The 57,671-nt window shown below is 53.0% G+C and carries 46 protein-coding genes, 1 tRNA gene and 2 pseudogenes (1 of these 49 cut by a window edge); 27 read left to right on the top strand and 22 right to left on the bottom strand.

What is annotated here, in order from left to right:
- Positions 1-323: 323 nt before the first annotated feature.
- Positions 324-764: pseudogene (locus ACMVME_RS07210) on the bottom strand (inovirus-type Gp2 protein); the annotation flags it as partial.
- 707 nt (positions 765-1,471) lie between these two features.
- On the opposite strand from ACMVME_RS07210, the gene ACMVME_RS07205 reads away from it, so the two are divergent.
- Entirely contained in the window at positions 1,472-2,065 is a 594-nt protein-coding gene (locus ACMVME_RS07205; RefSeq protein WP_045143046.1) for a hypothetical protein, read from the top strand.
- A 2-nt stretch (positions 2,066-2,067) separates the two neighbouring features.
- Here ACMVME_RS07205 and ACMVME_RS07200 read toward each other — a convergent pair whose 3' ends face one another.
- Positions 2,068-2,346: a YkgJ family cysteine cluster protein gene (locus tag ACMVME_RS07200; RefSeq protein WP_072048460.1), complete on the bottom strand. Its 279-nt coding sequence runs from the start codon at positions 2,344-2,346 to the stop codon at positions 2,068-2,070.
- A gap of 235 nt (positions 2,347-2,581) precedes the next feature.
- Here ACMVME_RS07200 and ACMVME_RS07195 point away from each other — a divergent pair, with 235 nt between their 5' ends.
- Complete coding sequence (locus tag ACMVME_RS07195; protein WP_045143047.1) at positions 2,582-3,673, top strand: DUF4236 domain-containing protein; 1,092 nt, start codon at positions 2,582-2,584, stop codon at positions 3,671-3,673.
- Between the two features lie 35 nt (positions 3,674-3,708).
- Here ACMVME_RS07195 and ACMVME_RS07190 read toward each other — a convergent pair.
- Positions 3,709-3,792, bottom strand: a pseudogene (locus ACMVME_RS07190) (YkgJ family cysteine cluster protein); the annotation flags it as partial.
- A 164-nt stretch (positions 3,793-3,956) separates the two neighbouring features.
- Between ACMVME_RS07190 and yeiP the strand changes: the two are divergent.
- Positions 3,957-4,529, top strand: a complete 573-nt coding sequence (gene yeiP, locus ACMVME_RS07185) for an elongation factor P-like protein YeiP (RefSeq protein WP_008500940.1) — start codon at positions 3,957-3,959, stop codon at positions 4,527-4,529.
- Between the two features lie 43 nt (positions 4,530-4,572).
- Here the strand turns inward: yeiP and uxuA are convergent, their stop codons facing one another.
- On the bottom strand, positions 4,573-5,763 hold the full coding sequence (gene uxuA / locus ACMVME_RS07180) for a mannonate dehydratase (RefSeq protein ID WP_032678583.1): 1,191 nt from the start codon (positions 5,761-5,763) through the stop codon (positions 4,573-4,575).
- A gap of 204 nt (positions 5,764-5,967) precedes the next feature.
- On the opposite strand from uxuA, the gene ACMVME_RS07175 reads away from it, so the two are divergent.
- From ACMVME_RS07175 to yejF, 9 genes are all read left to right on the top strand, one after another.
- The gene (locus ACMVME_RS07175) at positions 5,968-7,434 is read left to right on the top strand and encodes a mannitol dehydrogenase family protein (RefSeq protein ID WP_068794818.1); all 1,467 of its coding nucleotides are present in this window, start codon (positions 5,968-5,970) and stop codon (positions 7,432-7,434) included.
- Positions 7,435-7,557: 123 nt separating this feature from the next.
- On the top strand, positions 7,558-8,544 hold the full coding sequence (locus ACMVME_RS07170) for a CobW family GTP-binding protein (RefSeq protein ID WP_014170928.1): 987 nt from the start codon (positions 7,558-7,560) through the stop codon (positions 8,542-8,544).
- A 33-nt stretch (positions 8,545-8,577) separates the two neighbouring features.
- On the top strand, positions 8,578-9,291 hold the full coding sequence (locus ACMVME_RS07165; protein ID WP_025203633.1) for a phosphatase PAP2 family protein: 714 nt from the start codon (positions 8,578-8,580) through the stop codon (positions 9,289-9,291).
- Between the two features lie 416 nt (positions 9,292-9,707).
- Positions 9,708-10,277 (top strand): bifunctional murein DD-endopeptidase/murein LD-carboxypeptidase, encoded by a 570-nt coding sequence (gene mepS / locus ACMVME_RS07160; RefSeq protein ID WP_014170930.1) that lies wholly within the window; start codon positions 9,708-9,710, stop codon positions 10,275-10,277.
- A gap of 127 nt (positions 10,278-10,404) precedes the next feature.
- Positions 10,405-11,946 (top strand): cyclic di-GMP phosphodiesterase, encoded by a 1,542-nt coding sequence (locus ACMVME_RS07155; protein ID WP_068794819.1) that lies wholly within the window; start codon positions 10,405-10,407, stop codon positions 11,944-11,946.
- Positions 11,947-12,023: 77 nt separating this feature from the next.
- Positions 12,024-13,829 (top strand): extracellular solute-binding protein, encoded by a 1,806-nt coding sequence (locus ACMVME_RS07150; RefSeq protein ID WP_068794820.1) that lies wholly within the window; start codon positions 12,024-12,026, stop codon positions 13,827-13,829.
- A gap of 9 nt (positions 13,830-13,838) precedes the next feature.
- Positions 13,839-14,933, top strand: a complete 1,095-nt coding sequence (locus ACMVME_RS07145; protein ID WP_014170933.1) for a microcin C ABC transporter permease YejB — start codon at positions 13,839-13,841, stop codon at positions 14,931-14,933.
- Positions 14,933-15,958, top strand: coding sequence for an ABC transporter permease (locus tag ACMVME_RS07140; protein ID WP_014170934.1), 1,026 nt, complete (start codon positions 14,933-14,935; stop codon positions 15,956-15,958). Before ACMVME_RS07145 ends, ACMVME_RS07140 begins: the two co-directional genes overlap by 1 nt.
- Position 15,959: 1 nt before the next feature.
- Positions 15,960-17,549, top strand: coding sequence for a microcin C ABC transporter ATP-binding protein YejF (yejF, locus tag ACMVME_RS07135; RefSeq protein WP_041162786.1), 1,590 nt, complete (start codon positions 15,960-15,962; stop codon positions 17,547-17,549).
- 3 nt (positions 17,550-17,552) lie between these two features.
- Here the strand turns inward: yejF and ACMVME_RS07130 are convergent, their stop codons facing one another.
- The 3 genes from ACMVME_RS07130 to rsuA all read right to left on the bottom strand — a co-directional run bounded on the left by ACMVME_RS07130 (position 17,553) and on the right by rsuA (position 20,097).
- Positions 17,553-17,897, bottom strand: coding sequence for a YejG family protein (locus tag ACMVME_RS07130; protein ID WP_014170936.1), 345 nt, complete (start codon positions 17,895-17,897; stop codon positions 17,553-17,555).
- A 280-nt stretch (positions 17,898-18,177) separates the two neighbouring features.
- Positions 18,178-19,374: a Bcr/CflA family multidrug efflux MFS transporter gene (locus ACMVME_RS07125; RefSeq protein WP_014170937.1), complete on the bottom strand. Its 1,197-nt coding sequence runs from the start codon at positions 19,372-19,374 to the stop codon at positions 18,178-18,180.
- A gap of 15 nt (positions 19,375-19,389) precedes the next feature.
- Positions 19,390-20,097: a 16S rRNA pseudouridine(516) synthase RsuA gene (gene rsuA, locus ACMVME_RS07120; protein WP_014170938.1), complete on the bottom strand. Its 708-nt coding sequence runs from the start codon at positions 20,095-20,097 to the stop codon at positions 19,390-19,392.
- Positions 20,098-20,248: 151 nt separating this feature from the next.
- Between rsuA and ACMVME_RS07115 the strand changes: the two genes are divergently transcribed.
- Entirely contained in the window at positions 20,249-22,009 is a 1,761-nt protein-coding gene (locus tag ACMVME_RS07115; protein WP_014170940.1) for a DEAD/DEAH box helicase, read from the top strand.
- A 125-nt stretch (positions 22,010-22,134) separates the two neighbouring features.
- The gene (gene rplY, locus ACMVME_RS07110) at positions 22,135-22,419 is read left to right on the top strand and encodes a 50S ribosomal protein L25 (protein WP_014170941.1); all 285 of its coding nucleotides are present in this window, start codon (positions 22,135-22,137) and stop codon (positions 22,417-22,419) included.
- Positions 22,420-22,473: 54 nt separating this feature from the next.
- Here rplY and yejK read toward each other — a convergent pair whose 3' ends face one another.
- A complete protein-coding gene (gene yejK / locus ACMVME_RS07105) occupies positions 22,474-23,481 on the bottom strand; it encodes a nucleoid-associated protein YejK (protein ID WP_014170942.1) in 1,008 nt (335 codons plus the stop codon).
- Between the two features lie 134 nt (positions 23,482-23,615).
- Between yejK and ACMVME_RS07100 the strand changes: the two genes are divergently transcribed.
- The 5 genes from ACMVME_RS07100 to ACMVME_RS07080 all read left to right on the top strand — a co-directional run bounded on the left by ACMVME_RS07100 (position 23,616) and on the right by ACMVME_RS07080 (position 26,647).
- Complete coding sequence (locus ACMVME_RS07100; RefSeq protein WP_001135586.1) at positions 23,616-23,843, top strand: YejL family protein; 228 nt, start codon at positions 23,616-23,618, stop codon at positions 23,841-23,843.
- Positions 23,844-23,862: 19 nt separating this feature from the next.
- Positions 23,863-25,623: an LPS biosynthesis-modulating metalloenzyme YejM gene (yejM, locus tag ACMVME_RS07095; RefSeq protein WP_068794821.1), complete on the top strand. Its 1,761-nt coding sequence runs from the start codon at positions 23,863-23,865 to the stop codon at positions 25,621-25,623.
- Positions 25,624-25,695: 72 nt separating this feature from the next.
- Positions 25,696-25,772 (top strand) — tRNA-Pro (locus tag ACMVME_RS07090).
- Positions 25,773-25,797: 25 nt separating this feature from the next.
- Complete coding sequence (locus ACMVME_RS07085) at positions 25,798-26,196, top strand: DinI family protein (RefSeq protein WP_079231847.1); 399 nt, start codon at positions 25,798-25,800, stop codon at positions 26,194-26,196.
- A 124-nt stretch (positions 26,197-26,320) separates the two neighbouring features.
- Positions 26,321-26,647 carry an NIPSNAP family protein gene (locus tag ACMVME_RS07080; protein WP_068794900.1) on the top strand — a complete coding sequence of 109 codons (327 nt, stop codon included), beginning with the start codon at positions 26,321-26,323 and terminating at the stop codon, positions 26,645-26,647.
- A gap of 303 nt (positions 26,648-26,950) precedes the next feature.
- Here ACMVME_RS07080 and ACMVME_RS07075 read toward each other — a convergent pair whose 3' ends face one another.
- The 4 genes from ACMVME_RS07075 to ACMVME_RS07060 all read right to left on the bottom strand — a co-directional run bounded on the left by ACMVME_RS07075 (position 26,951) and on the right by ACMVME_RS07060 (position 30,586).
- Positions 26,951-27,301, bottom strand: coding sequence for a hypothetical protein (locus ACMVME_RS07075; RefSeq protein WP_251858775.1), 351 nt, complete (start codon positions 27,299-27,301; stop codon positions 26,951-26,953).
- A 118-nt stretch (positions 27,302-27,419) separates the two neighbouring features.
- Entirely contained in the window at positions 27,420-28,379 is a 960-nt protein-coding gene (locus ACMVME_RS07070; RefSeq protein WP_068794822.1) for a hypothetical protein, read from the bottom strand.
- 623 nt (positions 28,380-29,002) lie between these two features.
- Positions 29,003-30,190 carry an MFS transporter gene (locus ACMVME_RS07065; protein ID WP_068794823.1) on the bottom strand — a complete coding sequence of 396 codons (1,188 nt, stop codon included), beginning with the start codon at positions 30,188-30,190 and terminating at the stop codon, positions 29,003-29,005.
- 135 nt (positions 30,191-30,325) lie between these two features.
- Positions 30,326-30,586 carry a DUF2534 family protein gene (locus tag ACMVME_RS07060; RefSeq protein ID WP_010433451.1) on the bottom strand — a complete coding sequence of 87 codons (261 nt, stop codon included), beginning with the start codon at positions 30,584-30,586 and terminating at the stop codon, positions 30,326-30,328.
- 209 nt (positions 30,587-30,795) lie between these two features.
- Here ACMVME_RS07060 and eco point away from each other — a divergent pair, with 209 nt between their 5' ends.
- Positions 30,796-31,299, top strand: a complete 504-nt coding sequence (gene eco, locus ACMVME_RS07055; protein WP_044867435.1) for a serine protease inhibitor ecotin — start codon at positions 30,796-30,798, stop codon at positions 31,297-31,299.
- A 93-nt stretch (positions 31,300-31,392) separates the two neighbouring features.
- Here eco and mqo read toward each other — a convergent pair whose 3' ends face one another.
- Complete coding sequence (gene mqo, locus ACMVME_RS07050) at positions 31,393-33,045, bottom strand: malate dehydrogenase (quinone) (protein ID WP_414743405.1); 1,653 nt, start codon at positions 33,043-33,045, stop codon at positions 31,393-31,395.
- Between the two features lie 187 nt (positions 33,046-33,232).
- On the opposite strand from mqo, the gene ACMVME_RS07045 reads away from it, so the two are divergent.
- Positions 33,233-34,522, top strand: coding sequence for a SulP family inorganic anion transporter (locus ACMVME_RS07045; protein ID WP_068794824.1), 1,290 nt, complete (start codon positions 33,233-33,235; stop codon positions 34,520-34,522).
- Here ACMVME_RS07045 and mgtE read toward each other — a convergent pair.
- The 6 genes from mgtE to ACMVME_RS07015 all read right to left on the bottom strand — a co-directional run bounded on the left by mgtE (position 34,485) and on the right by ACMVME_RS07015 (position 41,853).
- The gene (mgtE, locus tag ACMVME_RS07040) at positions 34,485-35,921 is read right to left on the bottom strand and encodes a magnesium transporter (protein WP_068794825.1); all 1,437 of its coding nucleotides are present in this window, start codon (positions 35,919-35,921) and stop codon (positions 34,485-34,487) included. The two genes, ACMVME_RS07045 and mgtE, sit on opposite strands and share 38 nt — an antisense overlap.
- Positions 35,922-36,068: 147 nt before the next feature.
- Positions 36,069-37,712: a multidrug ABC transporter permease/ATP-binding protein gene (locus ACMVME_RS07035; RefSeq protein ID WP_068794826.1), complete on the bottom strand. Its 1,644-nt coding sequence runs from the start codon at positions 37,710-37,712 to the stop codon at positions 36,069-36,071.
- A 75-nt stretch (positions 37,713-37,787) separates the two neighbouring features.
- Positions 37,788-38,438, bottom strand: a complete 651-nt coding sequence (gene alkB / locus ACMVME_RS07030; RefSeq protein WP_020883168.1) for a DNA oxidative demethylase AlkB — start codon at positions 38,436-38,438, stop codon at positions 37,788-37,790.
- Positions 38,438-39,496 carry a bifunctional DNA-binding transcriptional regulator/O6-methylguanine-DNA methyltransferase Ada gene (ada, locus tag ACMVME_RS07025; RefSeq protein WP_025203605.1) on the bottom strand — a complete coding sequence of 353 codons (1,059 nt, stop codon included), beginning with the start codon at positions 39,494-39,496 and terminating at the stop codon, positions 38,438-38,440. Before ada ends, alkB begins: the two co-directional genes overlap by 1 nt.
- Before the next feature lie 72 nt (positions 39,497-39,568).
- A complete protein-coding gene (gene apbE, locus ACMVME_RS07020) occupies positions 39,569-40,624 on the bottom strand; it encodes an FAD:protein FMN transferase ApbE (RefSeq protein WP_068794827.1) in 1,056 nt (351 codons plus the stop codon).
- Positions 40,625-40,737: 113 nt separating this feature from the next.
- A complete protein-coding gene (locus tag ACMVME_RS07015; protein ID WP_020883165.1) occupies positions 40,738-41,853 on the bottom strand; it encodes a porin OmpC in 1,116 nt (371 codons plus the stop codon).
- 743 nt (positions 41,854-42,596) lie between these two features.
- On the opposite strand from ACMVME_RS07015, the gene rcsD reads away from it, so the two are divergent.
- Complete coding sequence (rcsD, locus tag ACMVME_RS07010; RefSeq protein WP_068794828.1) at positions 42,597-45,269, top strand: phosphotransferase RcsD; 2,673 nt, start codon at positions 42,597-42,599, stop codon at positions 45,267-45,269.
- Between the two features lie 16 nt (positions 45,270-45,285).
- Positions 45,286-45,936 carry a response regulator transcription factor RcsB gene (gene rcsB / locus ACMVME_RS07005; RefSeq protein WP_006176468.1) on the top strand — a complete coding sequence of 217 codons (651 nt, stop codon included), beginning with the start codon at positions 45,286-45,288 and terminating at the stop codon, positions 45,934-45,936.
- Between the two features lie 90 nt (positions 45,937-46,026).
- Here rcsB and rcsC read toward each other — a convergent pair whose 3' ends face one another.
- Both rcsC and gyrA read right to left on the bottom strand, forming a co-directional pair.
- Positions 46,027-48,873, bottom strand: a complete 2,847-nt coding sequence (gene rcsC / locus ACMVME_RS07000; protein WP_014170962.1) for a two-component system sensor histidine kinase RcsC — start codon at positions 48,871-48,873, stop codon at positions 46,027-46,029.
- Positions 48,874-49,008: 135 nt separating this feature from the next.
- Complete coding sequence (gyrA, locus tag ACMVME_RS06995) at positions 49,009-51,645, bottom strand: DNA topoisomerase (ATP-hydrolyzing) subunit A (protein ID WP_014170963.1); 2,637 nt, start codon at positions 51,643-51,645, stop codon at positions 49,009-49,011.
- Between the two features lie 146 nt (positions 51,646-51,791).
- Here gyrA and ubiG point away from each other — a divergent pair, with 146 nt between their 5' ends.
- The 4 genes from ubiG to yfaE all read left to right on the top strand — a co-directional run bounded on the left by ubiG (position 51,792) and on the right by yfaE (position 56,589).
- Positions 51,792-52,520, top strand: coding sequence for a bifunctional 2-polyprenyl-6-hydroxyphenol methylase/3-demethylubiquinol 3-O-methyltransferase UbiG (gene ubiG, locus ACMVME_RS06990; RefSeq protein WP_068794829.1), 729 nt, complete (start codon positions 51,792-51,794; stop codon positions 52,518-52,520).
- Positions 52,521-52,867: 347 nt separating this feature from the next.
- Complete coding sequence (gene nrdA, locus ACMVME_RS06985; RefSeq protein ID WP_020883162.1) at positions 52,868-55,153, top strand: class 1a ribonucleoside-diphosphate reductase subunit alpha; 2,286 nt, start codon at positions 52,868-52,870, stop codon at positions 55,151-55,153.
- A 51-nt stretch (positions 55,154-55,204) separates the two neighbouring features.
- Positions 55,205-56,335, top strand: a complete 1,131-nt coding sequence (gene nrdB, locus ACMVME_RS06980) for a class Ia ribonucleoside-diphosphate reductase subunit beta (RefSeq protein ID WP_014170966.1) — start codon at positions 55,205-55,207, stop codon at positions 56,333-56,335.
- Positions 56,335-56,589 (top strand): class I ribonucleotide reductase maintenance protein YfaE, encoded by a 255-nt coding sequence (gene yfaE, locus ACMVME_RS06975; RefSeq protein ID WP_014170967.1) that lies wholly within the window; start codon positions 56,335-56,337, stop codon positions 56,587-56,589. The genes nrdB and yfaE overlap by 1 nt, the downstream gene beginning before the upstream one ends.
- Before the next feature lie 48 nt (positions 56,590-56,637).
- On the opposite strand, the gene glpQ is transcribed toward yfaE, so the two are convergent.
- Positions 56,638-57,671 carry the 3' portion of a glycerophosphodiester phosphodiesterase gene (gene glpQ, locus ACMVME_RS06970; RefSeq protein ID WP_068794830.1) on the bottom strand. It continues 19 nt past the right edge of the window, so only the last 1,034 of its 1,053 coding nucleotides appear in the window; its start codon lies beyond the right edge, outside the window — the gene reads right to left on this strand; its stop codon occupies positions 56,638-56,640.

The following is a 57,671-nucleotide window of genomic DNA, read 5'->3' as shown; positions in this document are numbered from 1 at the left end:
GAAGACGGATAGCTAAGCTGGTTAAAAAGCATACGGATATGTCTACTTTTCTCTATATATAAAATATAAAAATATAATAGTAGACATTAGACACTCACTACGTTCGAGTCCCTCGCTTCGCTCGGAATTTTGAAGAAATGTATGAATCTATAAGCAAAGCAACTATCGTTGAACTATCAAGCAACTGACCGAAGCCAAAGTTAATCAGGTTCAAATCATGCCTTAAAACGCTCTGAGCTAAGCTGTAATCGATTTTTATGATATTGGTAATACAATTGCATGTCTTGTAAAGAAAAACGCTCTACGGGCTTCCTGTGCGATATTTACGAATTCAGTGCTTTACTACTCAATTTTGATGTTGAATACAAGCGCGTTCCCTTCCCTGTTTGCGACTTCCCTCGTTCTTTTGCCAGATAAGAAAGCCAGAATACCGGGTCATCAAGTGATTCATGAGCATCTCCATGAATGACGTAGTGCTCGGGATAGTCTTTAGTGGCTTTAGACAAGTTTACCAGCGTTGCTTTACCACCTGTCAGTTTCATCCAGATTTCCGTAATAATACCAGCGATCCCTCTTTCAGGAGTTCCAAACCACCTTACCGAACGATGTGGAAGTGCAATCCAGCAATGGTAATGGGGCTGTGAAGCCTTTTCCTGTTCGCAAACCCAACCGTAAGCAAAATCGATAATAGGTTCCGATAAACCGTTGTTCCCTGACTCCAGGCGGGCACGTAATCGTTTGAACAGTTTGCGTATGTATTCGTTAGAGCGAAAAGGTTGAGCCAATCGAAGACTGTATCCTCTTTGAAATTGGGGAGCACAGCAATGAAACGATACAGGAAAACCAATGTGTGAGATCTGGAAGGATGATGAATCACGAACGAAGAACATTACAGCTTTAAACAAATACAATTAACGTATATTCAGATCACTGTCTTTTACCTTACCAAATCTACCGACCTAATTATTACCGACGAGTCGCGTAGCGACGAAGTTTCACGAGGCGAAGCCGAAGTGACACACAGCATTTTTGAATGTTAACAGTAGGACTATCACTTGTTCGCTTCGCTCACTGCGTGATACTTCGTCGCTACGCGACTCGTAGTAGTTATATTATGTTATTAAAAGTTCTGATTAGGCTGATCCCTGTCATCCGTTCGCTACGCTCACGTCTGAACTCGCTTCGCTCGAGTTCTTTCAGAATTATTGCTTGGGTATGATTTCAACGAGGCGCAGCCGAAGTTGCTATATATTATAATGCAAAATTAAAACATTAAAAAACAATAACATACAAAAATAGATGTCCTTTGCATGTCTCATTCAAGGGTTTTAACGCAAATAAAAAAACATATATATCAATAAGTTATAAATGCATGTCTTTATATGTCACGACTTATGGGACATACAAATTTTGATTGTCCGTGAAAGATGATAAATAATGGCATCAACAACAAATCCAAGTGGATGTAACCATGAAATTGTACTTTACAATCTTTCCCAAAAGAACAGAAAGCGAATCTTATTTTCTTCGCGATTCCAACGTAAAACTGAACCGGGTTGACAATAAAGAAGTTGATTTACATCTCGATTTTGAGCGTTCTTTCTCAACCATAGCCCAAAGACGGGGACTCGATAAAAGCGAAGTAGATCGAGTTAGAAAGATTAAACAACGTCTTCCTCAGCACAAACACATAGGCGTTGCTCGCCTGAGCATAACTATATTAAAAAATCGCCAATCAGCGTTGTGTTATCTTTTCGTCTGTGAAGGCAACGTAGCATACCTGTCAGCACCTGAAATGGTTTTCTGTGGCGATTCTATGTTCATAAGCTCAACAAAAAGATGCTCGGTTTATGAAACGACCTACAAGGCCACCAAACCCGATTCGAAGCATAGTTACGTTAACTTGCGTTTTGATTCTGAATATAAACTTGTCACGAAAAGACGTGGGCCATCGAAGATTGAGAAATCGTCGCTAACTGCAGCTTCCGACGCCTCCTTATTAGAGGAAGTTAAAACTTTGCGCAAAGAAAATGAGAGGTTAAAAAAACAAAACAATGTCACATAAAATTATAGGTGGACGCCGTTCTCATCCGAAGGCGCTGTTGCCTCTTCCAACTGTATAAGGTAAATCATAGCCTCATCGCGGTTCGTAGCACACATTTCTATTGATGGTTTAAGACTAATGCATATTTTTGGGCGTAGGGGCGACCCAAAGATGCTACACAGGTTATCTTCAGATAACTGAACACATCTTACATTAGCAGGCTTACCCTGCGACATTCCTGGGATTGGGCTTGAAATCGATGGGGCAGTACAACAAGCCCCACAATCGGTACGACATTTCATTACTGATTCCTTGCTCATCGTCCATTGGTCATTGACAGTAACAGAATGTCTTACTGGCTGATAGTTTGCCGTATATGTCCACATTTTAAAGTAATGTGACTATTCATTTTCAATGTATTGAAAATATGGGAATAGAAGCATAAATACCCCCATATGCTTTTCTTAACCTCTTCATTTTTTCAGTGTAAAATCTTGCTCAGATGCATTTTCATGCAACTTATTACAAGGAGTTACTATGAGCTTTTATGTTAAGAAGAGCATTCGCGTTGGACCGATGAGATTCAACCTATCCAAATCAGGAGTCGGTGCATCTATTGGTATAAAAGGGCTGAGGTTTGGTACTGGCCCAAGAGGAAATTACATCCACATCGGCGCTGGCGGGGTCTATTATCGTGCTTCGCTTTCACCAAGCCTGGTCCCACAGAACAGAAAGAAGGTTCAACATTTACCAGACGACTCCCCAATAGAACATGCCACTACACATGCACCTCTTGAGGAAATCGAGTCATCCCATATCTCGGAAATCGTTGATTCAAGTTCCCGAGAACTACTTGAAGAGTTGAACAACAAACGTAAGAAGTCACAAATATGGCCCTTGGTCATGTGCCTTTCGATTGCGCTGTTACTTTACGGTTTTTCACAGGCATGGCCTGAGTGGTGCATCGCTATAGGATTTATCGCAGGGGTAGCAATCTCTGTTTTTGCTTACATGTACGATCAGCTAAGAAAGACTACTGTGCTTTTTTATGACTTTGATGATCAAATGATGGCATGTTACCAGCAACTTCATGATAGTGGAGCAAAGCTCGCAAGCTGCTCAAAAGTATGGCATATAGAGGCTTCTGGAGCCGTTTATGACCCCAAGTATCATGCCGGAGCTGGTAACTTACTACGCAGAAAAGTAACCTCTATCAGCAAATCAAAGCCTCCCTTTGTTAAAACAAATATTGAGACGATTGCTATCAATGTCGGTCGCCAAACATTACATTTTTTTCCAGACAGAGTACTCGTTTATGACCGTGAAGGTGTAGGCGCTGTTGGTTATAACCAGCTATTCGTTAATGTTGGTGATAGCCGATTCATTGAAAGCGAAGGTGTACCTGGAGATGCCATAGTCGTTGGCAGGACATGGAAGTATGTGAACAAGTCTGGAGGCCCAGACAGAAGATTTAAAGACAATTCAGAACTTCCTATATGTCTGTATGAAAACCTTTCGTTTACAAGTCATTCTGGACTAAATGAGTTATTACAACTGTCTAAAACTGGCTATGGAGAAAGCTTTTCACATTCAATCGAAACTCTTAGCAAAAAAGTCATTTCTGCTTAGCTTTGTCATTTTTATACTGCGAATAATTGACCATTAGGCTTGCCGTCCGGCATGCCAGGAATGGGGCTTGAAATGGACGGTGCGGTACAACACGCGCCACAATCGGGACGACAATCCATACAGGCTCTCTTTCGCTGAAGAACGCCCGCGCAGTCGGGCATTGCGCGCACAGTAACACCTTTTGTGTATTGATAGCAAAAGCCACGAATTCCGCTTGCCTGAAAGGCCGAGCACGAGTAATTTGGCGCGATATTTTTTACCACCCGTAAACAGGATTACTGCAATGCCAAGAGCGAACGAAATTAAGAAAGGTATGGTACTGAATTACAACGGCAAGCTGCTGATTGTGAAAGATATCGATATTCAGGCCCCGAGCGCCCGTGGTGCAGCAACGCTGTACAAAATGCGTTTCGCCGATGTGCGTACCGGTCTGAAAGTGGAAGAACGTTTTAAAGGTGACGATATCGTTGATACCGTGACCCTGACCCGCCGCTATGTTGATTTTTCCTACATTGATGGCAACGAATACGTGTTCATGGATAAAGAAGATTACACCCCGTATATCTTCACCAAAGATCAGATTGAAGAAGAACTCCTCTTTATTCCTGAAGGCGGGATGCCTGACATGCAGGTTCTGACCTGGGATGGCGTGCTGCTGGCGCTGGAGTTGCCGCAGACCGTGGATCTGGAAATCGTGGAAACGGCTCCGGGCATCAAAGGTGCATCCGCAAGTGCCCGCAACAAACCAGCAACCCTGACGACCGGTCTGGTGGTGCAGGTGCCAGAATACCTCTCCGCGGGCGAGAAAATCCGCATCCATATCGAAGAAAAACGCTATATGGGTCGCGCAGACTAATGCGATATTCGCCCGGTGGCACAACGCCACCGGGCAACAGACGTTACAGCAGTTCCGGGTATTTCGTCATCTTCAGCGCCAGCTCAACGCCCCGCACTTCCGCCATGCCTTTCAGACGACCAATCGCCGAATAACCTGGGTTCGTTTTCTTACGCAGATCGTCCAGCATCTGGTGACCATGATCGGGACGGAACGGGATAGGACGAACGTCACCCGCGTGCTTACGACGTACCTCTTCCGCCAGAATCGCATCCACTACCGCCACCATATTCACATCGCCGCCCAGGTGCGCTGCTTCATGGAAGGTTTTTGGATTATCCTCACGACAGGTCGCACGCAGATGCGTGAAGTGAATACGATCGCCGAAGGTTTCAATCATCTGCACCAGATCGTTATCCGCACGCACGCCGTAAGAGCCGGTACACATGGTGAATCCGTTATAGATACTGTCCACGGTCTCTTTCAGCCACTGCATATCTTCAATCGTGGACACGATGCGCGGTAAACCGAGAATAGGACGCGGAGGATCGTCCGGGTGCACAGCCAGGCGTACGCCCGCTTCTTCCGCTACCGGTACGATAGCGCGCAGGAAAAACGCCATGTTTTCACGCAGCTGGTTTTTATCAATATTCCCGTATTCCGCCAGTCGCGCGCGGAACTGATCCAGCGTATAGCCCTCTTCAGCGCCCGGCAGGCCAGCAATAATATTGCGGGTCAGCTTTTCAATCTCGGCGTCACTGGCTGCGTTAAACCACGCGAGCGCCTGCTGCTGCTCTTCAGCCGTGTAATCGGCTTCTGCACCAGGACGTTTCAGGATGTGCAGCTCAAATGCGGCAAAGGCAATCTGATCGAAACGTAATGCTTTTGAACCGTCCGGCAACGTGTACTCAAGATCGGTGCGCGTCCAGTCAAGAATGGGCATGAAGTTATAGCAAACAGTATCAATACCGCAGGCCGCCAGGTGACGAATGCTCTGCTGGTAGTTGGCAATCCAGGTCTGATAATCACCTGAATGGGTTTTGATATCTTCGTGAACCGGGATGCTTTCCACCACAGACCAGGTCAGGCCTTTTTCCGCCAGCAGCGCCTGACGCTTTTTGATTTCTTCAATCGGCCATACCTGACCATTAGGAATGTGATGCAGCGCCGTCACGACACCCGTTGCGCCAGCCTGACGCACATCATCAAGAGAAACCGGATCGTTCGGCCCGTACCAACGCCAGGTCTGTTCCATTGCCTCACCTCTAAAGTTGTTATACCAATATGGATGACTACGATGACGACTACCATACATGTTTGCCATAAAGGGTCAACACACCGCCACACATTGATTGATCAAACTCACACTTCGGGGATATTTACGGCTCACCAATTTTATTTGCTGTCATATAACTTTACACTGGCGTTGTTAATTAATGGTTAATCAGGTGTGTATTTCATGAAGACAATTGCCTCCACCTCGCTTCCTGCCCATGTCCAGCTCCCTCGCTACGATCGTAAGCAGTTACGCTCTTGCATCGTCCATTTTGGCTTCGGCGCATTTCACCGCGCGCATCAGGCCTTGTTAACAAACCGGGTGCTGAATGAGAAAGGCGGCGACTGGGGTATTTGTGAGATTAGCCTCTTCAGCGGCGACGTGCTGATGAGCCAGTTGCGCGCACAGGATCATCTCTTCACCGTGCTGGAAAAAGGGGCGGAGGGAAACCAGCCGATTATCGTCGGTGCCGTCCATGAATGTCTGAACGCAAAACTGGATTCTCTGCCTGCCATCATTGAGAAATTTTGTGAACCTCAGGTCGCCATTGTGTCGCTCACCATCACAGAGAAAGGTTATTGCATCGATCCCGCCACCGGTAATCTGGATTTGCACAACTCCCGGATCGTTCACGATCTGGAGACCCCGTCTGAACCGCACTCCGCGCCAGGGATCCTGGTCGAGGCGCTCCACCGCCGCCGTGAACGCGGTTTGTCCGCTTTTACCGTCCTCTCCTGCGACAACATCCCTGATAACGGCCATGTGGTGAAAAACGCGGTATTAGGGATGGCCCAGAAACGCGACCCGGCGCTGGCAGAGTGGATTGATTCACATGTGAGCTTTCCGGGGACCATGGTCGACAGAATTGTTCCCGCCGCGACCGAGGCGTCGCTGGCAGAAATCACGCAAGAGCTTGGAGTAGAAGATCCTTGTGCCATCAGCTGCGAACCGTTTATTCAGTGGGTAGTGGAAGATAACTTTGTTGCCGGACGCCCGGCATGGGAAGTGGCTGGCGTACAAATGGTGCAGGACGTTCTGCCGTGGGAACAGATGAAATTGCGCATGCTCAACGGCAGCCACTCTTTCCTCGCGTATCTGGGCTACCTCGCCGGGTATGCACACATCAACGAATGTATGGAAGACACCGCTTTTCGCGAAGCCGCACGTCGGTTAATGCTGAATGAGCAGGCTCCTACGCTGCGTATTAAGGATGTCGACCTCACGGCTTATGCCGATAGCCTGCTTGAACGCTTTGCCAATCCGGCACTGCAGCACCGGACCTGGCAAATTGCGATGGACGGAAGCCAGAAATTGCCGCAACGCATGCTGGATGGGATCCGCATCCATCTTGAACGTAAAACCGCGTGGCCGCTGCTGGCCCTGGGCGTTGCAGGCTGGATCCGCTACGTCAGCGGTACCGACGAGCGTGGCGACGCGATTGATGTGCGCGATCCGCTGAGTGATAAAATCCGCACCCTTGTTGCAGCCAGCAGCGACGCTGAGCGCGTCAACGCCCTGCTGGGGCTGAGTGAAATCTTTGGTCACGATCTCGCACAAAATAGCCTATTCGTGGAGGCCATCAGCCAGGCCTATCAGCGCATCGCCCGCCATGGCGCGCGTCAGGCTGTTATCGAAACGTTAAATATTTAGCGATTATTGCGCTTAAGGCGAACGGCGATTGCCTCCGTTCGCCCTCCCCCTTCTCATTGCGCCCGTTTTTCGCCAGGATGATGGATAATTGTTATAGCATCACAATTATCGACTGGAGCGCACGTGACCAAAACCAACCTCATTACCGGTTTTCTCGGCAGCGGTAAAACCACCTCAATTCTCCACCTGCTGGCCAATAAGGATCCGGCAGAAAAATGGGCCGTACTGGTCAATGAATTTGGCGAAGTGGGTATTGATGGCGCATTACTGGCAGACAGCGGCGCGATGATCAAAGAGATCCCCGGAGGCTGCATGTGCTGCGTAAATGGTCTGCCGATGCAGGTCGGGCTGAATACGCTGCTGCGTCAGGGCAAACCAGACCGTCTGCTGATTGAACCGACCGGGCTGGGTCATCCGAAGCAAATTCTCGATTTACTGACCGCGCCGGTCTACGAGCCGTGGATCGATCTGCGTGCCACGCTGTGCCTGCTGGACCCCCGTCAGCTGCTGGATGAAAAAGCCGTGACCAACGAGAACTTCCGCGACCAGCTCGCCTCGGCAGATATTATCGTCGCCAATAAAGAGGATCGCGCAACGGCGGAAAGCCAGTCCGCGCTGGAGACATGGTGGCAGCACTTCGGTGGCAACCGTCAGCGGGTGCAGACCACCCAGGGGAAAATTGATAACGCCCTGCTTGACCTGCCTCGCCTGAACCTGGCGGCGCTCCCGGCAAGCGCGGAACACGCCCACAGCCATCCGCAAAAACAGGGTCTGGCTGCCCTGAGTCTGCCGGAACACCAGCGCTGGCGTCGTAACCTTAACAGCGGCCAGGGCTATCAGGCCTGCGGATGGATTTTCGATGCGGATACCGTATTCGACACCATCGGCATACTCGAATGGGCCAGACTGGCTCCGGTCGATCGTGTTAAAGGGATCATGCGCACCCCGGACGGGCTGGTGCGGATCAACCGTCAGGGCGAAGATTTCTTTATCGAAACGCAAAATGTGGCGCCACCTGATAGTCGAATAGAGTTAATTAGTGCGGTTAACGCCGACTGGAATGCCCTGCAGTCCAGCCTGTTGAAGCTTCGTTTAAGTTTGGGCGGCTAACGTTGCCCCAGATTTCACTCTATGCTGAATGTTATGACGACTCGACTTCCCCTGATATTACTGCTTAATGTCGCCGGTCTGGCGCTCTTTTTCTCCTGGTATATCCCGGCGAATCATGGTGTCTGGTTTCCGCTGGATTCTGCCATTTTTCACTTCTTCAACCAGGAGCTGGTGAAGAGCGAAGCCTTCCTGTGGCTGGTTGCTATCACGAATAACCGCGCCTTTGACGGCTGCTCGCTGCTGGCGATGGGCGGCCTGATGCTCTCTTTCTGGCTGAAAGAGGACAAAACAGGACGCCGCCGTATTCTGATTATTGGTTTGATGATGTTGCTGCTTGCAGTGGTAATTAACCAGCTGGCAACGGCCATTATTCCGGTTAAGCGTTCCAGCCCAACGCTGTTCTTCCCCGATATTTATCGCGTCAGCGAGCTGCTGCATATTCCAACGAAAGATGCGTCGAAGGCCAGTTTCCCGGGCGATCACGGAATGATGCTGCTTATTTTTTCCGGCGTGATGCTCCGCTATTTCGGCCGAAAAGCCTTTGCGATAGCCCTGATTATTTTTGTGGTTTTTGCCTTCCCACGGGTAATGATTGGCGCTCACTGGTTCACTGATATTGCAGTCGGTTCGCTCTCTTCTGTGCTGGTTGCGCTGCCGTGGTGTCTGATGACACCGCTGAGCGACAAGATAATAGCCGTGTTCGATCGCTACCTCCCCGGCAAAACGCAACAAATCAGAAACCAATAATTAACCTTAATTAACACTATGCATCAGGGATCGTTTTGATCCTTGATGCACTTTTCTCCCCTTTCCCCCCCTCCCGTCATCATTTCGTCACAATATTCGTGATAAAAATGAATGTGTTGCACGGTTTTTAACCTTGATCGTGCGCTTTTTGAACAATTATCAATTTTTACTTTCTGTATCACAATTTCTTATAAAAAAAAGGCTTTTTTTGCTCGCAATACCCCAGGCAATCGGTTAATCTCGAACTCGTTTTGCCCCATAGAGATAATTATTTCGCTGGTGAATAAATTTGTGCGCTACGCCACAAATGTGATCAGAAAGAATTGTCTCATTGTGAACAGATAATTAGTCTCGTCACGTTTGGCATTTTTTATAACGATATTTGTCGTTAAGGACTTCAAGGGATAATAAACAAAATGGTCAAATCTCAACCGATTTTGAGATATATCTTACGGGGGATCCCGGCGATAGCAGTGGCGGTACTGTTATCTGCATGTAGTACATCGAACACCGCAAAGAATATGCATCCTGAGACGCGTGTTGTGGGAATGGAAGATTCCTCGTCACTGCAAGCCTCTCAGGATGAATTTGAAAATATGGTACGTAATCTGGACGTGAAGTCCCGTATTATGGACCAGTATGCTGACTGGAAAGGCGTGCGTTATCGTCTTGGCGGCAGCACCAAAAAAGGCATTGATTGTTCCGGTTTCGTACAGCGTACTTTCCGTGAGCAGTTTGGGTTAGATCTTCCGCGTTCAACTTACGAACAGCAGGAGATGGGCAAGTCGATTTCACGCACTAAACTGCGCACCGGGGATTTAGTCCTGTTCCGTGCGGGTTCGACAGGTCGACATGTTGGCATTTACATTGGCAATGACCAGTTTGTACATGCCTCCACCAGCAGCGGTGTGACCATTTCCAGCATGAACGAACCTTACTGGAAGAAGCGCTATAACGAAGCGCGCCGCGTACTGACCCGCAGTTAAAATAATCATTGTATCGTTGGTTATCCCTTGGCCGGCGATATGATAAAAAAAAGCACTGCTTCGGCGGTGTTTTTTTTTGCCCGTTACACTGAATACATTCAGCGGCAATCCAGGAACCACGACGTCTATGTTCACCCGCTACTTCTCCAGTAATCGCAAGATACTTTTCCTCAGCCTTATCACCGGCCTGATCACAGCCCTGCTCCTGGGTTCATTGCAATTTTTCTGGAGCTACCACAAGCGGGAAGTCAGATTCGACACCCTGATTGACGACGTGAGCATCTACATGGAAAGCTACTTCGATGAGTTAAAAAGCTCTATCGATCTCCTTCAGCCGCTCACGCTGAACAGCTGCCACGACGTCAACGCTGAGCTGACCTCTCGCGCGGCCTTTAGCCTTAACGTGCGCGCCTTTTTGCTGGTCAGGGATAAACTGGCGTACTGCTCTTCAGCCACCGGTCCGATGAACGTCCCGATGGAAGAACTGATACCCGAGCTGCACATCGATAAACAAATTGATATGGCGTTACTGCCGGGCACACCGATGATGCCGCACAGACCCGCGATTGCCATCTGGTATCGAAATCCGCTGGTGAAGAACGGCGGCGTGTTTACTTCGGTAAACATCAACCTGACTCCGTACATGCTTTATACCGCACGCCAGAACGAGTTCGCGGGCATTGCCATCATCATTGGCGACAATGCGTTGTCGACCAGGTCCGCCACACTGGTTAAGGCACAGGATTTACATGAAACGCCGGCACGCACCGCGACCCTAAAAGAGGTTCCGCTGACGATCAAACTGTACGCCGAAGAGTGGACGAGCGATGAAATCCTGTTCGCGGTGTTCTTTGGACTGGTCTGCGGGATTGCGGCCGGCTCGCTTAATTTCTATATCCTCACCACGCGTCTTAACCCAGGCAAAGAGATCCTGAGCGCCATTAAACGTGGCCAGTTTTATGTGGTGTATCAGCCTGTTGTGGATGCAGAGACGCTGCAAATGCGCGGTGTCGAAGTCCTGATGCGCTGGAAACACCCGACGATGGGGGAAATTCCGCCTGATGCCTTTATCAACTTCGCCGAAGCGCAGAAGCTGATTGTGCCGCTGACGCTGCATCTTTTTGACCTCATCATCCGCGACGCGCCGGTATTACAGACCCTTCTGCCACCGGGCGCAAAACTGGGCATTAACATTGCGCCGGGGCATCTGCATGCGGAAAGCTTCAAAGAGGATATGCGCACTTTCCTGGACTTAATGCCGCCGGATCATTTCCAGATCGTGCTGGAAATCACCGAGCGCGACATGGTTAACCATCGGGAAGCCAACAATCTTTTCGAATGGCTGCACAATGAAGGCTTTGAAATTGCGATTGATGATTTTGGTACCGGCCACAGTGCGCTGATTTACCTTGAGCGTTTCACCATGGATTACATCAAAATTGACCGGGGTTTTGTCAACGCGATTGGGACGGAAACCGTGACCTCCCCGGTGCTTGATGCCGTACTCACCCTGGCAAGGCGACTGAATATGTCGACCGTCGCCGAAGGGGTGGAAACGCCGGAGCAGGCAGCCTGGCTGCGCGAACATGGCGTTGTTTTCCTTCAGGGTTACTGGATTAGCCGCCCAATGCCGCTGGAGCAGTTCCGCCAATGGCAGCCTGAACGTTGAATGATTTCACATTGCCCGTGACGTCACTTATTATTCAGCTTAACTGAGCCGGTTAGTCGAAAGGGAGCCGCCGCGAGATGCTTATGCGCTTTATGTTGCTGCTGTTGGCATTAACGAGCCTGTCCAGCCAGGCGCAAACCATCAAAGAGAACATCGCGTTCTCCGTGATTGGTGAGCCAAAGTACGCGGTCAATTTTACGCACTTTGATTACGTCAATCCTGCCGCGCCAAAAGGCGGAAACGTGACCCTCTCCGCCACGGGGACGTTCGACAACTTCAACCGTTTCGCCCTGCGCGGCGTGGCGGCAGCGCGAACAGAATCGCTCTACGATACGCTGTTTGTTACGTCTGATGATGAACCCGGCAGTTACTACCCGCTGATTGCCGACAACGTGCGTTACGGGGATAACTTTGCGTGGGCGGAAATTTCGATTAACCCACGGGCGCGTTTTCACGATGGGACGCCGGTCAAAGCCAGCGACATTGCCTTCACATTTCACAAATTTATGACTGAGGGCGTTCCCCAGTTCCGCATTGTCTACAAAGGCGTGACGGTCAAAGCCATTGCCCCGCTCACGGTGCGTATTGAGCTGAGTGAGCCGAATAAAGAGAACATGCTCAGCCTGTTCTCCCTGCCCGTGATGCCTGAATCGTTCTGGAAAGATCACAAACTTAGCGACCCGCTCTCCACGCCCCCGCTGGCGGGTGGCCCTTACCGCATCACCGACTGGCGCATGGGGCAGTATGTTGTCTATTCCCGGGTCAAAGACTACTGGGCGGCAAACCTGCCGGTAAACCGGGGCCGCTGGAATTTCGATACCCTTCGCTACGATTACTACCTTGACGATAACGTGGCATTTGAAGCATTCAAAGCCGGTGCGTTCGATATGCGCGTGGAGAGCAGCGCTAAAAACTGGGCGACACGGTATATCGGCAAAAACTTCGCTAACGGGTATATCGTTAAAGACGAGCATAAAAACGCGTCCGCTCAGGATACGCGCTGGCTGGCGTTTAATATCCAGCGTCCGGTATTTACTGACCGCCGGGTGCGGGAAGCCATTACCCTGGCCTTTGATTTTGAATGGATGAACAAAGCGCTATTTTACGGCGCTTACAGCCGGGCAAATAGCTATTTCCAGAACACTGAATATGCCGCACGCGATTACCCAAAAGCGGACGAACTTGTCCTGCTGGCACCGCTGAAAGCAGAACTGCCACCGGAGGTGTTCACGACGGTATTTCAGCCTCCGGCGTCAAAGGGCGACGGCTACGATCGCGACAACCTGCTTAAAGCCAGTAAACTGCTGGATGACGCAGGCTGGCCACTGAAGAATCAAAAACGCGTCGATTCCAGAACGGGCAAACCGTTAAGCTTTGAGCTGCTGCTTGCGTCCGGAAGCAACGATCAGTGGGTGCTGCCGTTTAAGCACAATCTTGAACGGCTGGGGATTACCATGAACATTCGCCAGGTCGACAACGCGCAGCTCACCAACCGCAAACGCAGCCGTGATTACGACATGATGCAAACTCTGTGGCCCGCGCAGCCGTGGCCCAGTTCGGATCTGCAAATCTCCTGGGCATCCAGCTATATCGACTCCTCCTACAATGCGCCGGGGGTGAAAAGCCCGGCGATTGATGCCTTGATTGCGAAAATTGTGGCGGCGCAGGGTGATAAAGAAAAACTCCTGCCGCTGGGACACGCCCTCGACAGGGTCTTAACCTGGAATTACTACATGCTGCCAATGTGGTATATGGGCGAAGACCGGCTTGCGCGCTGGGACAAGTTCTCCGAGCCTGCCGTACGCCCTGTCTATTCACTGGGCTTCGACACCTGGTGGTATGACGTTAACAAAGCCGCCAGACTTCCCGCTGAGCGGCGATAAGGAATCATCATGGGTGCGTATCTGATCCGCCGTCTCCTGCTGATTATCCCGACCCTCTGGGCAATCATCACGATTAACTTTTTTATTGTGCAAATCGCGCCCGGCGGCCCGGTCGACCAGGCTATTGCAGCCATTGAATTTGGCAACAGCGGCGGCATGCCTGGCGGCGGTGGCGAAGGAATGGGCGCGAGCCATGCCCGCACCGGCCTGGGAAATATCAGTGAAAGCCATTATCGCGGCGGACGTGGCCTGGATCCGGAAGTCATCGCCGAGATCACCCATCGTTATGGCTTCGACAAACCGCTTCACGAGCGGTATTTCAACATGCTCTGGGACTACCTCCGCTTTGATTTTGGCGACAGCCTGTTTCGCAGCGCGTCAGTTTTAACATTGATTAAGCAAAGTCTGCCGGTGTCGATTACCCTGGGGCTGTGGGGAACGTTGATTATTTATCTCGTCTCTATTCCCCTGGGGATCCGTAAAGCGGTTCACAATGGCAGCCGCTTCGATGTCTGGAGCAGCACGTTTATCATCATCGGCTATGCCATTCCGGCGTTTCTGTTTGCCGTTCTGTTGATTGTCTTTTTTGCCGGTGGCAGCTATTTCGATATCTTTCCGCTGCGGGGGCTGGTGTCAGCGGATTTCAGCACCCTGCCCTGGTACAAGAAGATCACCGATTATTTCTGGCACATCACGCTGCCGGTGCTTGCGACCGTCATTGGCGGCTTTGCGGCCCTGACCATGTTGACCAAAAACGCCTTTCTCGATGAAATCCGTAAACAGTACGTTGTGACTGCCCGTGCGAAGGGCGTCGGCGAAAAGCAGATCATGTGGAAACATGTCTTTCGCAACGCCATGCTGCTGGTGATTGCCGGATTTCCTGCCACGTTCATCAGTATGTTTTTTACCGGCTCGCTGCTGATAGAGGTGATGTTCTCCCTCAACGGACTGGGCTTGCTGGGATATGAAGCCACCGTGTCGCGCGATTATCCGGTCATGTTTGGCACACTTTATATCTTCACCCTGATTGGCCTGCTGCTGAATATCATCAGCGATATCAGCTATACGCTGGTTGATCCCCGAATTGATTTTGAGGGCCGCTGATGCCGCGTTTAAGCCCCGTCAACCAGGCCCGATGGGCCCGTTTTCGCCACAACCGCCGCGGCTACTGGTCGCTGTGGATCTTTGCCGTCCTGTTTGTCTTAAGCATGTGTTCGGAATTGATTGCCAACGATAAACCGCTGCTGGTGCACTTTAACGACCGCTGGTATGTGCCCGTTCTCACCCAATACAGCGAAAGCGATTTTGGTGGCCCGTTTGCGACGCCCGCTGAATATCAGGATCCGTGGCTTCGCCAGCAAATTGAACAGCACGGCTGGGCACTCTGGGCGCCGGTGCGTTTTGGCGCAAACAGCATTAACTTTGCGACCACCACCCCCTTCCCTTCCCCGCCTTCCGCGCAAAACTGGCTGGGAACGGATGCCAACGGTGGCGATGTGCTGGCACGCATCCTCTACGGCACGCGGATCTCGATCCTCTTTGGGCTGATGCTGACCGTCTTTTCCAGCGTGATGGGTGTGGTAGCAGGTGCCGTTCAGGGCTACTACGGCGGGAAAATCGACCTGTGGGGCCAACGTTTTATTGAAGTCTGGTCAGGCATGCCGACGCTGTTTCTGATCATTCTGCTTTCAAGCGTGGTACAGCCAAACTTCTGGTGGCTGTTAGGCATTACCGTCATCTTCGGCTGGATGGCGCTGGTAGGCGTGGTGCGGGCGGAATTCCTGCGCACCCGTAATTACGATTACATTCGCGCTGCCCAGGTGCTGGGGGTGAGCGACCGCGGGATCATTTTCCGCCATATGCTTCCTAACGCCGTGGTAGCGACCCTCACTTTCCTGCCGTTTATTCTGTGCAGTTCCATCACTACCCTCACCTCGCTTGATTTCCTTGGCTTCGGGCTCCCTCTCGGTTCCCCGTCGCTCGGCGAGCTACTGCTGCAGGGCAAGAACAACCTGCAGGCACCGTGGTTAGGCATCACCGCCTTTCTTGCCGTGGCCGTGCTGCTTTCACTGCTGATTTTTATTGGCGAAGCCGTGCGCGATGCTTTTGATCCCAACAAGGCGGTATAAGATGACGCAGCCCCTTCTCAGTATTGATAACCTGTCGATTGCCTTTTCAAAACAGGGTGAGGCGCGTACCGTGGTCACGGAGTTGTCGCTGCAGATCCAGCGCGGCGAAACGCTGGCGCTGGTAGGCGAGTCAGGCTCTGGCAAGAGCGTATCGGCACTGTCGATCCTGCGCCTGCTTCCGTCTCCGCCCGTCAGCTATCCGCAAGGCGACATTCTGTTTCACGGTCACTCGCTGCTGCATGCTGATGAAAAAACCCTGCGCGGGATTCGCGGCAATAACATTGCCATGATTTTCCAGGAGCCGATGGTCTCTCTTAACCCGCTGCACACGCTGGAAAAACAGCTCTATGAAGTGCTGTCCCTGCACCGGGGCATGCGCAAAGAGGCGGCGCGGGGGGAGATTCTGGATTGTCTTGAACGAACCGGCATTCGCAATGCCGCAAAACGGCTGAACGATTTTCCCCATCAGCTTTCCGGCGGCGAACGTCAGCGGGTGATGATTGCGATGGCCCTGCTCACGCGACCCGAACTGTTGATTGCCGATGAGCCCACCACCGCGCTGGACGTGACGGTGCAGGCGCAAATTCTGCGGCTGCTGCGGGAGCTGCGTGACGAACTGAACATGAGCCTGCTGTTTATCACCCATAACCTCAGCATTGTGAGAAAGCTCGCCGACAGCGTCGCCGTGATGCAAAACGGACGCTGCGTCGAGCAGAACACCGCAGCCACCCTGCTGAAAGCGCCTCAGCACCCCTATACGCAGCGTCTGCTTGATAGCGAGCCCACGGGTGACCCGGTTCCCCTGCCGGCTGACAGCGCGCCGTTGCTGCGCGTTGAGGGGCTGGGCGTGTCGTTTCCTGTTCGCAAAGGGATTCTGCGGCGCATCGTCGACCAGAATCCGGTATTGAAAAATATCCATTTTTCCCTGCGTCCGGGCGAATCGCTGGGGCTGGTGGGCGAGTCCGGTTCGGGGAAAAGCACCACCGGCCTGGCACTGCTGCGCTTAATCGCCTCGCAGGGTGAGATCCTCTTTGACGGTATGCCGCTGCACAACTGGAACCGTCGCCAGATGTTGCCCGTTCGTCCCCGCATGCAGGTTGTGTTTCAGGATCCAAACTCCTCGCTTAACCCACGGCTGAACGTATTACAGATTGTCGAAGAGGGTCTGCGCGTTCATCAGCCGGCATTGACCGTCCGGCAGCGGGAAGAAGAAGTGATACGCGTTATGGCAGAAGTTGGCTTAGATCCGGATACCCGGCACCGCTACCCGGCTGAATTTTCCGGCGGTCAGCGCCAGCGTATCGCCATTGCCCGCGCGCTGATCCTCAAACCGGAGCTGATCATTCTGGATGAACCGACGTCGTCGCTGGACAGAACCGTTCAGGCTCAGATCCTGGCATTACTGAAAGGATTGCAGGAAAAGCACAGGCTGGCCTATATCTTTATCAGCCATGATTTACAGGTTGTGCGGGCGTTATGCCATCAGGTGATTGTGTTGCGACAGGGAGAAGTGGTCGAACAGGGAGAGTGCCAGCGCGTATTTGCTGCGCCAACGCAGAGCTACACGCGCCAGCTGTTGTCCGCAGACTAGCGCTCAGAAAGGATACTGGCCCGAGAAAGGCTCAGCGATAGCAACACCAAAGTTTTTCAGACGGCAGGTCGCGGCAAATTCATCCTGGCTTTTCACGAACAGGCAGGGTTCACCTTCACACTCCAGTACGGAGCTGTCCACTTCAATATCCGTCAGGGCCTCGCTGAGACGTTCCATGACTCGCCATGCATTTTCGTCGCTCGGGCTCAGCAACTTAAGTGCAACCAGACAATTCTCGCAACCCGCGACGCTTTGCGGAATCGGTTCAACTTTCGAACCTGCAAAACCCGCCGACCAGCGATAGCTCTGGGGCAAGCGATGGACTATGGAGAGTTGTAATGTATTCACGTTCGTTCCCCGGAAGCAAAATTTACTTCACAATTTATTTACATTTATAGTAACACATCATCGCCAGCCTGCACTATTCGGCGCTTTTTTATAGGTGTTCAGGCTCGCGTCGGCGCTATATGTACCCGTTTCTGCGATCTAACTCAACCTTTTTAAATACAATGATGTGACTTTTTACACAAATAGATTTTACATAAAAGAAACAAACACAGGGTAAACGAACGCAGCTTTGGTTGATGTGTGTCAACAAAAAAGGCCCTGACTGGGCCTTATTTGCGCGTTAGCTGGCCACCTTTCGCGGCCGACTGGCGTAGAGATAGAAAAGAATGGAGCTGGTTGCACAAAACGCCATCGCCCACAGCATCGGCCAGGCCGTATTAAACGTGGCCATCGACAGTAACGCCCCGACGATGGCGCCGATGCCAAAGCGGAATGTTCCGGCCAGCGACGAGGCGGTGCCTGCCATATGCGGGAATTCGTCGAGGATCACCGCCATCGCATTGGAGGAAACCATCGACACGCAGCCGACGAAGGCCGCAACCCCCACCACCAGCGCCCAGAAGCCCACGCCTGTAAAAGCACTCAGCACCAGCCAGATAGCCATCACAAACTGGATCCAAAGCCCGGCGCGGAACATGTTCAACGCCCCGACTCGGCGGACAAAGCGGCTGTTAATGATGGTCATAATGAACAGGAAGACGATGTTTAGCGCAAAGTAATAACCGAAGTGCTGCGGAGAAACATGGTTCAGTTCGATATAGACAAACGGCCCGGCACTCAGGAATGAGAACATCCCGGCGAAGCTGAAACCGCTCGCCAGCATATAGCTCAGCACGCGCTTATGGCGAAACAGTGAGGCGAAATTCCCCATTGTGGTTCGGATGTGGAACTTCTGTCGGCGCTCCGCGGGTAGCGTTTCATCAATAAAGAAGAAGATCATTGCCGAGGCCAGCAGCGCGGCAAGCGCCAGGATCCAGAAAATCACATGCCAGCTGAACCATACCAGTACCGCACCACCGGCCATAGGGGCCACTAGCGGTGCAATCGTCGTCACCAGCATCACAAACGACATCATCCGGGAGAACTCTTCTTTCGGGTAGATATCGCGCATCAGGGCATTGATCACCACGCTTGCCGCTGCCGCCGCCAGACCGTGGAAAAAGCGCATGACAATCAGTTGATCGATGGTTTGCGCCTGCGCACAGGCCACCGCTGCCCCTGCAAAAATCAGGGTCCCGCCAAGAATAACGGGCTTGCGGCCAAAGCTGTCCGCCATCGGGCCATAAAACAGCTGACCGAGGGCAAAACCGAGAATATAGGTGCTGAGCGTCATCTGCGCGCTGCCTGCCGGTACGCCAAACTGCGCGGAAATAACCGGCAGCGCAGGCAGATACATATCAATAGACAGCGGCATCAGCATGGCCAGCAGGCCAAGAATGAAGACAATTTTGAACGACGAGTGTGGCCTGGTGGTCACAGAGTTCTCCTGAAATTAATGCGAAGGCAGACCAACGCTGGCGATCTCTTCTTCCGTTAACGGGCGATATTCGCCGGGCGCCAGCTCAGGATCGAGTTCAATTGCGCCAATACGTTCACGATGCAGACCGACAACGTGGTTACCCACCGCGGCAAACATACGCTTCACCTGATGGTAGCGCCCTTCACTGATGGTCAGACGAACCTCGGTAGGCGCGATCACTTCAAGCACGGCAGGCCGGGTCAAATCTTTTTCATTATGCAACTGAACGCCGTTGGCAAATTGTTCTGCCGTGTCATCCGCGACTGGAGACTCCAGCGTCACCCGATACGTCTTCTCGCAGTGATGACGGGGAGACGTGATACGGTGCGACCACTGCCCGTCGTCGGTCATCAGCACCAGCCCGGTGGTGTCGATATCAAGACGGCCAGCGGCATGCAGCTTGTGCGCGACCGGTTCGTCGAGGAAATAAAGCACCGTTGGATGATCCGGATCGTCCGTGGAACAGACATAGCCTTCCGGCTTATTGAGCATGAAATAGCGCGGCCCGTGCTGTTGGGTCAGCGGGTTGCCGTCATATTCAACCTGATGGTCAGGCTGGAGTTTGAACGCAGTGTCTTTCACAATGTCGCCATCCACGGTAACGCGGCTGGCGCGAATTTCACGCCCGGCAATAGCGCGGCTTACGCCGAGTTGCTGAGCGATAAACTTATCAAGTCGCATGAAATCTTTTTAGCCTTAATGGTGCTGGAAGTCGGACAACAGGTCCGAAAAAGAAGCAGTCTGGAATGGCTCAGTATAATGGTCTGGTTGCGCCACTCAAGGGAAAAAGTTTCGTGGCATACTATATGCGAAATAACTAAACCGAGACCCCATGACTTTTACACTTCGTCCTTATCAGCAGGAAGCCGTTGACGCCACTCTCGCCTGGTTTCGTAAACACCAGGCACCGGCGGCCATTGTGCTTCCGACCGGTGCTGGCAAAAGCCTGGTGATCGCCGAACTGGCGCGTCTGGCACGCGGACGCGTGCTGGTGCTGGCCCACGTCAAAGAGCTGGTGGCGCAAAACCATGCCAAGTATTGCGCGCTCGGGCTGGAAGCTGACATTTTCGCTGCCGGGCTAAAGCGTAAAGAGAGCCACGGCAAAGTGGTCTTTGGCAGCGTACAGTCGGTGGCCCGCAACCTTGATCTGTTTCGCAGTGAATTTTCGCTGCTGATTGTCGACGAGTGTCACCGCATCAGCGATGACGACGACAGCCAGTATCAGCAAATCCTCATTCACCTGAAAGAGGTGAACCCGCACCTTCGCCTGCTTGGCCTGACGGCGACCCCGTTTCGCCTGGGTAAAGGCTGGATCTATCGCTACCATTATCACGGCATGGTGCGCGGCGATGAGAAAGCGCTGTTCAGCGACTGTATCTATGAACTTCCTTTGCGCTACATGATCAAGCATGGCTACCTGACGCCGCCCGAGCGGCTGGACATGCCGGTAGTGCAGTACGATTTCAGCCGGTTACAGGCGCAGAGCAACGGGTTATTCAGCGAAGCGGAGTTGAACCAGGCGCTGAAAAAGCAAAAGCGCATTACCCCGCATATCATTAGCCAGATAGAAGAGTTCGCCGCGACGCGCAAAGGGGTCATGATCTTTGCCGCCACCGTGGAGCATGCGCGAGAAATTACCGGGCTGCTGCCCGCCGAGGACGCGGCCTTAATCACCGGCGAGACGCCCGGGCCGGAGCGCGACCGCCTGATCGACGCCTTCAAAGCGCAACAATTCCGCTATCTGGTGAACGTGTCAGTGTTAACCACCGGGTTTGATGCCCCGCATGTCGATCTGATTGCCATTTTACGTCCGACCGAATCGGTCAGTCTTTATCAGCAGATTGTGGGGCGCGGCCTGCGCCTGGCGCCCGGGAAAACCGACTGTCTTATTCTGGATTACGCCGGAAACCCGCACGATCTCTACTCTCCGGAAGTCGGCACGCCAAAAGGCAAAAGCGACAACGTCCCCGTTCAGGTCTTTTGCCCTGCCTGTGGTTTTGCCAACACTTTCTGGGGTAAAACCACCGCAGACGGCACGCTGATTGAACATTTTGGCCGCCGCTGTCAGGGCTGGTTTGAAGATGACGAAGGACATCGCGAACAGTGCGATTTCCGTTTCCGCTTTAAAAACTGCCCGCAGTGCAATGCGGAAAACGATATTGCCGCCCGTCGCTGTCGCGAATGCGATACGGTTCTGGTCGATCCTGATGACATGCTAAAAGCAGCGCTGAAGTTAAAAGATGCGCTGGTGCTGCGCTGTTCCGGTATGGCACTGCAACCCGGCGCGGATGACAAAGGCGAGTGGCTGAAAATCACCTATTACGATGAAGACGGCGCAGACGTCAGCGAGCGCTTCAGGGTACATACGCCTGCCCAGCGTATGGCCTTCGAACAACTCTTTATTCGCCCGCACACCCGTACGCCCGGTGTACCGCTGCGCTGGATTACCGTGGCCGATATCGTGCGCCAGCAGGTGTTACTGCGCCACCCGGATTTTGTTGTGGCTCGTATGAAAGGACAGTTCTGGCAGGTTCGGGAAAAGGTGTTTGATTACGAAGGCCGTTTTCGTCGCGCCAACGAATTGCGCGGTTAAGGGGACTTTTCATTGATGTGAGGGGCATTTGAGTATAAAATGCCGCCCGCTTCATATCCGTGAAGCAGAACACTCACCTGCTGCTGGGTCGCCTGTAGTAGGGTTTAAAATACAGAGAGAAATCAATGTTTACTATCGAAGCAGAAGTACGTAACGTGCAGGGTAAGGGTGCGAGCCGCCGCCTGCGTAACGCTAACAAGTTCCCGGCTATCGTTTACGGTGGCGAAGCTGCTCCAGTTGCAATCGAACTGGATCACGACAAAGTGTGGAACCTGCAGAACAAACCTGAATTCTACAGCGAAGTTCTGACCATCGTTGTTGGCGGTAAAGAAGAAAAAGTGAAAGTTCAGGCTGTTCAGCGTCACGCGTTCAAGCCAAAAGTCACTCACATCGACTTCGTTCGCGCGTAATCGCAAACACGTCGAAAAAAAAGCCCCGCTTCTGCGGGGCTTTTTTTATGCCTGTTATTTCCCGCCAGAGGTGCGTCGCTGAAGCTGATCGCGCAGGTTCGGCGGCGTGCCTTTAATGGTCAGCGTATCGGTGGCCGGATCCCAGAAGATGCGTTCACCCAACAGCATGGCATCAAAGTTGATGGTCAACCCACCGCCGCTACCGGCAAATTTAGTGAGCTGTCGCAGCGTACTGCGATCCGCCGGGAAGCTCTCTTCGAGCTCATAGCCTTTATCAGCGGTAAATTCCTGGAAGCTGACTTCACTGACGCCCGCCAGCTCTTTTGACAGCGACTCCAGCTCAATCTCTTCTCCCGCCTGCAGCTGTTCGTTGCAGTAACTGTACACCTGCTGGCGCACGGTCTGACGCTCAGATTTATCGAGCTGCGCTTCGGCGGTAAAGTCGTCAACCGCCTGCAGCAGCCCTTTGTTCTGCGCTTTGGCGTTAAGACCTTCGCTGGCGCCGAGGAAGTCCATAAAGAAATCAGCCACTTTACGGCCGACGCGGCCTTTCAGGAAGGTCAGGTAGCGGGTCGATTCCGGGTTCGTTTCCCACTCGGTTAAATCGATACGCGCCACGATATCCGCATGGTTGATATCAAGATAGTGGGTAGAGCTGATATCCAGCTGCTCATTCACGCGCATGCTGCTTAAATTGTTCAGCACGGTGACCAGCAGATACTCTACCGCCAGGTAGCGATAGTGACAGAACAGGACGATACCGCCGTCTGCGAACGGGTATTTTGCCAGTTCGTCACGCAGACGTCCGGTGGCGGCGCGGCTAAACGCCAGGAAATCCTCTTCGCCCTGACGCTGTAGACGAAGACTATCAGCCAGTTCGCTCTCTTCGCTGAACAGACCATAGGCTTTATTTTTAGCACTGTAGACGCGGTGCAACTCCGCCATCATTTCCACAACGGTCGCCGTGGGTTCCAGTAACGAATCGCGAAGCACCACTTCAAGGGTTTGCTCATCACGCTTGATAAGCTGGTGCAAGGCAATCTGGTTGATTTCCAGACTCATGATAAACTCTCCTTTTAGACCGGGCGGTATTCAACCACCACCAGGTCATGTGTGCAACAACAGATAAAAAAGGGGAAAAAAAGCTGTCGCTACGGTAATATGTTGCCCTTTCATCAACAAACTGATTTTGATTTATGCCACAACATTCCCGCTACAGTGATGAACACGTTGAACAACTGCTCAGTGAGCTGGTCAACGTACTGGAAAAACATAAAACGCCGACCGATCTCTCCCTGATGGTTTTGGGAAATATGGTCACCAACCTTATCAATACCAGCGTTGCTCCGGCTCAGCGTCAGGCGATCGCCAAATCTTTCGCCCAGGCGTTACAGTCCTCCGTCAGCGACGACCAGGCCCATTAAGGGAAACGAACAACAGTTTATGGTGACGAATCGTCAGCGCTACCGTGAAAAAGTCTCCCAGATGGTCAGCTGGGGACACTGGTTTGCCCTGTTCAACATTCTGTTAGCGTCGGTCATTGGCTGTCGTTATCTGTTTGTCGCAGACTGGCCGACAACGCTAACCGGGCGTATTTACTCCTGGATGAGCGTTGTGGGTCACTTTAGCTTTTTGGTTTTCGCCACCTATCTGCTGATCCTGTTCCCCCTGACGTTTATCGTCATGTCGCAGCGGCTCATGCGTTTCTTGTCCGCTATCCTCGCGACGGCGGGGATAACGCTGCTGCTTATCGACAGCGAAGTCTTTACCCGTTTTCACCTGCATCTCAACCCCATCGTCTGGGAACTGGTGATCAACCCGGATCAAAACGAAACGGCCCGTGACTGGCAGCTGATGTTTATCAGCGTTCCGGTGATCCTGCTTATTGAGATGCTGTTTGCCACCTGGAGCTGGCAAAAACTGCGCAGCCTGACCCGGCGCCGCCATTACGCGAAGCCCGTTGCGACGCTCTTTTTCGTCTCCTTTATTAGCTCGCACATCATGTATATCTGGGCGGATGCGAACTTCTATCGCCCTATTACCATGCAGCGCGCTAACCTGCCGCTCTCTTATCCGATGACGGCCCGCCGTTTCCTCGAAAAACACGGCCTGCTGGATGCGCAGGAGTATCAGCGCCGTCTGGTCGAACAGGGTAATCCGGAAGCGGTCAGCGTTCAGTATCCGCTGAGCGAACTACGCTATCGCGATATGGGCCGCGGGCAAAACGTCCTGTTAATCACCGTCGATGGCCTGAATTATTCACGTTACGAGAAGCTGATGCCTGCTCTGGCTGATTTCGCCAGTAAGAACGTGACGTTTACACAGCATATGAGTTCCGGTAACTCGACCGACGCGGGTATCTTTGGTCTGTTCTACGGCATTTCAGCCGGATACATGGACGGCGTGCTGTCCGCCCGTATTCCTGCGGCACTGATCACCGGGCTTAATCAGCAGGGTTATCAGTTAGGGCTATTCTCATCGGATGGCTTTAACAGCGCGCTCTATCGCCAGGCGCTGCTGTCAGACTTCTCACTGCCGGCGGCACAGAGCCAGACAGATGAACAGACCGCCAGTCAGTGGATAAGCTGGCTGCAACGCTACGCCCAGGAAGATAACCGCTGGTTCTCGTGGGTTGCCTTAAACGGCACCAACCTTGAGGACACGAATCAGAAAGGCTTTGCGCGCCGCTACAGCCGCGCTGCCGGTGACGTGGATGCACAAATCGGCCGCGTACTCGACGCGTTGCGCGAGTCTGGCAAGCTGGATAACACCGTCGTGATCGTCACGGCCGGTCATGGTATCCCGTTGGGTGACGAGACGAAGAGCATGGAGTGGTCGCGTCCAAATCTGCATGTTCCGCTGGTGATCCACTGGCCGGGAACGCCGGCGCAGCGCATCAATATGCTGACTGAACATAAAGATGTGATGACGACCCTGATGCAACGTCTGCTGCACGTCAGCACGCCAGCAAACGAATATTCACAGGGGCAGGATCTCTTCAGTGCCACCCGCCGCCATAACTGGGTGACGGCTGCCGGAGAGAGCACGCTGGTGGTGACTACGCCAGCGCTGACGCTGGTGCTGAACAACAATGGGAAGTATCAGACGTATAATCTGCAGGGTGAGCGGTTGAAAGACCAAAAACCGCAGCTGAGCCTGCTGCTGCAGGTTCTGACGGATGAGAAGCGCTTTATCGCTAACTGATTAATTATAAACCAGTTAGCAACAGATTCCCTTGCATTCAAAACGGAATCGAGTAGTATTCTTTTTATGCGTCGGCACGTAGCGCAGCCTGGTAGCGCACCGTCATGGGGTGTCGGGGGTCGGAGGTTCAAATCCTCTCGTGCCGACCAAAAATACTCTTTAAACCAGCCAGCTATGGCTGGTTTTTTTATTGCTTCATTTCTGATGGGAATTAGTACCTGTAGTTTCAGCACCAACGGTCGACAATCCCCCTTAAAACATTCCGCCACGCTTGACGCTGTATATTTTTACAGTAAAAATACCTCCCCCACTGGAAGTTATTACGGAGGTTTTATGTTTGTTGAATTGGTTTACGATAAGCGAAATGTTCAGGGCCTGGATGGAGCCAGAGAAATTATATTGGCCGAGCTTACGAAGCGAGTGCATAACATCTTCCCTGATGCTGAAGTGAAGGTTAAGCCTATGCAGGCTAACGGACTCAATAGCGATGCCAGCAAAAGCGATCGTGAAAAGTTGAACCGCATGCTGGAGGATATGTTTGAAGAGTCTGATATGTGGCTTACAAATGAATAAATTTCTTTGAAGCCCTCATATCGAATGTACTGGCGCGGACTTTAGCTGACAATTTTCTTTTGTGTAAGACAATAACGTTGGACAATCGACTTAGTGCGATAAACCAACGTCTGGAGCAGTGATGATGAAAACAGTCGAGATACTGCAATACAATTTACACAAAGGCACCGGAGCATTTTTTCATAACGTCATGGCAGAAATTAGCGTTCCCCTTCATCAACGCCACGGCATCGATGTGGTGTCGTTTGGTCACTCTCTGCACGATCTTGATTGCTACTATCTCATTCGATCCTTTGAAAGTATTGAAAATATGAATACAGTGCTTAATTCTTTCTACGCGAGCGCAGACTGGCGCTGCGGGCCTCGTGAGTCCATCATTGACTGCATCGAAACAAGCATTAAGACAGTAATTGATCTGCCACGAGTAAGTGTGGATGGGCTACGAGTGTAAGTCCAAATCTGTTACGTCGCGATTGAGCGTTTACTGCCATATTAGGTTTGGTTCGGTGTATTGAAACTGCCAAAACGAGTCTGAGCTAATACATATCTAACCCTACCCTGCTCCCCATTGATTAACACACCGCGATGTTTGTAATGTCTTCATAAGCCACATGAGGACATCCCCAAGAAGCGTTTTTCCGACCAACATATTCTTGAAAACCAACCCTTCCGGGTTGTTTTTTATTTCTGCAAAGGGAAATGGGTGTCATGTAACTCACTGGAAAAAAGGGGCCCGTTTAGGCCCCCTGATGCGTTACTGTTTCACTTTGGCCTTTTCCTCATTGATGACGTTTAGCGCTGCTGCGGTGCAATCACCCTGAGCGATCCTGAGCGTGCGCGCCTGTTGGCGTTGCTCCAACAATGCGGAAAGCGTGTTGTAAACTTTCGTTTCGTGGTGGGCCTGTGCATAGCCCAACGCCTCGCAGATTTGAAAATCTGACATTGCCGCAACACGTTTACCATTCCCCCCCATGAAAGGCCGGGTGCTTAATGCATCCGTTTCGGGTTGAGAAGCAATGCAACATCCTGTAGTAGTCACCGCTGCCAGAATGATTAATATCCACTGAGCCTTTTTCATCAGTAACGCTTTTTTTAAAGGTTTCACTTAAAATACTTCCCAAATTCGACATGTTGTCGCCTGATTTCTTTCAGGTTTGCCACTATTCCAGCCATACACCAGCCACTGACAACCCCCAAAAACCACCCCATCAAGAGATTGACTATCACCAGTGACCCACGTTTCTGGAGCCAGACTGAGCGCTACCACCACCAATATGATTGCCACCGCCTAAGCCGTGGGCGCTGTTGCTGTTGGCTGCATTGTTGCTGCCGTTTCCCGTTCCATGCTCATGTCGTGAGTTATTACGGCTATGATCGCTTCCCTGACGCTGAGAGACGATCAACGCGTCTACATGCGGAACTGCGATTTGCACATTCGGATCGACTTTGGCGATCTCCCCTGCGGTGGTGGTAGTGGTGACACCGTTAACCGTGATATTCACAGGCGTCCCCGGCTTCATACTGGACACAGCAACGTTAATCGAGCCCGTGTCTTTTGTTATGGCAACACTTGTAACGTTATCAGGTGCTTTCGTGGTGGCTGGAGTATGAGTAAGCGAGGGCGCAGTAACCGCCGTGCCAGCGGGTAAGGCTGGTCCTGTTGTCGCTTGCTGCATAGACACCACTGCGGCGCGGTAAGTTGTGCCTGTGATTTGTGGCGCAGCCACTGTAGACGTTTTGGTGGCGTCAGAGGGGTTAACGGCAGTTCCAGCAGGTAAGGCTGGCCCTGTTGTGACTTGCTGCATTGAAATCACAGCGTTCCGGTAAGTCGTGCCCGTAATGTGTGGCGTTTTCTGCTGCAGGAGTTGCGGCGCTCTTTGTGTTACAGGTCGCGGCGCATCGGGAGCCATTTCAGTTGCCTGTACTGCATTAATACGATCGCCTGCAGTGCGTAAGCTGTTTTCGATGTCCCCTAAACGGGCCATATTTTCAGGTGAACGGTCGGCATTGTAAGCCTTTAATGCAGCCTGCTTATCCTCCATGGCCTGATTGGCTTCATTGCGAATCGACTGAATAGCAGTGGCTTTTTCATCCATGGTCATGAAATTAGAAGCGAAGGCGTTCACACTTCCGCATGAAAGCGCAATTATTACGGATAAAGAAATGATAGAATGGCGGTTCATTACAATAATTACCTTTAATTTACGTTAAGGGAAAACAGAAACAACAATTTACTACCCCGGCACATGTCGGGGACTTTTTTCAACAAACGAAACAAGCACTTCAAACCGCGCATAATAACGACTGTAAACGATTACACTTTTGATATTTATCAATATCCCTAATTCAAATTGTAGAAATAACAATCAACTCAGCCACTATATTTCCCTGTTAATTCGCTTCAAAACATCTCTATTGTTATCGCAACAAATCATTTTTTTAGTGGATAACACTCAGATGGTGAATTTTTCCGGTTCATTATCCTGCATAAAAAAGTGAAATAATGTTTCAGTGCACGTGCATTGACGTAACGAAAGCATCCCTCACCCTGGATAAAGCACTCTGTCCCTGCGTAGCTGGTGCGGCCCCAAGCCAGACACGGTCAGCAATGCAGAGAGGGATATATACCCGGATTTCACGCGATAAGAGGTGTGATAATTGAACAACGTGGCGGTATAGCGGGGGGTCTAATTACAGAGGCAGGAATTTATTGCAATTGATGACAGGGCTGGTTGAATCAACATGAATGCTGTCCAGCCCTGATTCGTACGACTAAAAAAAGAAAAGCATTTTAATAACCGTATTCTTACCGCACTTCGGCAGGCGTTTTACGCAGATAAAGCAGTGTCAGCAAACAAATCACCGCGCCGGCATAAAAGGTATATTCTGCGCCCCACAGTTCCCAGATAGCACCGGCACCCACGCTGGCCATCAGTAACCCGATCCCGCTGACCAGACTGAAAAGACCAAACGCCGTACCGCGCAAATCCGCAGGCGCTGTTTTAGCCACCATCGCGGCCAGCAGCCCCTGAGTCATCCCCATATGCATGCCCCAGAGCGCAACGCCGACAATAATACCGGTCCAATGGGTACTCAGGGCCAGAACGACATCAGCGGCAATCAAAACGACTAGCCCCCACTGCAGAAGCCGGGTATGGCTCATACCATCAGAGAGTTTGCCAAACGGATAGGCCGAGAAAGAATAGATCACGTTCATCACCACCATCACCAGCGGGATTAAGGCCAGGGGAACGCCAGACTGTTGCGCACGGAGGACAAGAAAAGCCTCGCTAAAACGTGCCAGTGTGAATACCGCCCCCAGGCCAATGACCCACCAGCACGATTTTCCCAGCCGCGTTAAATTCTCTCTTTTGATGGGATTAGTGCGTTTATGTTCGACAGGGGTTTTCGGCTCCTTCAGGCCGAAATACAGCAGCGCAACCGAAAGAAAGCCGGGGATCAGGGCTATCCAGAAAACCGCGCGAAAATCATTGTGTAGCAGCAGCATTAACCCCACGGCCAGTAGTGGCCCCAGAAATGCGCCGGTGGTATCCATAGACTGACGCAGGCCATATGCCGCCCCACGCAGTTCCGGCGGGGTGATATCTGCGACCAGCGCATCCCGTGGAGCACCGCGGATCCCCTTCCCCGCACGATCCATCAGGCGCGCGCCTAAAACCATCCCCGAAGAGGATGCGAGGGCGAAAAAGGGTTTGCTCAGCGCACCGAGGCCATACCCGAGTAGCGCCAGCCCTTTACGCTTGCCAAGATAGTCGCTAATCGCCCCCGAAAAGACTTTGATAAAGAGAGCGGTAGCCTCCGCGAGTCCTTCAATCAGGCCGATAACCAACACGCTCGTTCCAAGCGTAGTCACCATAAACAGTGGAAGCAGGCTGTGAATACTCTCTGACGAGATGTCCATCAACATACTGACGCCACCCACTACCCAGACCCCACGAGGGATCCGGCTGAGTACCGTAAATCTGGAAAGCATCTGTAACTCCTGCTCTGAAAATAGTGGCCTGACTGCTTACAGAATAGGATACGACGGATTAAAAATCTGAGGAAGAACAACGAGCCAATAAAAAAGCCAGCGCTCAGGCTGGCTTATTTATCGCAGGAAAGGCGTTTAGTGTTTATCACGCCCACCCAGGAAGAAAATGCCCAGCGGAATGGCAAGCAGCACGGTGAACACCAGGCTATAAACAAAGATCATCGCTGATTGCAGGACATACATGCTGGTCGTCCAGGCAGAGAGAGGAATGTTGTACTGTTCAATAACGCCAACAATGGTTGCCCGCCCAACGCACGCGGCAGCAATCATAAACACAACCAGTAACGCCAACAGGAACTTGCGGCCTTCAGGTGTTTTCAGTTTTGCACGTACCATCTCTCTCTTCCCTTCACAGATGAATAACATTATGTGGCGCTTAAAATAACACGATCTGCCGCCAGACTCCAATGCAGTACAAACAACCACTAATTGCGCATTAATAGAGTTTTATACGCTGCCAATATTGAAAATGTAAGTAAATTACACCAACCATTCACGAACATTATGTTAACCTGTGCCTGATAGTTTGACATAAAGGAATGACTGTGAAAAAAGCACCTCAATTTGCCATTGCCCTGATTGCCGCCGCATGCGTTAGCACCAGCGCTTTCGCCAGCGACACCCCTAAAGCGCAGCCTCTGGAAAAAGTAGCGCCTTATCCGCAAGCGGAAAAAGGGATGAAGCGTCAGGTCATTCAGTTACCCGCTCAGCAGGATGAAGCGAATTTCAAAGTGGAACTGTTAATTGGCCAGACGCTGGAAGTGGACTGCAACCAGCACCGTCTGGGCGGTCAGCTGGAAAGCAAAACCCTGGAAGGTTGGGGCTACGACTATTACGTCTTTGATAAAGTGACCTCTCCGGTTTCGACCATGATGGCCTGCCCGGATGGCAAGAAAGAGAAGAAATTTGTTACCGCGTATCTGGGTGACAACAGTCTGCTGCGCTATAACAGCAAGCTGCCAATCGTCGTTTATACGCCTGCAAACGTGGAAGTGAAATATCGCGTGTGGAAGGCGGAAGAAGAGAGGGGCACCGCAGAAGTCCGTTAAGGATAAGCCGGGTGGCGACTTCGCCTGACCCGGCCATGATACTGTGCGGTTTAATAAGCCGGGTAAGCGCTAACGCTACCCGGCTTTTTCACATCAGAGTGCGATATCCGCGACCGGTTTGTTTTCCGCCTGAGGCTTCAGCTCTGCCTTTGGTGCTGAGTCAGCAGCAGCTTGCGGCTTCACATATTGCAGCTGCAGAACGCGGCTGGTGTATTCCAGTTCCTGTTCCGTCGCGTCAACATTACCGTTCAGCTTAGTGCCGTAAGAAGGAATAATGGTTTTCAGTTTTGCCTGCCATTCCGGGCTGGCAACTTTGTCTTTAAACACTTTTTCCATCAGATGCAGCATGATTGGCGCAGCGGTAGAAGCCCCCGGTGACGCACCCAGCAGCGCAGCAACAGTGCCTTCTTTGTCACTGACCACTTCGGTACCCAGACGCAGTACACCGCCCTCTTTCGGATCGCGTTTGATGATCTGTACACGCTGACCCGCCTGCCACAAACGCCAGTCTTCTTTCTTCGCCTGCGGATAGTACTCTTTCAGCGCGTCAAAGCGTTCATCGTCAGAGAGCATCACCTGGCTAATCAGGTATTTCACCAGATCGAAGTTATCCAGACCGACGTCCATCATGGGCTTAACGTTAGAGGTGGTGGTCGCACTCAGCAGGTCCCACAGGGAACCGTTTTTCAGGAACTTCGTGGAGAAGGTCGCGAATGGCCCGAACAGCACCACACGTTTACCGTCAAGCACGCGGGTGTCGATGTGCGGAACGGACATGGGTGGCGCACCAACGGAAGCCTGACCGTAGACTTTTGCCAGGTGACGATTCACCACTTCCGGGTTTTCAGACACCAGGAACTGACCGCCCACCGGGAAGCCTGCGTAATCGTCCGCTTCCGGAATACCGGTTTCCTGCAGCAGTTTCAGCGCCGCGCCGCCCGCACCAATAAAGACAAACTTCGCCTTGATGACGTGCTCTTCTTCATTGTGTTTCAGATCGGCAACGGTCACGCTCCAGCTGTTATCCGCATTGCGCTTGAAACCACGCACTTCGGTGCTGAGCTGCAGATTAAAGTTCTCTTTTTTCTGCAGGGAACCTACCAGCTGGCGGGTAATTTCGCCGTAGTTCACGTCAGTACCAATTTCAGTACGGGTCGCGGCGACTTTCTGGTTCGGGTCACGACCTTCCATGACCAGCGGAGCCCACTCTTTAATCTGCGCGTGATCTTCGGAGTATTTCATGCCGCGGAACAGCGTGCTCTGCTGCAGAGCCGCATAGCGCGCACGCAGGAAGTTAACGTTTTGCTCGCCCCACACAAAGCTCATGTGCGGCACGGTGTTGATGAAGGAGTGCGGATCGTGCATTACGCCGCTGTTCACCTGGTGAGACCAGAACTGGCGAGAAATCTGGAATGCTTCGTTGATCTCAACCGCCTTCTCGATACTAATGGAACCGTCCTTTTTCTGCGGTGTGTAGTTCAGTTCCATGAGTGCCGAATGGCCCGTACCGGCGTTGTTCCAGCCGTTCGAGCTCTCCTGCGCCACGCCATCGAGGCGCTCGACCATGGTCATAGACCAGTCCGGCTGCAGTTCTTGCAGATAGGTTCCCAGCGTGGCGCTCATAATACCGCCACCAATTAAAAGGACGTCCGTTTCCTGCTCTTTTGGCGTGTCAGCTTTTGCCGCCATTGAGACGGTATTCAGCCCCACGGCCAGAGACAAGAGCATGGCAGTCATTTTTTTCATAATTTATGCCTTAGTGTAAAAGTGCGTGATGCGTGGAAATTGCAGGTGAAAAAAGCTGCGCGGGAACGGTAACAACTTTTAAATGGTGTTTAAAGGTTAAGAAATTATTGTAATTGTGAAATTTAATGATGGATTGTTTGTGAGGGATTACCTATGCGGCTGGCAAAAGGCGGCTTTTCTGGCTAGTATGTTGCGTTTTGTGATCGCGCGCACGGAAGCCTGCCCTAACCTGCGAAGTGTTATGTCATTACCCGATTCTTCTTTACCACATGAAGGCCATGTCGCCTCGGTATTACGCTCTCCCCGGCTGCTGATGCGTGAAACGCTGGCGGGCGTGATTACTGCCCTGGCGCTTATTCCTGAAGTGATTTCGTTTTCTGTCGTGGCAGGGGTTGATCCTAAAGTTAGCCTGATTGCTTCCGTGGTGCTGTGTCTTGCCCTGTCCGTGCTCGGCGGCCGCCCGGCAATGGTCACGGCGGCAGCGGGTTCCGTGGCGCTGGTGATTGGCCCGATGGTGCATCAGCATGGCGTGCAGTACATTTTGCCGGCCGTTCTGCTGGCCGGGGCGATCCAGATCCTCTTCGGCGTGCTCGGTATGGCGCGACTGATGCGCTTTATTCCGCAGTCGGTGATGACCGGGTTTGTTAACGCGCTCGGTATTTTGATTTTCTTCGCCCAGGTTCCCCATTTCTGGAGCCGAAGCCCGCTGATTGTGGGCCTGTTCGTGCTGACGCTGCTGATCGTCCTCTGGGTGCCCCGCTATATCAAAAGTATCCCCGCGCCGCTTATTGCCATTGTGGTGTTAACCCTGTTTACCGTGACCACCGGGCAAATCCTGCCGACCGTGGGTGACGAAGGCACCATGAGCGGTGGCCTGCCCGGGCTGACGCAGCTGCTTGTCCCGCTGAACACCGATACGCTGAGCATTATCTGGCCATGCGCATTAAGCATTGCATTTGTGGGCCTGCTGGAGTCGCTGCTGACGGCAAAACTGGTGGATGAGCTGACGGAAACCCCGTCCGGCAAGCGCCGCGAAAGCATTGGTCTGGGCATCGGTAACATTCTGGCCGGCTGGTATGGCGGTATCGCAGGCTGCGCCATGATTGGTCAAACCATTGTCAACGTGGAGATGGGCAAAGGCCGCAGCCGCATTTCCACTGTTGCGGCCGGTCTTGTGCTTCTGGTGCTGGTGACGGCGCTGAGTGAAGTGATGGCCCGCATCCCGATGGTCGTGCTGGCCGGGATTATGGCGATTGTCGCCGTCAAAACCTTCAGCTGGCATAGCCTGCAGCCCGCGACGGTGAAAAATGCCCCCATTGCGGAAACGGTCGTGATGCTGGTGACCGTTGCAGCCACGGTATCAACCGGTAACCTGGCCATTGGCGTGCTGGGCGGGATTATCGTGATGGCACTCCTTCCCGCCCGAATTAAGCGTCGGGTTAAAGAAGAAAAAGCGTTGCCAGCCCAAGAAAAATAAAGAAGCCGCCCGTATCGGTGATGGCAGTGATCATGACGCTCGACCCCACTGCGGGGTCGCGCCCGAGTTTTGTCATCGTCAACGGGATGATGACGCCCATCATCGACGCAACCAGCAGGTTCAGCACCATCGCCAGCATCATCACGCCGCCTAATGCCATATCGTCGTACAGCCACCAGGTAATGCCGCCCATAATTCCGCCCCACACCAGGCCATTAATCAGCGCCACGCCCATCTCTCTGAAGATCAGGAAGGCAAAGTTACCCGGCTGAATGTTCTCCAGCGCCAGCGCGCGAACAATCATGGTGATGGTCTGGTTGCCGGTGTTGCCGCCTATCCCGGCCACAATCGGCATCAGCGAGGCTAACGCGACCAGCTGCGAAATGGTGTGTTCGAAGCCATCAATCACGCGGGAGGCGATAAACGCGGTACAGAGGTTAATGGCAAGCCAGGCCCAGCGGGTTTTGACCGCCTTGCCCACGGAGGCATGGACGTCATCTTCGGCGCTGATCCCCCCAAGCGCACGCAGATCGTTATCGGTCTCTTCGTAGACCACGTCAACGATCTCATCGATTGTCAGACGTCCCATCAGCTTGCCGACCGAGTCCACCACCGCCGCACTCACGAGGTCGTCACGTTCGAAGGTACGCGCGGCTTTTTCCGCGTCATCCTCCGGCGAGAAGACCATCGGCTCGTTTTCCATGACCTCGCTCACCCGCCGCTGAGTGCTGTTGAGCAGGATCGTTTTCAGCTCCAGCTCACCGAGCAGGGTTTTATCCCGCGAGGTCACGAACAGTTTATCGGTGTTGCCGGGCATACTGCCCAGGCGGCGTAAATAGCGCTGCACCGTGCCGAGCGTGACGTCCGGGCGCACCGTGATGACGCCAAACTCCATAATTGCGCCAACGCTGTGTTTATCGTAGTGCATCACCTGGCGCACGCGCGCCCGCTCATCGGCAGGCAGCGAGGCCAGCAGTCGTCCGGTCAGGTTACGCGGCAGGTGTTGAACAAGGTAAATCTGCTCGTCGATATCCAGCGTTTGCAGGGCATCAAGAATATCCCGGTCGCTCATCTCATCGATAAGATCATCCCAGACGTTTTCCGACGCCTCCAGCAGCACCTGCCCGCGCTCGTGATCCTGCACCAGACGCCACAGGGCGTGACGCTCTTCCGAGGGAAGTGCTTCGAGGGTATCCGCCAGGTCGGGCGGAGGCAAATGGGCAACCAGTGCACCTACCTCAGCAATATCGTCGGCTAAAGTGCCGACATCATATTGCTCAGCCAGGGTCAGTTTGCCCAGTAACGCAGAAGTGACCGCTTTATCGGTCGTGAGAAGCCAGATGAGACGCGCACGTTCCTGGTCACGCTGCCGGGCGCTGTTTTTCTTTAATACCGACATCAATCATAAATCCATGAAATGAGATGGCATTAAGCATAGCGCGGGGATATGTAAATAAGAATAAACAACGGGACGGGATGCATAAAAAAGCGGCACATCGGCCGCGATTTTATCCCCTCTCCCGGTCGGAGAGGGTCAGACGAGACATCAGGCCGTGCGCGCTACCGCATCACGAGACGCTGCGTCGCGCTCCTCGCCGGTTAACTCGCTGAGCTTACCGTCGCGCATCTCCAGCAGACGGTCGGCATGAATGAAGTAGTGATCGTCATGGCTGATGGCGAAAATAGTTTTGCCCATCGCCTTCATCAGCGGCAGTAACACCTGATAAAACTCGCGGCGGAAATGCGGGTCCTGGTCTGCCGCCCATTCATCAAGCAGGATGATGTCACGCTCTTCAGCCAGTGCCAGCAGCAGCGCCACGCGCTTTTTCTGCCCCTTCGAGAGTTTCAGGTTCAGGATTTTACCGTCCTGAAGCTCAAGCTTATGGGACATCTGCAGTTGCCCAAGCCATTTCTCCACCAGCGCAGGGTTAGCCTGCTGCCCTTCCGGCCCCAGCAGGTGATCAAAGAGCCAGACATCGGTGAAGACCGCCGAGAAGAGCTTGCGATAATCCTCAGGTTTCTCCGCGCTCAGCGCTTTGCCATCCAGCAAAATCTCGCCCGATTGCGGCTGATATAAGCCTGTGAGCAGCATCGCCAGCGTGGATTTCCCGCTACCGTTACCGCCAATCAGGAACAGCAGTTCGCCGCGATGAATCGTCAGGTTTACCGGTCCGACGGAAAAAGCGTTGTCCTGATAGCGGAACATGACGTTACGCAGCTCCAGGGTTTGCCAGTTCGAGAAGGCCTGCGGGCGTGGGAATTCGGCTTTAAACGGTGCGAGATCGAATTTATTGAGCTTGTTAAACGCCACCTGAGCGCTCAGCAACGTTGGCAATGCGCCCACGGCGGAGAGGAGCGGTGTACGTAAAAACAGCAGCGTCAGTGAATAGGTCGCCGCGACGTTGGTATCCGCCCATCCCAGACTGTTCGCCATCCAGAAGACCAGGCCAATGGCGCCCAACATCATAATATTCGACCAGTTCACCGCGCTCAGGTGGAAGGTATCGGCGCGAATGATGTGATGCCGGTATTCGCGGGCATCAGGAATATAGAGATGGTTAAAGATATGCTCGGCACGCTCGCGATTCAGGGTCAGCTCTTTACGCCCTTCCAGCACGGTCTGGTAATCGTTATAGAGCTTATCCTCGGTTTCACGCAGCACCGCCATGTGTTTATAGACGCGCGACACCAGCAGAAAACCGCCCCAGATGGTGATAACAATCCACAGCGCAGTGACCGCCAGCATTTTTGTGGAGAGCCAGGCGAGATACGCCGCCGAACCAAAGGTCAAAATAATGCCCTGCACCAGCTCCGGCAGACGAACGAAGGCAATGGTAATGGCGCGCACGTCGCTGGTCAGCCCTGCCAGCAGGGAAGCACTTCCAAGCTGCTCAACGCGTTCTACCTGCGTGTCCAGAATACGCTTGATAAATTCACTGCGCAGACGGAAAACGAAATGGTGTCCCAGCGCCGTCAACGCCAGCTGCGAGCCGAGCGTCACCGCCATCAACAGCAGTAGCAGGCCAAGAAACTCCGGCAGGACGGCGAGTGAGGTATCGACCATTTCAATCAAGCGCACGTTAATAAACGCGATCAGGCCGATACCTAACGCGGCGCTGGCGAGGCTTAACGCCATGACGGCAATGAAGGGCCAGCGATACTGACGCCAGACGAGGAGAAGTAGTTGCATGCAGGCAATCCGGGCAATAAAAATCAGCCAGCAGTTTAAACTGCCGGACGGTTACATCAAGAATAATTCTTATTTTTATTGGCCACGGGATGCCTGCCGGAACGTCAGGTTAAGGCGGAACTCGCCGGTCTGAGGATGTACTCCCGGTTTGAGGGGCTGAATGCCGTGATAAAAAAGCCGCGATTCCCTGCCCCAAACCACCACATCACCGTGCTCCAGCATGAGCCGTTTCAGCGGATCGTTACGGCGTAATCCGCCAAACTGGAAGACCGCGGGCAGGCCTAAGGATACCGAGACGATCGGCGCGCGCAGATCGGGTTCATCCTTGTCCTGATGCAGCGAGAGCTTTGCCCCCACGGCGTAGCGGTTAATCAGACAGGCATCCGGGCGAAAGTCGGCATAGCCCGCTTCAACGGCGGCGTCATGGCAGAGCGCCCGAAAAACGTCAGGCATCGGCGGCCATGGCTGGCCGGTTACAGGATCGCCCGGGGCATATACATAGCCCTGCGCGTTTGTCGCCCAGCCCAGTTCTCCGCAGTTCGTCATCGCCACCGACATGGTGTACCCCCCGGGCGTCACCATGTGTCGAAACGGCGAGACCGCCGCCACCTCATCGATGCCGGCAAGCAGCGCCGCCGCGCGGGAAAGCGCAAAGCGGCGCAGGATCACCGCGCCGGGCGCAAGGGGCTCCTGCCAGGGTTCCGCATCCGCAAAAAGATCGAGCATTATCCCTCCGGGTTCTTTGCCTCACGTTTCAGTAACAACGCCTTTCGTTCTGTCCCCCAGCGGTAGCCCGAAAGCGCACCGTCGTGACGAACAACGCGGTGGCAGGGGATGATAACGGCCAGTTTATTTGCGGCACAGGCTCCCGCCACCGCACGGACAGCGCCTGGGCTACCGATCGTCTGCGCCACCTGGCGATAACTTGCCGTTTCACCGCGGGGAATGTCACGAAGCGCCTGCCACACACGCTGCTGGAAAGCGGTGCCCCGAATATCCAGCGGAAGTGCCAGCGGCACGGTATGGTCATCGATAGCGCTAATCACCCGCTCAATACGCCGGGCGAATTCTCCTTCCAGCGTTTCTCGCTCTGCTTTTGGAAACAGCGTCAAAAGCTCCTCGGTTAATGTCGCATCGTCGTCACCCAGCAGAATCGCGCAGATCCCGCGCTCGCTTTCACCCACCAGGCAACGGCCTAACGAACACTCACCAATCGCATAACGCACGGCCACATCCCCTTTCCGGTACTGCTTCGCCGTCATGCCCAGCGCAGCGTTGGCTTGACGATAATAGCTACTGCTATCAGGAAACCCGGCGGCCAGCACGGCATCGGTAATTTTGTCCCCCTGCGCAAGAGCGGTACGCAGGCGTTGTACCCGCGCCGCCTGTTGCCAGGCTTTAGGCGTCATACCGGTAACGGACTTAAACAAGCGGTGGAAGTGGAAAGGACTCATGGCGACCTGCTGCGCCAGCATTTCCAGCGTTAACGCGGGATCGCGCTCCAGCAGACGGCAGGCATGTTCAACTTTTGCCAGCGTCTGTTCCTGCGGATCGCGTTTGTCCGGCTTACAGCGTTTACACGGGCGAAACCCTGCCTGAAGGGCATGATCTACATCGGGGTAGAAGCGGACATTTTTACGTAATGCGTGGCGGGCACGGCAGGACGGACGACAGACGATCCCCGTCGTTTGCACGGCAAAGACAAACTGATCGTCAGCACGCGGATCGCGAGCCAGCACGGCCAGCCAGCGATCGTCATCGGTAGTAAAGGTCGGGTTTTTCATCATCAGCTCCTCTTACAAGCATACATACAGCGTGCCCGAGTGCCACTGATTAAAAACCCGCAACCTTGCTTTTTAATTCTTATCACTCACCAGGAAGCTGTCGAACTGCGGCGAAATCCAGGTTTTGAAGCCATCAGCCTCTTTGGTGATCATATAGACAGCCAGTCCTTCCTGGCGGACCACCTCTTTGGCTTTCTCCGGACCGAGGACCATTAAACCGGTATCCCAGGCATCGGCTTCCAGCGCGGTGGGGGCAATGACCGTCACCGAGACCAGATTATGCGCGATTGGGCGGCCGGTCTGCGGATCGATGACATGCGAAATCCGCTTCCCGTCGAGCTCATAATAGTTACGGTAGCTCCCGGAGGTGCTGATACCGTGACCGTTGATATCCACAATCGCCTGTACGGCGTTTTGCTGGTCGGTCGGTTTTTGAATCGCCACTCGCCACGGATTACCGCTGGCATTCATGCCGCGGCTGACTAACGCACCGCCCACGGACACCAGGTAACGCGAAATACCTTCCTGGGCCATCAGCGCGGCCAGATGATCTGCCGCATACCCTTCCCCTACCGTCGACAGATCAACAAACAGATCGGGAATATCTTTTTGCAGGTACTGTTGCCCGTACTGGTTGATCACCGTCAGGTGCTGCAACCCTGTCCGGGCGCGGGCGTCATCTATCGCCGCCTGGTCAGGTGTGGTGACAGGCTGCTTGTTCGGGCCAAACCCCCACAGGTTAACCAGCGGCCCCACGGTCACGTCCATCGCGCCGTTGGTCTTGTAGCCCACGCGCATTGATTCGGTCACGATATCGGCCATTGCTTCGCTCACCGGCCACAGGGAAGTGCTGGTAGAGAGGTTAAAGCGCATCAGCGCAGAGTCATTTTTGTAGGTCGAAAGAAGCTGATCGTCGGCGTCCAGCTGCGACTGAATTTTGCTGCGAAGTTCGTCAGCGCGTGTCTTATCGAGATTCATCACGCTGACACGCCAGAATGTGCCCATCGTTTTGCCTTCCAGCACCGTCGCCGCGGGAGCATCCGTTTTGGCCACAGGCGTGGAAGAGTCACATGCTGTCAGGAAAAAAAGTATAGCCAGGAAGCTGGCGCGTAAAAAAGTCATGTCCATTCATTATTATCCTCATGCCAGGGCGGCAAGAGTACACCAAAAGGGTGAATTGTAAGAACCGAAAAGGCACGAAAAAGGGGCCATAAGGCCCCCTTTGTCACACGATGAAGCGATTAGAACTGGTAAACCAGACCCAGCGCTACGATATCATCAGTACCGATACCCGCCTGACGGGTGAATTCATTTTCATCAACCAGGTTGATTTTGTAATCAACGTAGGTGGACATGTTTTTGTTGAAGTAGTAAGTCGCACCAACATCAACATATTTCAGCAGATCCTGATCGCCGTAACCTTCGATGTCTTTACCTTTGGACTGCAGGTAAGCCACGGATGGACGCAGACCGAAGTCGAACTGGTACTGAGCAACCACTTCGAAGTTCTGTGCTTTGTTAGCAAAGCCGTAAATGTCGCTGCTGCTCTGAGAGTTACCGAAACGGGTTGCGTTATAGGTCTGAGAGTACTGCGCCGCCAGGTAGATGTTGTTGGCGTCGTATTTCAGGCCACCAGAGTAAACTTCAGCACGATCGCCTTCGCCTTTCAGCGCCAGGTTAGCGGTGTCGTTCTGGTCAGCAGTACGTTTAGAAGAAGACATCGCACCACCGATGCTGAAGCCTTCGCCCAGGTTGTAGGTCACAGACGCGCCGTAACCGTCACCGTTCTGTTTCAGGGTGCTACGACCGGAATCGTTTTCACCGCTTACGCTGCCGTTTTTACCCTGATACTGCAGAGCAAAGTTCAGACCATCAACCAGACCAAAGAAATCCTGGTTACGGTAGGTTGCTACGCCGTTAGCACGGGATTGCAGGAAGTTGTCTGCACCGTAGGTGTCGCCGCCAAATTCTGGCAGAACGTCAGTCCAGGATGTTACGTCGTAGATCACACCGTAGTTACGACCATAATCGAAAGAACCCGCGTCAGCGAATTTCAGACCCGCGAACGCTACACGCGTCCAGGACTGGTTGTCGCTTTCAGAGGTGTTGCCCTGAATCTGGTATTCCCACTGGCCGTAACCGGTCAGCTGATCGTTAACCTGGGTTTCGCCTTTGAAGCCAAGACGCATGTAAGTCTGGTCGCCATCATTGCTCTTGTCGTCAGAGAAATAGTGCAGACCATCAACTTTGCCGTACAGATCTAATTTGTTGCCATCTTTGTTATAAATTTCAGCCGCATTTGCTGCGCCTGCCACCAGCAGAGCTGGTACCAGGAGGGACAGTACTTTAACTTTCATTTTATTAACCCTCTGTTATATGCCTTATAATTGCCACTGCTTACTGATTAACCCTCATTAACCAGTCGGCAATTTCATTCTCCGCAAAATTACAGAATAATCCAACGGGAATATGATACGAAAACTTTGAAAATGTTTCATTTCACGAGAAACATGTTTCAAAATGTAAATATCAAGGAACTTTTACAAAGCACAGAGAGCTTAAGAATTTAGCACTTATCATCAAGCGAGAAGAAAAAACATTTAAATTCAGTAAACTACATTAAAAATATTTACAGCACTGAATGACAAAACAAGATCGGCCGTTATCTCTAAAATAACTCTCGCTATCATCATTAACTTTATTTATTACCGTCATTCAGATTTGAATGTCTGTTTATCCCTAATTCTACCGAATGCCTGGCATTCGGTTTTTTTTTACCTTTCTTTACGTAGCATGCGTTTTTTTGTGCTACCGCACTGAAATTGTAACGACTATTAACTAAATTCGTTTCCTCTCTCCTCGAGAACCGCGTCATTACTGCAAATCTCAATTTCTTGTTAATTCGTGCTATTTACCGGTATGTATCGTTTTTTATTTGTACACTCTCACTCGCTTTGTACATGTTTCATGCAATGGCGTTCTCCGATATTGTCAGTCGAAAAAGTGGCGGGTTCAAAGAGCGTGACGCTGGAAATTCAGGTATTACCCTTTATACTGCCCTATCGCCATAGAGCACGACCATTACGGGTTAAAGATATCAATGAGTCAGACTGAAACTACCGCTCCGAGCAAATTCTCCCTCTTACCCGGGAGCATCACCCGTTTCTTTCTTCTTTTGATCGTTGTGCTGCTAGTCACAATGGGGGTTATGGTTCAGAGCGCGGTTAACGCCTGGCTGAAGGACAAGAGCTATCAGGTTGTTGATATCACCCACGCCGTCCACAAGCGCATTGATACCTGGCGCTATGCAACCTGGCAGATTTACGACAACATCGCGGCCGCGCCGGCAACCTCTTCCGGAGACGGGCTTCAGGAGACTCGCCTGAAGCAAGACGTCTATTATCTGGAAAAACCACAGCGCAAAACCGAAGCGCTGATCTTCGGCTCTCATGACAGCGCAACGCTTGAGATGACCCAACGCATCTCAACCTATCTTGATACCCTTTGGGGTGCCGAGACGGTGCCGTGGTCGATGTACTATCTGAACGGTCAGGACAACAGCATGATCCTGATCTCAACCCTGCCGCTAAAAGATCTCTCTTCTGGTTTCAAAGAGACGACCGTGGGCAGCATTGTCGATTCCCGCCGGGCAGAAATGCTGCAGCAGGCGAACGCCCTTGATGAACGTGAGAGCTTCTCATCTCTGCGCCGCCTCGCCTGGCAGAATGGCCATTACTTTACGCTGCGTACCACCTTTAACCAGCCAGGCCATCTGGCGACGGTGGTGGCCTTCGATTTGCCCATCAATGACTTGATTCCACCGGATATGCCGCTCGACAGCTTCCGTCTGGAGCCGGACAGCAGCACTCAGAATATGCGTGCCGCATCGGATAAAGAGGCCGCAGAGAGTGTATCGATCTCCTTTAACGGCTCGAAAATCGAAATTGCCTCTTCGCTGAACTCAACTGGTATGCGTCTGGTGTGGCAAGTGCCGTTCGGCACCCTGCTGCTTGATACGCTGCAAAATATCCTGCTGCCCCTGCTGCTGAATATCGGCCTGCTGGCGCTGGCGCTGTTTGGCTACAGCACGTTCCGCTTCCAGTCAGGGCGTCAAAGCGATGCCGCCCCGGTCCCGGCAGGAACCAGTAACGAACTGCGCGTGTTGCGCGCGCTGAATGAAGAGATTATTTCCGTGCTGCCGCTTGGGGTGCTGGTTCACGATCAGGAAGCCAACCGTACGGTGATGAGCAATAAAATTGCTGACCACCTGCTGCCTCATCTCAATCTGCAGAACATCACCGCTATGGCGGATCAACATCAGGGCGTGATTCAGGCCACCATTAATAACGAGCTGTATGAGATCCGACAGTTCCGCAGCCAGATCGCCTCCCGCACGCAGATCTTCATCATCCGCGATCAGGATCGTGAAGTGCTGGTGAATAAAAAGCTCAAGCAGGCACAACGTCTGTATGAGAAAAACCAGCAGGGGCGCGCTGCTTTTATGCAGAATATTGGCGATGCCTTCAAGAAGCCGTTAAAAACGCTGGCTACCCAGGCGGCGGCGCTGAATACATCTGAAAGCCATCAGCTTGCCTGCCAGGCCGACTCGCTGGTGCGCATGGTAGAAGAGATCCAACTGGCGAATATGCTCGAAAATGATTTCTGGAAAGGAACGCCGACCCTCTTCTCTATCCAGAATCTGATCGATGAAGTGGTGCCTGAGGTCCTGCCCGTGATCAAGCGCAAAGGGCTGCAGCTGCTGATCAATAACCATTTACCGGCGAATGATGAACGCCACGGCGATCGCGAAGCGCTGCGTCGCATTCTGCTGATGATTATTCAGTACGCCGTCACCACCACCCAGATCGGCAAGATCACCCTGGAAGTCAGTACCGACGAGTCGGCTGAAGATCGCCTGACGTTCCGCATCCTGGATACCGGGGAAGGCGTAACGACAAGCGAAATCGATAATCTGCATTTCCCGTTCCTGAATGACACCCAGAGCGATCATTACGGCAAGGCCAATGCCCTGACCTTCTGGCTGTGCGATCAGCTGGCACGTAAGCTCGGTGGCCATCTGAATATCAAGGCCCGCGAATCACTTGGCACGCGTTACTCACTGCACGTTAAAATGGCGGCGAATCCACAGGAAGAAGACGAAGAACGCCTGCTGGATGATGTGGTCGTGATGGTGGATGTGACCTCGAACGAGATCCGCAATATTGTGGTTCGTCAGTTAGAAAACTGGGGCGCGGCCTGCATAACGCCGGATGAAAGACTCTCAAGTCAAGAATTTGATCTGTTTTTAACTGATAATCCGTCTAATCTTACTGCCTCCGGCTTGCTTTTAAGCGATGATGAGCCAGGCGTGCGAAAAATCGGCCCAGGCCAGCTGCGCGTCAACTTTAATATAAGCAATGCGATGCAGGAAGCTGTACTACAACTAATAGAAGAGCAACTGGCGCAGGAAGAGATAGCGGAATCACCGTTAGGCGGCAATGAAAATGCCGAGCTTCACGCCAGCGGATACTATTCACTCTTTGTTGATACAGTACCAGATGATGTTAAGCGGTTGTATACTGAGTCCGCTGCGAATGATTTTGCAGCGCTGGCACAGACAGCACACCGGCTTAAAGGGGTGTTTGCCATGCTTAATCTGGTTCCCGGCAAGCAGTTATGTGAAACGCTGGAACATCTAATTCGTGAGAAAGATGCCTCTGGCATTGAAAAATACATCAGCGACATTGACGCCTACGTCAAAAGCTTGCTGTAGCAAGGTAGCCTTATACATGAACAATATGAACGTAATTATTGCCGATGACCATCCGATTGTACTGTTCGGTATTCGCAAATCACTTGAACAGATCGAGTGGGTGAATGTAGTCGGTGAATTTGAAGACTCTACAGCACTGATCAATAACCTCCCAAAGCTTGATGCGCATGTGCTCATCACCGATCTCTCCATGCCTGGGGACAAATACGGTGATGGGATCACACTCATCAAATATATCAAACGTCACTTCCCGGACATTTCGATCATTGTTCTGACCATGAACAACAACCCGGCCATTCTCAGCGCCGTGCTGGATCTGGATATCGAAGGGATTGTGCTGAAACAGGGTGCGCCGACCGATCTGCCAAAAGCGCTCGCTGCACTGCAGAAAGGCAAGAAGTTCACGCCTGAAAGCGTCTCTCGTCTGCTGGAAAAAATCAGCGCCGGTGGCTATGGCGACAAACGCCTGTCTCCGAAAGAGAGCGAAGTTCTGCGCCTGTTCGCCGAAGGTTTCCTGGTCACCGAGATTGCCAAGAAGCTGAACCGCAGTATTAAAACCATCAGTAGCCAGAAGAAATCAGCAATGATGAAACTAGGTGTGGATAACGATATTGCGCTGCTAAACTATCTCTCCTCCGTTACGCTGAGCGCGTCGGATAAGGATTGATGTTTACTGGGTGTGCGGCCTGATGGCCTCACCTCCTCCCCCTCCCGGCGTGTGAGGGAAACAACAAAAAAGGCCCTGACGGGCCTTTTTTTATACTCTCGCTTTTCTGACCCGCTCCGCATACACGGAAATCGTCTGTTTCAGGACGTCCAGCGTCACCGGTTTCGACAGACAACTGTCCATCCCTGACTCCAGACAGCGCTGTTTCTCTTCCGCCAGCGCATTCGCCGTCACGCCCACGACCGGCAACGTCAGGCCAAGCTGGCGTATACGCTGCGTCAGACGGTAGCCATCCATATTCGGCATGTTGACGTCGCTAAGAACGATATCAATGTGGTTTTTACTCAGCACGTTCAGCGCATCCACGCCGTCATTGGCGGTTTTGCACTGATAGCCAAGCGAACCCAGCTGGTCTGCCAGCAGGCGACGGTTAATCGGATGGTCATCCACCACCAGAATCATCATATCGTCATTCAGCGATGCCAGCGCATCCGGTGACGGCAATTCCGTCGCCCCATCGCTATCTTCCAGCTGCACGCTGTAAATACGTGCCAGCAGGCTCATGAGCTCATGCGGCGTCGCCACGCTGTGCACCCATTCACCCGGAGCTCGTTCGACCGGAATACCGATATGGCGACGGCAGAAGTGAACCACCCCTCTGCCCTGCCAGGGTTGTTCCAGCACCTCGTCGGTGATCAGCACGTCGTCGACATCCGGCGTTTGCCCTTCATAGCGGGACACGCGCACGCCGCTGTGGGTAAGAAGCGCCGTCAGGTAATCATTTAGTGAGGCATTGTGTACTGCCAGCCAGCAGCGCTTATCGCTCAGGCCGTCCACCACCGCTTTTGCCGGGTACTGGGCAGAATAGAGCGGAATGCGGATAGTAAACTGGCTGCCCATGCCTGGCTCGGTATCAACGGAGATATCGCCGTCCATCATGCTCACGAGCTTCTCACAGATCGCCAGACCCAACCCGGTCCCCTGGAAGTTACGCTGTACGCCGGTACCGACCTGGAAGAACGGGTCAAACAGACGCACCACTTCTTTCGCCGGGATACCCACGCCGGTATCACGCACGCGAATACTCAGGTAGTCCCCTGCCCGACACACGTGCAACACAATGCAGCCGATATCGGTAAATTTAATGGCGTTACTGAGCAGGTTAGAAATGACCTGCTGCAGACGCATCGGATCGCCATGCAGCGTCAGCGGCACGTCCGGCTCAATAAAGCAGTAGAGGCCCAGCTGTTTACGCACCACCAGCGGCAGATAGTTGGCGCTGATGTGGTTCATCACCTCGCGCGGAGAGAACTCCCGCGGCTCAATTTTCAGCTGCTCCGACTCAATTTTGGAGAAATCGAGAATATCGCTGATGATTTTCAGCAGCAGGCTGGAGGAGTTATTCATCGCCGTCACCAGGCGATCGACCCCTTTCGGCAGCTCTTTGGTCTGGAGAAGATCAAGGTTACCGATAATCCCGTACAGCGGGGTACGCAACTCGTGGCTGACGGTGGCAAGGAACATGGATTTCGACTGGCTGGCCTGCTCGGCGGCCTGCGCCATCTCCTGCAACGACTCTTCCATCTTCACACGCGCCGAGACGTCTACCAGGACGCAAATTGCCACGTTCTCATTACGATAGCGGGAGTGCACAAAGCTGATTTGCAGGTTCGTGTGCGTGCTGGTCAGCACGTCAACGAAGTTCACCTGCTGGCCACAGATAATCTGCGTCAGCCTCTGTCGGTCCTCATGCGTCAGCATGTTCAGGTAGTTATGCGCCAGCTCGTTACTGAGGATATTGGTCCCGTCCTGCGTGCGCAGGATGCAGATCCCCACCGGCGCCGAGGCGACAATCTTGCGGTTAAACTGCTCGTGCTCTTCCAGCCGCTGGGCGTCGCTTTCGGCGGGTATAAAGATTTTGCGCTCATACATTCGCGCCAGGGTAAACAGCGCCCCCCCGGCCAGCAGGTTCAGCAAAATCGCGTTCATGATAAGAATGCGGATCCGCTCAAGCACCATATCCACGGGCAGCGAATAGACAATACTCAGCGACGAAGGCGGCAAGCTCTTTTTAAGCACCAGCTCACGGAAGCCTGAGGTATAGCCAAACCACGACCGCTCCTGCATCCAGTGCGGATCGACGTTCAGTCGATTATCCGGACCGGCAAGTGAGATCAGGGTATGTCCGTTTTCATCCAGAATGGTCACGCCCATCGGCAGACTGCCCGGCGTGAAGAAGTTTTCCATGCGAATGGTCTGTTCAATCCCCAGCAGCGCCTGCAGACGATTGCCCAGATAGACCGGCGTGAGGGCGTAGAAATAGCCCACGCCCATGCGTGGCCCCTGGCTTATCCAGAAGATGTTATTCCCGCGCTCGTCCTGCGGCGCATTGCGATATTTCACAATACGTTCGTGCAGGCTTTTCAGCGCATCATCGCGCTCAACGGGCACATCGCGCAGGCCAAAGTCGGCCATGCAGAGATTTTCACTGCCAATCAGGAAGACGCGGTTCAGATCATAGGCGGCGGAAAAGTTGTCACGCCAGTAGCGCATAAACCAGGAGAGCGACTCCAGTGAACCACGCCAGGTGCTGCCCATCGCAGAGCAATCGGAATCCGGAAACAGCGGCTCGAAATTCGGTACTTCGGTTTTGTCATTACGCCCACGGATGGCAAGAATGCCGTTTTCCGCGGTCAGCCGATTCTCGGCAATGTACTTCAGCTCCTTCATCACGTCGGACGTTCGCTGAATATAGCGCTGGGCCTGATCGGAGCTTAAGTTAAACTCCTGGCGGATCTCCGCTTCTTTCTGATGAAGGGCGTTAACGATGTAAAACACCGACAATAATGCCACCAGCAACCAAAGCAAGAGCGCCAGCGCCCGAAACAGATAGCGAGAGACTTTCAGCGTGGTACGAAAGGAGACGAGGTATTTCAAAGGGGCGAGGCTCCGCCGTCGGGGTCAAAAAGAATGTGGTTAAGGTAGCGGTAAACGCGCCTTGTCGCAACGTTCACTTATCTGCTTGTGCAAAAGAAAAGGGCCGGAAACCGGCCCTTTTTGCATCAGGAGACATTACTCGTCAGCGTCATCCGCTGCATCATCTTCGGTATCGGCTTCTGGTGCGATTTCATCATCACCTTCTGCGACGCTACCGTCGATGGAGTCGAGTTCTTCGTCATCCACAGGCTCAGCTACACGCTGCAGACCCACGACGTTCTCATCTTCCGCGGTACGGATGAGGATCACACCCTGAGTATTACGGCCAACCACGCTGATCTCAGATACGCGTGTACGCACCAGCGTACCGGCATCCGTGATCATCATGATCTGGTCGGCATCGTCTACCTGTACCGCACCCACAACGGATCCGTTGCGCTCGGTAACCTTGATAGAGATAACGCCCTGCGTGCCACGAGACTTGGTCGGGTATTCGCTTTCGGCAGTACGTTTACCGTAGCCGTTCTGCGTGACGGTCAGGATAGCACCTTCACCGCGCGGAACGATCAGGGAAACGACGGTATCTTCACCGGCCAGTTTGATACCACGAACACCTGTTGCAGTACGGCCCATTGCACGAACCGCGTTCTCTTTGAAGCGCACCACTTTACCGGCGGCGGAGAACAGCATCACTTCATCGGAACCGGAGGTGAGGTCAACGCCAATCAGTTCGTCACCGTCGTTCAGGTTCACCGCGATGATACCGGCAGAACGTGGACGGCTGAATTCGGTCAGCGCGGTTTTCTTCACGGTACCGCTGGCGGTCGCCATAAAGACGTTCACGCCTTCTTCGTACTCACGTACAGGCAGAATCGCGGTGATACGTTCGTTCGCTTCCAGCGGCAGCAGGTTCACGATTGGACGACCACGCGCACCACGGCTCGCTTCTGGCAGCTGATAGACCTTCATCCAGTACAGACGACCACGGCTTGAGAAGCAGAGGATCGTGTCATGGGTGTTTGCCACCAGCAGACGGTCAATAAAGTCTTCTTCTTTAATACGTGCTGCCGATTTGCCTTTACCGCCACGACGCTGTGCTTCGTAGTCGGTCAGCGGCTGATACTTCACATAGCCCTGGTGAGACAGGGTGACCACCACATCTTCGCGGTTGATCAGATCTTCAATGTTGATATCAGAGCTGTTCGCCGTGATTTCGGTGCGACGCTCATCGCCGAACTGATCGCGGACCAGTTCCAGCTCTTCACGGATCACTTCCATCAGGCGCTCTGCGCTACCCAGGATATGCAGCAGCTCGGCAATCTGTTCCAGCAGTTCTTTGTATTCGTCGAGCAGTTTTTCGTGCTCAAGGCCAGTCAGTTTCTGCAGACGCAGATCCAGAATCGCCTGGGCCTGCTGTTCAGTCAGGTAGTACTGACCGTCACGCACGCCGAACTCAGGCTCCAGCCATTCAGGACGCGCAGCATCGTCGCCAGCGCGTTCCAGCATGGCGGCCACGTTGCCCAGATCCCACGGACGGGCAATCAGAGACGCTTTCGCTTCCGCAGGGGTTGGTGCACGGCGAATCAACTCAATGATTGGGTCGATGTTTGCCAGTGCAACGGCCAGCGCTTCAAGGATATGCGCACGGTCGCGGGCTTTACGCAGTTCGAAAATAGTACGGCGAGTCACCACTTCACGGCGGTGACGCACAAACGCGCTCAGAATATCTTTCAGGTTCATGATCTTCGGCTGACCATGGTGCAATGCAACCATGTTGATACCGAAGGAGACCTGGAGCTGAGTCTGGGAATACAGGTTGTTCAGTACAACCTCGCCCACCGCGTCGCGTTTGATTTCAATCACGATGCGCATGCCGTCTTTATCAGATTCGTCACGCAGCGCGCTGATGCCTTCAACACGTTTTTCTTTTACCAGCTCGGCGATTTTTTCAATCAGACGCGCTTTGTTCACCTGATACGGGATCTCGTGAACAATGATGGTTTCACGGCCGGTTTTGGCGTCCGCTTCCACTTCGGCGCGGGCACGGATATAAATCTTGCCACGTCCGGTGCGGTACGCTTCTTCAATACCACGACGACCGTTGATGATCGCCGCCGTCGGGAAGTCTGGACCCGGGATGTGTTCCATCAGCCCTTCAATGCTGATGTCTTCATCCTCAATATAGGCCAGGCAGCCGTTGATCACTTCCGTGATGTTATGCGGTGGAATGTTGGTTGCCATACCGACGGCGATACCGGACGAACCGTTCACCAGCAGGTTAGGGATTTTCGTTGGCATAACGTCCGGAATGCGTTCCGTGCCGTCATAGTTATCAACGAAATCAACCGTCTCTTTTTCCAGGTCAGCCATCAGCTCATGGGCAATTTTCGCCAGACGGATTTCCGTATAACGCATTGCCGCGGCGGAGTCGCCGTCGATAGAACCAAAGTTACCCTGACCATCTACCAGCATGTAACGCAGCGAGAATGGCTGCGCCATTCGGACGATAGTGTCGTACACCGCGGAATCACCATGGGGATGGTATTTACCGATTACGTCACCAACGACACGGGCAGATTTTTTGTAGGCTTTATTCCAGTCATTGCCCAATACGTTCATGGCGTATAGTACGCGACGGTGTACCGGCTTCAGGCCATCGCGGACGTCCGGCAGCGCACGGCCAACAATGACCGACATCGCATAGTCCAGATAGGAGCTCTTCAGCTCTTCCTCGATGTTAACCGGTGTAATTTCTCTCGCAAGGTCGCTCATCTAACCGCTATCCCTCTACTGTATCCCGGATTCAAAGGTCGCAAATTATAACACAGCCGCGGTGATTGAGGTAAACCAATAAGCTTTATTCAACCGCGCGGGCTGATATACTCCGAAGTCTTGCAAAATAAGGAGTAAAAGCGCCCATGAATGCCGAAAAATCCCCGGTGGCTCACAACGTTGACCATGAAGAGATTGCCAAATTCGAAGCGGTGGCATCCCGCTGGTGGGATCTCGAAGGTGAGTTTAAACCTCTGCACCACATTAACCCGCTGCGTCTGGGCTATATCGCGGAGCGTTCCGGCGGCCTGTTCGGTAAGAAAGTGCTCGACGTCGGCTGCGGCGGCGGCATTCTGGCAGAAAGCATGGCGCGCGAAGGGGCCACCGTCACCGGTCTGGATATGGGCTTTGAACCGCTGCAGGTTGCCCGTCTTCATGCGCTGGAATCTGGAGTGCAGGTGGAATATGTGCAGGAAACCGTCGAAGAACATGCGGCGAAGCATGCCCATCAGTACGACGTGGTGACCTGTATGGAGATGCTGGAGCACGTTCCCGACCCCCAGTCCGTGGTTCACGCCTGTGCAAAACTGGTGAAACCGGGCGGCCAGGTCTTCTTCTCGACGATCAACCGAAACGGTAAAGCCTGGCTGATGGCGGTCGTCGGGGCGGAGTATGTGCTGCGTATGGTGCCAAAAGGCACGCACGACGTGAAGAAATTCATCAAGCCTGCTGAATTACTGAGCTGGGTTGATCAGACGTGGCTCAAGGAGCAGCACATCACCGGTCTGCATTACAATCCATTGACCGATAAATTCAAACTCGCACCGGGTGTAGATGTTAACTATATGTTGCATACAACCGCCAAAAACGACTGACGTCATCCATTATTCTTATAAAGATTGCGCGACATCATGTTGCGCAATTCTGACCTCCCGTTGAAGAAATCAGCACTCGATCAAATTTTGAATTTTTTTTCTTAATTATTGACATCTCTTCCAGGCCTTACGGTACGAGGACTTAGCCTTTTTTACCCTTTGACAACCTCAATTTAACGTCAAAATCAACCCTTGTGCTGAAAAGATTCGATACTAGAATACTCACCATATAGCGTTTTTCTTATCGCAAACCCCCTATATGTAGTATTTATCCACAGAGTTAGTCACAAGACGGATCTGTGGATAAGCGGGGGATATTTTTTATTTCACGGACAGGTAAAACCCACATGAATCAGAGTCTGCTGGTGACTAAGCGCGACGGTACCACCGAGCGTATCAATCTGGACAAAATCCATCGTGTTCTCGACTGGGCAGCAGAAGGACTGAATAACGTATCTATCTCCCAGGTTGAACTGCGCTCTCACATTCAGTTCTACGATGGCATCAAGACGTCTGATATCCACGAAACCATCATCAAGGCTGCGGCGGATCTCATCTCCCGTGAAGCCCCGGATTATCAGTACCTCGCTGCACGTCTGGCGATTTTCCACCTGCGTAAAAAAGCGTACGGCCAGTTTGAGCCGCCAAAGCTTTACGATCACGTGGTGAAAATGGTTGAGCTGGGCAAATACGACACGCATCTGCTGGAAGACTATACGGAAGAAGAGTTCGAGCAGATGAACGGGTTTATCGATCACTGGCGCGACATGAACTTCTCTTACGCGGCGGTGAAGCAGCTCGAAGGCAAATACCTGGTTCAGAACCGTGTGACCGGTGAGATCTACGAAAGCGCCCAGTTCCTCTATATTCTGGTGGCCGCCTGCCTGTTCTCTAACTACCCGCGTGACACCCGTCTGGAATACGTGAAGCGTTTCTACGATGCGGTTTCCACGTTCAAGATTTCTCTGCCTACGCCAATCATGTCTGGCGTGCGTACCCCAACCCGTCAGTTCAGCTCATGCGTCCTGATCGAGTGTGGTGACAGCCTGGATTCCATCAACGCGACCTCCAGCGCCATCGTGAAATATGTCTCCCAGCGTGCCGGTATCGGCATCAACGCCGGTCGCATCCGTGCACTGGGTAGCCCGATTCGCGGCGGTGAAGCGTTCCACACCGGCTGTATCCCGTTCTACAAACACTTCCAGACCGCGGTAAAATCCTGCTCTCAGGGCGGCGTACGCGGTGGTGCAGCCACCCTGTTCTACCCAATGTGGCACCTGGAAGTGGAAAGCCTGCTGGTACTGAAAAACAACCGTGGCGTTGAAGGCAACCGCGTTCGTCACATGGACTACGGCGTACAGATCAACAAGCTGATGTACACCCGTCTGCTGAAAGGTGAAGACATCACCCTGTTCAGCCCGTCCGACGTTCCGGGCCTGTATGACGCGTTCTTCGCCGATCAGGATGAGTTCGAGCGTCTGTACACCAAATACGAAAAAGACGACAGCATCCGTAAGCAGCGCGTTAAGGCGGTTGACCTGTTCTCCCTGATGATGCAGGAACGTGCCTCTACCGGCCGTATCTACATTCAGAACGTTGACCACTGCAACACCCATAGCCCGTTTGACCCGGTGGTTGCGCCAGTGCGCCAGTCTAACCTGTGCCTGGAAATCGCCCTGCCGACCAAACCGCTGGAAGATGTTAACGACGAAAACGGCGAAATCGCGCTCTGCACCCTCTCTGCTTTCAACCTGGGCGCTATCAAGAGCCTGGAAGAGCTGGAAGAGCTGGCGGTGCTGGCCGTGCGTGCGCTGGATGCCCTGCTGGATTACCAGGACTACCCAATCCCGGCGGCAAAACGTGGAGCAATGGGCCGTCGTACCCTCGGTATCGGCGTTATCAACTTTGCCTACTGGCTGGCGAAACACGGTAAGCGTTACTCCGACGGCAGCGCGAACAACCTGACCCACGAAACGTTCGAAGCGATTCAGTACTACCTGCTGAAAGCCTCCAACGAGCTGGCGAAAGAGCAAGGCGCGTGCCCGTGGTTCAACGAAACCACCTATGCGAAAGGCATTCTGCCGATCGATACCTACAAGAAAGACCTGGATGCGATTTCTAACGAACCGCTGCATCTGGACTGGGAAGCGCTGCGTGAATCCATCAAGACTCACGGCCTGCGTAACTCCACGCTGTCTGCCCTGATGCCGTCTGAGACCTCTTCGCAGATCTCTAACGCCACCAACGGTATTGAACCACCGCGCGGCCACGTCAGCATTAAAGCGTCGAAAGACGGTATCCTGCGTCAGGTTGTGCCTGACTACGAGCTGCTGAAAGACAACTACGAGCTGCTGTGGGAAATGCCAAACAACGACGGTTACCTGCAGCTGGTGGGGATCATGCAGAAGTTTATCGACCAGTCGATTTCTGCTAACACCAACTACGACCCGACGCGCTTCCCGTCTGGCAAGGTACCGATGCAGCAACTGTTGAAAGACCTGCTCACCGCCTACAAATTTGGTGTGAAAACCCTGTACTATCACAACACCCGTGATGGTGCGGAAGACGCTCAGGATGACATGGCACCGTCAATTCAGGACGATGGCTGCGAAAGCGGCGCATGTAAGATCTAATGAAGGGCGGGGATATCCCCGCCTTTATTTCGTAAGACAGGACTCCAATTCATGGCATACACCACCTTTTCACAGACGAAAAACGACCAGCTCAAAGAGCCGATGTTCTTCGGGCAACCGGTCAACGTGGCACGCTACGATCAGCAAAAATATGACATCTTCGAAAAGCTGATTGAAAAGCAACTCTCCTTCTTCTGGCGCCCGGAAGAAGTTGACGTCTCTCGCGATCGTATCGATTTCCAGGCGTTGCCGGAGCACGAAAAGCATATCTTCATCAGCAACCTGAAGTACCAGACGCTGCTGGACTCCATTCAGGGCCGTAGCCCGAACGTGGCGCTGCTGCCGCTGATCTCCATTCCGGAGCTGGAAACCTGGGTGGAAACCTGGGCGTTTTCTGAGACCATCCACTCCCGCTCTTACACCCACATTATCCGCAACATCGTTAACGATCCGGCGGTGGTGTTTGACGATATCGTCACTAACGAGCAGATCCAGAAACGTGCTGAAGGTATTGCGCACTACTACGACGAACTGATCGAGATGACCAGCTACTGGCATCTGCTGGGCGAAGGCACCCACACCGTGAACGGCAAAACCGTCACCGTGAGCCTGCGTGCGCTGAAGAAACAGCTTTACCTGTGCCTGATGAGCGTTAACGCACTGGAAGCCATCCGCTTCTACGTGAGCTTCGCCTGCTCCTTCGCGTTTGCGGAACGCAAGCTGATGGAAGGTAATGCCAAAATCATCCGTCTGATCGCCCGTGACGAAGCCCTGCACCTGACCGGCACCCAGCATATGCTGAACCTGCTGCGCAGCGGTACAGACGATCCGGAGATGGCTGAGATTGCCGAAGAGTGCAAACAGGAGTGCTATGACCTGTTCGTGCTGGCCGCTCAGCAGGAGAAAGAGTGGGCAGACTACCTGTTCCGCGACGGCTCCATGATTGGCCTGAACAAAGATATCCTGTGCCAGTATGTTGAGTACATCACCAACATCCGTATGCAGGCGGTCGGGCTTGAGCTGCCGTTCAAGACCCGCTCTAACCCAATTCCGTGGATCAACACCTGGCTGGTATCCGATAACGTGCAGGTTGCGCCACAGGAAGTGGAAGTCAGTTCTTATCTGGTCGGGCAGATTGACTCTGAAGTTAACACCGACGACCTGAGCGACTTCCAGCTCTGATGAGCCGCGTAACGCTTAGCCTTTCCGGTACCGAAGTGCTGTGCCGGGAAGAACACCCTTCCCTGTTGATTGCGCTTGAGGCGCATCAGGTTGAAGTGGAGTATCAATGCCGCTCAGGCTATTGCGGCTCATGTCGCTGCCGTTTAGTCGCCGGACAAGTGGACTGGCTGACCGAACCGCTGGCCTTCATCAACGAAGGTGAAATTTTGCCCTGCTGCTGCCGGGCAAAAGGCGATATAGAGATTGAGATGTAAACCGCCCCTCCGGGCGACATAAAAAAGGGCCTTACGGCCCTTTTTCTTTTACTTCAAAAACTGCACGGCTTTATCCGGGAAATCGGTGAACAGCCCGTCCACCCCGGCCTGGTTATACAGCACGTCGTACAGCTGGTTTACGTCCGTCACATAAGCCGGTAGCTGTTCCGCACGCACCGTATACGGATGAACCTGCATATGACTGGCGTGCGCCTCTTTCACCATTGCCGTCAGCTTGACGTGGCCTGGCGTTGAGCCTTCCGCCACCAGCATATGGTAATCCGGTCCGATACCGTCGGCGTACTGCGCGATCTGTTTCATTGCGCCCGGCTTAAACATCCAGTCGTAGTTGTAATTCACCCACGTGCCGTCGGGCTGTTTCTCCTGAGTTTCATTCCAGTCGGTGTAGGCAATCAGCTGTACCAGATTGAGATCCATCCCTCTCTTTGGCGCCAGCTCGGTTTTGATGCGCTTCAGCTCAGCGGCGTCAAAACACTGCAGATAGACTTTGTCGCGCTTGCTGGTGTAGCCGTACTTTTTCAGCACGTCCAGCGTCTTCGCGGCAATGTCCTTCCCTTCCTGATGGTGGAACCACGGCGCTTTTATCTCCGGGTAGATGCCGATGTTTTTCCCGGTTGAGTGGTTCAGTCCCTGAACAAACTCAATCTCTTCTTCGAAGGTATGAATGCGAAAATCAGATTTACCCATCGGGAAACGTCCCGGATAGACCTGCACCTTCTTGCCGTTTTCAACCTCGAAACCCTCGGTAAACTTCAGCGAACGAATCTCATCCAGCGTAAAGTCAATGGCGTAGTAGCGACCATCTTTGCGGGCGCGGTCCGGGAAACGCTCAGCCACGTCCGTCACGCGGTCAAGATAGTGGTCATGAAGGACGACCAGCTGATCGTCACGGGTCATCACCAGATCCTGCTCGAGATAATCTGCCCCCTGCGCATAGGCCATCGCTTTTGCCGGGAGCGTGTGCTCTGGCAGATAGCCGCTTGCGCCGCGATGGGCGATAACCATTTTCTCGTTAGCCAGCGCTGAGCCTGTCATCAGGCCCGCCAGCAGCAGGCCCGTTG

Source organism: Enterobacter cloacae complex sp. 2024EL-00711 (assembly GCF_047529885.1).
GTDB classification, from domain to species: domain Bacteria; phylum Pseudomonadota; class Gammaproteobacteria; order Enterobacterales; family Enterobacteriaceae; genus Enterobacter; species Enterobacter ludwigii.
The sequence above is the reverse complement of the archived record's forward strand: the minus strand, read 5'-3'. Positions and strand labels throughout refer to the sequence as shown.

Coding starts and splice junctions, on each gene's coding strand:
- ubiG (WP_068794829.1), top strand. CDS start 51,792: ATGAATGCCGAAAAATCCCCGGTGGCTCACAACGTTGACCATGAAGAG.
- mepS (WP_014170930.1), top strand. CDS start 9,708: ATGGTCAAATCTCAACCGATTTTGAGATATATCTTACGGGGGATCCCG.
- yejM (WP_068794821.1), top strand. CDS start 23,863: ATGGTGACGAATCGTCAGCGCTACCGTGAAAAAGTCTCCCAGATGGTC.
- mqo (WP_414743405.1), bottom strand. CDS start 33,045: ATGAAAAAAATGACTGCCATGCTCTTGTCTCTGGCCGTGGGGCTGAAT.
- ACMVME_RS07165 (WP_025203633.1), top strand. CDS start 8,578: ATGACGACTCGACTTCCCCTGATATTACTGCTTAATGTCGCCGGTCTG.
- uxuA (WP_032678583.1), bottom strand. CDS start 5,763: ATGGAACAGACCTGGCGTTGGTACGGGCCGAACGATCCGGTTTCTCTT.
- mgtE (WP_068794825.1), bottom strand. CDS start 35,921: ATGTCGGTATTAAAGAAAAACAGCGCCCGGCAGCGTGACCAGGAACGT.
- ACMVME_RS07065 (WP_068794823.1), bottom strand. CDS start 30,190: ATGCTTTCCAGATTTACGGTACTCAGCCGGATCCCTCGTGGGGTCTGG.
- yfaE (WP_014170967.1), top strand. CDS start 56,335: ATGAGCCGCGTAACGCTTAGCCTTTCCGGTACCGAAGTGCTGTGCCGG.
- ACMVME_RS07080 (WP_068794900.1), top strand. CDS start 26,321: ATGAAAACAGTCGAGATACTGCAATACAATTTACACAAAGGCACCGGA.
- ACMVME_RS07100 (WP_001135586.1), top strand. CDS start 23,616: ATGCCACAACATTCCCGCTACAGTGATGAACACGTTGAACAACTGCTC.
- yejK (WP_014170942.1), bottom strand. CDS start 23,481: ATGAGTCTGGAAATCAACCAGATTGCCTTGCACCAGCTTATCAAGCGT.
- ACMVME_RS07070 (WP_068794822.1), bottom strand. CDS start 28,379: ATGAACCGCCATTCTATCATTTCTTTATCCGTAATAATTGCGCTTTCA.
- ACMVME_RS07175 (WP_068794818.1), top strand. CDS start 5,968: ATGAAGACAATTGCCTCCACCTCGCTTCCTGCCCATGTCCAGCTCCCT.
- ACMVME_RS07205 (WP_045143046.1), top strand. CDS start 1,472: ATGAAATTGTACTTTACAATCTTTCCCAAAAGAACAGAAAGCGAATCT.
- apbE (WP_068794827.1), bottom strand. CDS start 40,624: ATGGACATGACTTTTTTACGCGCCAGCTTCCTGGCTATACTTTTTTTC.
- yejF (WP_041162786.1), top strand. CDS start 15,960: ATGACGCAGCCCCTTCTCAGTATTGATAACCTGTCGATTGCCTTTTCA.
- ACMVME_RS07200 (WP_072048460.1), bottom strand. CDS start 2,346: ATGAAATGTCGTACCGATTGTGGGGCTTGTTGTACTGCCCCATCGATT.
- ACMVME_RS07150 (WP_068794820.1), top strand. CDS start 12,024: ATGCTTATGCGCTTTATGTTGCTGCTGTTGGCATTAACGAGCCTGTCC.
- ACMVME_RS07035 (WP_068794826.1), bottom strand. CDS start 37,712: ATGCAACTACTTCTCCTCGTCTGGCGTCAGTATCGCTGGCCCTTCATT.
- nrdB (WP_014170966.1), top strand. CDS start 55,205: ATGGCATACACCACCTTTTCACAGACGAAAAACGACCAGCTCAAAGAG.
- ada (WP_025203605.1), bottom strand. CDS start 39,496: ATGAAAAACCCGACCTTTACTACCGATGACGATCGCTGGCTGGCCGTG.
- ACMVME_RS07085 (WP_079231847.1), top strand. CDS start 25,798: ATGGCTGGTTTTTTTATTGCTTCATTTCTGATGGGAATTAGTACCTGT.
- gyrA (WP_014170963.1), bottom strand. CDS start 51,645: ATGAGCGACCTTGCGAGAGAAATTACACCGGTTAACATCGAGGAAGAG.
- rsuA (WP_014170938.1), bottom strand. CDS start 20,097: ATGCGACTTGATAAGTTTATCGCTCAGCAACTCGGCGTAAGCCGCGCT.
- yeiP (WP_008500940.1), top strand. CDS start 3,957: ATGCCAAGAGCGAACGAAATTAAGAAAGGTATGGTACTGAATTACAAC.
- alkB (WP_020883168.1), bottom strand. CDS start 38,438: ATGCTCGATCTTTTTGCGGATGCGGAACCCTGGCAGGAGCCCCTTGCG.
- ACMVME_RS07145 (WP_014170933.1), top strand. CDS start 13,839: ATGGGTGCGTATCTGATCCGCCGTCTCCTGCTGATTATCCCGACCCTC.
- ACMVME_RS07060 (WP_010433451.1), bottom strand. CDS start 30,586: ATGGTACGTGCAAAACTGAAAACACCTGAAGGCCGCAAGTTCCTGTTG.
- rcsB (WP_006176468.1), top strand. CDS start 45,286: ATGAACAATATGAACGTAATTATTGCCGATGACCATCCGATTGTACTG.
- ACMVME_RS07015 (WP_020883165.1), bottom strand. CDS start 41,853: ATGAAAGTTAAAGTACTGTCCCTCCTGGTACCAGCTCTGCTGGTGGCA.
- ACMVME_RS07115 (WP_014170940.1), top strand. CDS start 20,249: ATGACTTTTACACTTCGTCCTTATCAGCAGGAAGCCGTTGACGCCACT.
- ACMVME_RS07140 (WP_014170934.1), top strand. CDS start 14,933: ATGCCGCGTTTAAGCCCCGTCAACCAGGCCCGATGGGCCCGTTTTCGC.
- rplY (WP_014170941.1), top strand. CDS start 22,135: ATGTTTACTATCGAAGCAGAAGTACGTAACGTGCAGGGTAAGGGTGCG.
- rcsD (WP_068794828.1), top strand. CDS start 42,597: ATGAGTCAGACTGAAACTACCGCTCCGAGCAAATTCTCCCTCTTACCC.
- ACMVME_RS07045 (WP_068794824.1), top strand. CDS start 33,233: ATGTTGCGTTTTGTGATCGCGCGCACGGAAGCCTGCCCTAACCTGCGA.
- nrdA (WP_020883162.1), top strand. CDS start 52,868: ATGAATCAGAGTCTGCTGGTGACTAAGCGCGACGGTACCACCGAGCGT.
- ACMVME_RS07155 (WP_068794819.1), top strand. CDS start 10,405: ATGTTCACCCGCTACTTCTCCAGTAATCGCAAGATACTTTTCCTCAGC.
- ACMVME_RS07195 (WP_045143047.1), top strand. CDS start 2,582: ATGAGCTTTTATGTTAAGAAGAGCATTCGCGTTGGACCGATGAGATTC.